The sequence below is a fragment of the Nonomuraea diastatica genome (assembly GCF_004349015.1).
Lineage (GTDB): Bacteria > Actinomycetota > Actinomycetes > Streptosporangiales > Streptosporangiaceae > Nonomuraea > Nonomuraea diastatica.
Map to the genome: position 1 here is coordinate 1 of NZ_SMKP01000040.1, position 55,239 is coordinate 55,239.

Sequence of the window (55,239 nt, forward strand, 5' to 3'; positions counted from 1 at the left end):
CGACCCGCCCACCGCCGAGCTTCCGGCCGCCGGGCCCGTGCGAGGCCCGATGCCGCCCGACCCCGAGGAGAGGCCGTGAAGCTGCTGCGCCGTAAGGAGGGCCCGTCTCTCGACTCCAGGCTCGCCGCCCTTCTTGAGGCGGCCACGCTGGCCGAGGGGCGGCTGCCCGAGCAGGCGGTGTCCGGCGCACGTTCGGTCGCCGAGCGGGCCGGGGCACGCCGCAACCTGTCGGTCGGCCACACCGTGGCCGCGCTGGCGGGGGCGACCGGCAGCGGCAAGTCGTCGCTCTACAACGCCCTGGCCGGTGCGGAGCTGGCGGCCGTGGGCGTCACCAGGCCGACGACCTCGACCGCGCAGGCGGCTCTGTGGGACGGCGAGGGCGCCGGCCCGCTGCTGGACTGGCTCGACGTCCCGCAGCGCCACTCCTCCACCACCGCCGGCGACCTGTCCGGGCTGATCCTCCTGGACCTTCCCGACCACGACTCCATCCGGCTCTCCCACCGCCTGGAGGTGGATCGCCTGGTGGAGCTCGTCGACCTCCTGGTGTGGGTGGTGGATCCCCAGAAGTACGCCGACGCGGCGCTCCACGAGCGCTACCTGCGCCCGCTGGCCGCGCACCGCGACGTGACGGTGGTGGTGCTCAACCAGGTGGACCGGCTGCCCGCGCAGGCCGTCGACCGCTGCCTGCGCGACCTGCGCCGGCTGCTGGACGACGACGGGATGAAGGGCGTTCCGGTGCTCGCCGTCTCCGCCAGGACCGGGACGGGGCTGCCCCAACTGCGCTCGCTCCTTGAGGACCGGGTCTCGGAACGCGAGTCCTGGTCCGCCCGGCTGGTCGCCGACGTCACGACCGCCGCCGCCCGCCTCGCCACCGCAGGACCACGCCCGGATCGGTCGCCCCGTACGGACGGCACGGCCGCTCGCGCGGACGAGGCTCCGGCGGACGGCGTCGCCGTGGGCGGGGCGAAGCCGACGGCAGGGCTGGGCAGGGCGCTCACCGGAGCGCTGTCCCAGGCGGCGGGGGTGCCGCTGGTCGTCGAGGCCGTGGCCAGAGGGCACCGGCACCGGGCGATCGTCGCCACCGGGTGGCCGGTCACCAGGTGGCTCAGGAGGTTCCGGCCGGATCCTCTCCGGCGGTTGCGCATCGGCGGCATGGCCCTGCCGGGCGTGGCGGCCGGTGGCGTGACCGGCAGAGCGGGCAGGGAACTGGAGGGCACGGAGGCCGGGGGAGCGGCCGGAGCGCCGGGTGGGGAGATCGTCGGCCGTACCTCGGTTCCTGCGGCATCGGCCGTACAGAGGGCTCAGGTTGAGACGGCGATCAGGGACGTCGGTGAGGCGGCCGCGTCCGGGCTGCCGGGCCCGTGGGCGGCGGCGGTGCGGCACGCGGCGCGCTCGCGCTCCCAGGACCTGGCGGACGCGGTGGACAGGACGGTCGCCAGGACGTCCGCCGGCGCGACCAGGCGACCTCGGTGGTGGCGGGTGGTGAACGCCCTGCAGTGGCTGGTGTTCGCGACCATGGTGACCGGCGCGCTGTGGCTGGGCGTGTTGTTCGGGATGGACTACCTGCGCCTGCCGCAGCCACCGCTCCCGACCGCCGGTGTGGTGCCGTGGCCGACGGTGCTGCTGGTGGGAGGCGCGCTGGCGGGCGTGCTGATCGCGCTGTTGTCGAGGCTGGCCGCCTGGGCCGGTGGCAGGCGCAGAGCCCGCCGTACGTCCCGGGCCCTGCGCGCGGCCATCGGCCAGGTCGGCAAGGATCTCGTGCTGGATCCGGTGGAAGCGGAGCTGGACAGGTACGCCCGCTTCACCGACGCGCTCAGGCTGGCCCGGTCCTGAACAAGGGCCCGGTCTGCGGTCAGGCGCGTACTCGTCCACCAGCAGCGACGACGTGGTGAGCGCCGGGTTGAGCACGAGCCCTCCGGCGAACAGCATCACCCAGGACACCGGCAACGCGTCGATCCTGCCGAACTGCCGCTACGTCAATCATCCCGCCGCCACGGAAAGGGCCGGCCGGAGTCCACAGGCGGGTGGACGGTGTATCAGCACGGGCCTGTTCGCCTCTGGGATGCGGTGGAGAAGGCCATCGAGACGTGGCAGGAGGCGGCCGCCCGACCGACCCGGCTTCGGTCTCACGGTGACACCTGAGAGGCAGTGGGTGTGGCTCGGTCGTCCAGACGGGCCGACGTGGAATCTGCCCGCGTTGGTCGCAGCGGCTGGAAGGCCCCGCCGTGCCGGCCCCCGCCGGCACGGCGCATCCTGAGATCAGGACGTGGGGCAGCCGTTCTTCCTGTAGCGCCTCTCGACCACGTCGCCGGGCGTTGGAACAGAGGAGACGTGAAGGCTGGTCACCCCGGGTTCACGTAGGGCACCGCCGGTGACGAGCAAGGAGTCGGGTGCGGAACTCGCTTCGGTGAAGTCCTGGGGATCGTCGCTGTCGGGGTCGTCGATGACGAAGTTCCCGATGCGCACCCCGCGCTCCTTCAACAGGTCCCGTACTTCCGCGACGGTCTTGTTGTGGTAGGGGACGCACTCCATGGGCTCTCCCTTGGCGTCGAACGAGGTGATGCTGGTGTACTTCTCGCCCGGCCGCGCCTTCCTGCCGACTCTGATGTCGACGGTGTCCGTGTAGCCGACGGGGATCTTCACGCCGATGGCGCAGCCGTCCAACTTGTCGCACGGGCCGGGCGGGTAGATGCCCTTGATGTCGGTGATGTACTTGTGGTCCGGCGACGTGGGGAAGACCTGGCCCTCGAAGGCGGCGGTGACCGGCTTCACCTTCAGCGTGACGTCGAGCCCGTGGTCCTTCAGCTGGGTCTCGTAGATCTCGGGATTGGCGTAGAGGTCCTTGATCTGGATGACGTAGTAGCCGTTCTTCTCCTCGATGTCGAGCGCCGAGGCGGAGGAGGTCGGCAGCACCCAGGTCGCCGCCATGACGGCGCCGGTCAGCACAGCGCCCGCGGCGACGGCGAGCCGCCGGTTCGGCCGCCTGCGGGCCTTGGCGGGCGGGGGTTCCGTCGCCATGATCGCGTGCATGAGCTCGCGGGCGCCCTCGCCGGTCTCGGTTACGGGCGGAGCCGCGAATCGGGTGACGACGTGATCCATGTTCTGGTTCATGACTGGCCTTCCGCGAGGGAGACGGCACGCCGGCCGTAGTCGGTGAGGTCGGGATCGAGAACGGCCAGCTCCTTGGCGAGCCGCCTGCGGGCGCGGTGCAGTCGGAGCCGGGCGGCTCCGCGCGAGCAGCCGAGCACCTTTGCGATCTCGGGCCCGCTGAGGCCTTCCCAGGCGACAAGAGAGAGCAGCTCCCGGTCGTCGTCCGGGAGCCGGCCGAACGCCTTGTACGCGGCGTCGTGCTCGGCGATCGGCTCGGTCCAGGTGGCGACCTCGTCGCGGAGCCGGGTGCTCAGCGCCGTCCTGCGTTCCTCGGCGCGGAAGTGGTTGGCGAGCACGCGTCTGGCGACGCCGTACAACCAGAGCCTGGTCCCGTCCCCGCCGGGCACGTCATTCAGGCGGCGCCAGGCCGTGGTGAACGTCTCCGCGATCACATCCGCGATGTCGTCAGGCGAGCCGGCCCGCCGCCTGACGTAGGTGGCGACGGCGGGATAGTGCGCCGTGTAGATCTCCTCGAAACGTTTCTCGGGCTCGGGTGGCCCCATGTGATTTCCTTCCGGTGGGTGAACACATCTGAGGAGATGTCCGGATAAGGAGATGTGTTTCACTCTGTTCCGAGGGAGTCGGAGATTGTGCGGAGCTCCGACAGGAGCGGGTGCAGGAGGGGGTGGGAGTCGGCGCCGCGGCGTGCGGCGGCGAAGACGCGGCGTTCCGGCCCTGGCGTGTGGCGTACGACGACCCCGGGCAGCGCCATGTCGCGTAGCGCCAGCCGGGGCACGAGAGCCACCCCCGCGCCCGCGCCCACCAGGGCGACCACGGCGCGGAAGTCGTCGGAGCAGTGGGCCAGGTCCGGCGTGAAACCCGCCTGCCGGCAGGCGAACGCGATCACGTCGTGCACCGGATTGCCCGGATAGGGGCCGATCCACGTCTCGGAGGCGAGCGACTCCAGGGTGGCCGACCCGGCCAAGGGATGGTCGCGGGGGAGGACCAGGTCGAACGGCTCCGCGTACAGCGGCATGCGCGACAATCGGCGGTCGGAGGCGTCGGGCGCGTCCCGGTATTCCACCGCGATCGCCAGGTCCACCTCCCCGTCGAGGAGCATGGCCAGGCTCTGGTCGCCCTCGGCGTCGAGCACGCGTACGCGCAGGCCGGGGGAGGTGGTGCGCAGGGCGGTGATCGCTGGGGCGAGGACCGCGCTGATCGCGGTGGCGAAGCAGGCCACGGTCGCCTCGCCCGCCTCACCCGTGGTGTACGCGGCCACCTCGGCCTCGGCTCGTTCGAGCTGGGCGAGGACCTCGTTGGCGTGGGCGATCATGATCTTGCCGACCGCGGTCAGGTGCACGCCGCGCCCGTCACGCGTGAGCAGGCGGTGGCCCACCTCGTGTTCCAGGGCGGCGAGCTGCTGGGACACGGCCGAAGGCGTGAGGTGCAGCGCCGCCGCCGCGGCGGTGACCGTGCCGTGGTCGGCCACCGCGCGCAGCGTACGCAGCCGCCGCGTGTCTATCACGCAGCGAGAATACTGCGGCCGGCCACGTCACAGGCCGCGACGTCCACCTCGGTGCCCAGCACCCCCGCCCGGCCCCCGTCGCGCGTCGAGGACGGCGTCCGCGCGGGTGCGGATGCGGCTCAGCCGCGGGCCTGGATGAAGGCCTGGATCGCGCGGTCGACGTCCTCCTCCGAGTGCGCGGCCGACAGCTGGACGCGGATCCTGGCCTGCCCGTGCGGCACGACGGGGTAGGAGAAGCCGATCACGTAGACGCCGAGGTCGAGCAGGCGCTCGGCCAGGGCGCCCGCCTCGGCGGCGTCGCCGATCATCACGGGCACGATCGGGTGGTCGCCGGGCAGGATGGCGAACCCGGCCTCGGTCATCTCGGCGCGGAAACGGAGGGTGTTGGCGCGCAGCCGCTCGCGGGCGTCGTTCGAGGTCTCCAGCAGGTCGAGGATGCGCAGCGACGCGGCGGCGATGACGGGCGCGAGCGAGTTGGAGAACAGGTACGGGCGCGAACGCTGGCGCAGCAGCTCGCAGATCTCCTTGCGGGCCGAGACGTAGCCGCCGCTCGCCCCGCCGAGCGCCTTGCCCAGCGTGCCGGTGATGATGTCGATCCGGTCGGTGACGCCGTGCAGCTCGGGTGTGCCGCGCCCGGTGGGCCCCACGAAGCCGACGGCGTGCGAGTCGTCGACCATCACCATGGCGTCGTACCGTTCGGCCAGGTCGCAGATGTCACGCAACGGCGCGAGATAGCCGTCCATGGAAAACACGCCGTCGGTCACGATCAGCCGCCGCCGCGCCTCCGACGCCTCCTTCAACCTGGCCTCCAGCTCGGCCATGTCGCGGTTGGCGTACCGGAAGCGCTTGGCCTTGGAGAGCCGGATGCCGTCGATGATGCTGGCGTGGTTGAGCGCGTCGGAGATCACCGCGTCCTGGGCGTCGAGCAGCGTCTCGAAGACACCGCCGTTCGCGTCGAAGCAGGAGCTGTAGAGGACGGTGTCCTCCATGCCGAGGAAGTCGGACAGGCGGGATTCGAGCTCCTTGTGCACCTCCTGGGTGCCGCAGATGAAGCGTACGGACGCCATCCCGAACCCCCACCGGTCGAGCGCCTCCTTGGCGGCCTCGACCACCGTGGGGTCGTCGGCCAGGCCCAGGTAGTTGTTGGCGCAGAAGTTCAGCACCTCGCGGCCTGCCACGCTCACCTGGGAGCTCTGCGGGGTGCTGATCACGCGCTCGGGCTTGAGCAGCCCGGCCTCGGTGATCTCGTCGAGCGTCGTACGCAGTTGCTCGCGCACGTTCGTGAACATCAGGCGCTCCTGTCGGTGGTCGTGGCCGCTTCGGCCGGCGTTGCGCTCCAGTCCAGAATGACCTTGCCCGTGCGGCCGCTGGCGGCCGTGTCGAAGGCGGCGTCGAAGTCGTGGTAAGGGAAACGGTCGGTGATCACGGGGGAGAGGTCGAGGCCCTTCTCCAGCAGCACGGACATGTTGTACCAGGTCTCGTACATCTCGCGGCCGTAGACGCCCTTGATCGTGATCATGGAGGTCACGACGGTGGCCCAGTCGACGGCGAACTCCTCGGCGGGCAGCCCGAGCATGGCGATCTTGCCGCCGTGGGTCATGCCGGCGATCATGTCGCGGAGCGCCGCCGGGTTGCCGGACATCTCCAGCCCCACGTCGAAGCCCTCGCGCAGGTGGAGCCGGCGCATGCCCTCGGTGATCGAGGACCTGGAGACGTTGAGCGCGAGCGAGACGCCGAGCTTGCGGGCCAGGTCGAGCCGCTCGTCGCTGACGTCGGTGATCACCACGTTGCGCGCGCCGACGTGGGTGGCCACGGCCGCCGCCATGAGCCCGATCGGGCCCGCGCCGGTGATCAGGACGTCCTCGCCGACCAGGGGGAACGAGAGCGCGGTGTGGACGGCGTTGCCGAACGGGTCGAAGATGGCGGCCACGTCGGGATGGACGGGGATGCGGTGCACCCAGACGTTCGAGGCGGGCAGGGTGACGTACTCGGCGAACGCGCCGTCCCTGTGGACGCCCAGCCCGATCGTGTTGCGGCACAGGTGCCTGCGGCCGGCCATGCAGTTGCGGCACTTGCCGCAGACGAGGTGGCCCTCGCCGCTGACGAGGTCGCCGGCGGTGATGTCCTCGACGTCCGGCGCCACCTCGACCACGTGGCCGGAGAACTCATGACCCACGATCAACGGAGGTTTCAGGGTATGCCGCGCCCAATCATCAAATTTCCGGATATGCAGGTCGGTGCCGCAGATGCCGGTCCGCAGGACCCGGATCTTCACCTCGCCGGATCCCACCTCCGGCTCCGGCACGTCCACCAGCGCGAGGCCGGGTTCGTCCCGCTCCTTGACCAGCGCTTTCATGCGCGTCCCCCTACGTCGGACCATCAGTAACGCACTGTGCCCGTTCCCCTTCGAGCGTGTCCATCGAGGGTTTCTTAAGTGCCCCCACAGCACAGCTTCACGCCGCCGACCGGTTGCAGGCGCCCTGTACTATTTCGACCGCCTTCGGAAGGAACACTCGTGAACGACCTGCGTATCGGCGTCATCGGGCTCGGCCTGCGCACGAGCCTCGCCCTGGCGGCCCACCGCCCCGGCAAGGGCTCGGTGGTGGCCGCCCTGTGCGACGCCGACCCGGCGGTGCTCAAGAGACAGGCCGGCCGCTTCGAAGCGGAGCTGCTGACCGAGCACCACCACGAGCTGCTCGGCAGGGACGACCTCGACGCGGTCGTCGTGATGACGCCGGACGACACGCACGAGCGCATCGCCATCGACAGCCTGGAGGCGGGCAAGGCCGTCTACCTGGAGAAGCCGCTGGCCATCACCGTGGAGGGCGCCGACCGCATCCTGCGCGCCGCCCGGCGCACCGGCACCCGCCTGTACGTCGGCCACAACATGCGCCACATGGGCGTGGTCCGCCTGATGCGCGACATCATCCGCAAGGGCGTCATCGGCGAACCGAAGACCGTCTGGGTGCGCCACTTCGTCTCCTACGGCGGCGACTACTACTTCAAGGACTGGCACGCCGACCGCACTAGGACCACCGGGCTGCTGCTGCAGAAGGCGGCGCACGACCTCGACGTGATCCACTGGCTCGCGGGCGGCTACACCACCAGGGTCAACGCCTTCGGCGACCTGATGCTCTACGGCGACCTGCCGCGCCGCGACCCCGGCACACCACGGCCGGACGGCTGGCTCCAGGACTACACCTGGCCACCGTCGGAGCATCGGGACCTGCACCACGTGGTGGACGTCGAGGACGTCTCCGTCATGAACATGCGCCTCGACAACGGCGTCATCGCCGCCTACCAGCAGTGCCACTTCACGCCCGACTACGTGCGCAACTACACGGTCATCGGCACCGAGGGCCGCCTGGAGAACTTCGGTGACGGTCCTGGCGACACGGTCAGGGTGTGGAACGCGGGGCCCACGGGCTACCGGGGCGACGGCGACATCACGTACAAGGTGCCCGCCGCGCAGGGCACGCACGGGGGCGCGGACGCCGAGATCGTGGCGGAGTTCCTCCGGTTCGCCAGGGACGGCGGCCTGACGGACACCTCGCCGGTGGCGGCGCGGATGAGCGTGGCGGCCGGTTACATGGCGACGATGTCGCTGCGCAACGGCGGCATGCCGTACGACGTGCCGGACCTCGCCCCCGAACTGGCCGAGTACTTCGACCGCGGGCAGGTGGAACCGGAGTAGGCGGGCGGACAGTAGATATATGTGGATATACGCACCCGGATCCGGGATGGAGACAGGGCGGCTTTCGGTGAGCTCTTCGACGAGTGCTCCAAGGCCGTGTACAACCACGCCTTCCGCCTGACCGCCAACTGGTCCACGGCCGAGGACGTGACGGCGCTGACGTTCCTCGAAGCCTGGCGGTTACGCGGGCGCATCGACCCCGACGGCGGCTCCCTGAGGCCGTGGCTCCTGGGCATCGCCACCAACGTGACCCGCAACATGCGCAGGGCCGCCCGCAGGCACGACGACGCCCTGGCCAGGCTGCCCAGAGGCGAGTCGGTGCCCGACTTCGCCGACGAGGTGGCGGGCCGGATCGAGGACGCCGAACGGCTGGCCGCGGTGCGTGCGGCGTACGGCCGGCTGCGCCGCCAGGAGCAGGACGTGTTCGCGTTGTGCGTCTGGGCGGGCCTCGGCTACGCCCAGGCGGCCGAAGCGCTGGGCGTCCCGGTCGGCACGGTGAAGTCGCGGCTGTCGCGGGCCCGCAAGAAACTCGCCGCCGCGGGGGAACCGCCGCCGACGGGCCGACAGGTAGTAGGTGACAGAGGCCCCGACAAGGAGGAGATCCGATGAACTGGCCGGCCGAACGTGATCTTCCCGAGGGCCGTCGCCGACTGCTCAAGGAGTTCGTCATGACCGAGATCGACAAGCCTGCGAAGCGGAGGGTCCCGCGCCTCGCCGTGCTGGCGCCCGTCCTGGGCCTGGCGGCGGCCGCCGCGGTGGCCGTGCCGCTGCTCTTCGGCGGCAGCCCCGCGTACGCGGTGGAAAAGCGTCCTGACGGCCTCATCGACATCACCATCAACGAGGTCAAGAATCCCGAGCAGCTCCAGAAGGACCTGCGCGCCATGGGAGCGAACGTGGTGGTGACCTACATCCCCATGGGTAAGAAGTGCAGCCCTCAGCCGCGCAGCAGCCACTTCCTGAGCAAGGAGGAGGCGCCGCTGGCGGTGTTCCCGCCGCCCGAAGATCGGATGGGGCAGGGCTTCACCATCGACCCGCGAGTGATCGGCGAGGGGCGGACGGGGGTTCTGGAGTTCAGCGTTTCGGAGAAGGACGGCGGGGTCGTCGCGGGGATCTGGGCCCGGGTGGGGCAGGATCCGATCGCCGGGTGCGAGCTGGTGGACACGACGGACGCGCCTCTGATGCACTGATCCCAGGACCTTGGCGCCCGCCACACGAGAAGATCGTGTGGCGGGCGTTGTTGTGCGTTGGCTGGAACGCCAGGGTTGGAATCGCCGTACTAACCGTGCAACACTGTTGCAAAGTTGGTACATGGTCAGTAGAGGAAGACATCAGCACAACGAGATCAATGCGGCCCTCAGGGTGATCCGCAAGTTCGAGTGGTTGACCGTGGTGGAAAGCCACAACGGTCACCGCTGGGGATGGATCGAATGCGCCTGCGGTGACCCTGCGCAGTCAGTCTGGTGCACGCCGCGCAACCCGGGCAACCACGCGAAGCGCATTCTCCGATGGGTCAGCGAGCACGCGGAGTGCGCAAAGAACGAGGAGAGGTCATGATCACGTGGGACTTCCGCGTCACCCTGAATCGCGCAGCCACAGATAAGGAGCTGGACGCCCTGTTCGAGGCCGGTCTCGATGACTGCAGCGTTTCGAGCCTCAAAGATGGCAGGACCTACGTCATGTGCGACCGCGAGGCGGAGACCTTGCTGGACGCGATCGCATCCGTGCTCATCCAGATCAGGACGGTCCCCGGTCTCTGGGCCACCGGCGTCGGCCACGACGACGGGGTGACGCTGGGAGACGCGGCGCGCCGTCACGGAGGCCGCACACAGGCCAGCCTCCGGCAGCTCGCCGCGGGCCAGCGCGGCCCCGGTGGTTTCCCGAAGCCGCTGATCGAGGCTGACCACATCAGCCTCTACTCCTGGGCCGAGATCTCAGAGTGGCTGCGCACCAAGATGGGCGATGACATCGCTCCGGCGAACCGCGACATCGTCATCGCCGACGCGGCGGTCAAACTGGCCTGCCGGGCGCGCGACGCCCATCGGCAGGCCCAGGTGGCTCGCATCTACGAGATCGCCTCGTGATCCGGTGGCGGTCGGCTTCACCCCTCAACTGACCTGCCGGCCGCCCCGGAGCGACGCTCCTTGATCGAAAGCCTCAGCGCTCGGCCTCCGTCGGCTTCTTGTCCAGGTCGGGGAACGGGGCAGGCTCCCGGGCGCCCTGCGTGAGCTGACGCGGCCCCTTCGGGCTCTCGGCCTCCTGGGCGTCGGCCACGGCCTCGGCCGCGGCCTCCGCGGCCTTGGCGGCCTCCTCCTCCGCGGCCGAGCTGTCCGGCATGTCCTCGCGGGTGGCCGTCGACTTCGGCAGGGCCTCCGTGAACGCCTTCGACACCCCCTGCAGCGCCGACGTGACCTCGCTCGGGATCACCCAGAACGTGTTGCCGTCACCCTGAGCGAGCTGCGGCAGCACCTGGAGGTACTGGTAGGCCAGCAGCTTGGGGTCGGGGTCGTTGCGGTGGACGGCCTGGAAGACCTGGTCGATGGCGCGAGACTGGCCCTCGGCCTCCAGGATGGCGGCCGCGCGCTGGCCCTCGGCTCGCAGGACGCGGCTCTGCTTCTCGCCTTCGGCGGTGAGGATCTGCGACTGCCGCTGGCCTTCGGCGTTGAGGATGGCGGCGCGCTTGTCGCGCTCGGCCCTCATCTGCTTCTCCATCGCGTCCTTGATGGTCTTCGGCGGGTCGATGGCCTTGATCTCGACGCGGTTGACGCGCAGCCCCCACTTGCCGGTGGCCTCGTCGAGGACGCCGCGCAGCTGGCTGTTGATGGTGTCGCGGGAGGTCAGGGTCTTCTCCAGGTCCATGGAGCCGACGACGTTACGCAGCGTCGTGACGGTGAGCTGCTCGACGGCCTGGATGTAGTTGGCGATCTCGTACGCCGCCGCGCGCGGGTCGGTGACCTGGAAGTAGAGGACGGTGTCGATCTCGACGACCAGGTTGTCCTCGGTGATGACGGGCTGAGGGCGGAAGGAGACGACCTGCTCCCGAAGGTCGATCATGGGGTAGACGCGGTCGATGTAGGGGATGACGAAGTTGAGGCCGGGCTTGAGAGTGCGGTGGTAACGGCCGAGCCGCTCCACGTTGCGCGCCCGCGCCTGCGGGATGATCCGCACGGCTTTGAGCACGGTGAACACCGCGAAAAGTATGATGAAGATGCCGACCAGCAAGAGCGGATCCATGAGTCACTCCCGGGGATAGACGAGGGCTGTCGCCCCTTCGATCTCGATGATGTCGACGGTCGCCCCTGTGGGGATCACCAGGGTTTCGTCGTATGCGCGTGCGGACCACTCCTCACCCCCGACGCGCACGCGACCGTCACGGCCCGTTACCTCCGAGACCACATAGGCGGGCTTGCCGACGAGTGCTTCCACCCCGAATCGTTGCAGCGCCGGCTGCTTGATATGGCGCATCGCGATGGGCCTGAGCACCAGCAGGCCGGCCGCCGACGAAGCGGCGAAGAACAGCAACTGCAGGGGAACGGGCAAGCCCAGCGCCGCGGTGGCGGCGGTCAGGAGAGCAGCCGCACCAAGGAGCCCGAGCGAGGCCGTGAGCGTGAAAATTTCGGCCACGCCCAGGACGACAGCGAGGATTACCCAGATGATCCATTCATCCATGTCCGGCCCTCCTACTAGAATAACGGGCCTGCACCGGCGGGTGTTCCCCTAGCTCTAAGGTAGTCCTGGATTCACCCTTGCGGCACCCATGGTTTCGCCGTGTCGATCGCTTGGGTCAGGTGTCGTGCTCCCTTTCCGCCATTTTTCCCACGGCAGTTGCCAGAAACCCCACCCGTTGTCCCATTCGAGGGTGCGGTCGGTGCCCGTGATGACGACCGGATCGCCGCGCAGGGTGGTGGTGTAGAACCACTCCGCCTGGTCTGGCCGGGAATTGATGCACCCGTGGCTGACGTTTTCCCGGCCCTGCGCCCAGAGGTTGTCCTTGGCGTGCACGTATTCGCCGGTGTCGGAAATGCGTACGGCATGCTCGATCATCATGTCGTAAAAGCCGGGCTCGCCCTCGTCACGGCCCGGTGAAACCATGCGGACCGGATTGCCTTTGTCCATGGTCAGGTGGATGCCGCTGGTCGTGGTGTATTCGTCAGTGGTGGCCATGCCGGCGCTGATGGCCATGCGCTGCACGATCTGGCCGTCGCGGCGGACGACCATCTGGTGTGTCCTGGTGTCGATCGTACTGGTCTGCGAGCGGCCCACGGTGAAGACGAACGTGGAGTCGACCGTGCCGTGAAGACCGTCGGCCGCGCGGACGCCCGCCAGGTGCGCCGTGACGGTGACCCGCTGCCGGGGCGCCCAGAACTCCCGGGGACGGTAGACCATCCGCGTGTCGCTGGTCCACCGCCACGCGCCCTCCACCGGGTGCTCGGCCGTGACCTCGATCGCGCGCTCGACGGCCGCCCGGTCTTCGACGGGGGTGTCGAAGCCGATGATGATCGGCATGCCCGTGCCGACCGTCTCTCCGGGGAGCGGGGCGGTGGCGGCCACCTTGAACGTGCGCCCGGCCGCGCGGGTGCGGAAGCGGCCGAGCGCCACCGTCGTGGGGCCGCCGGCGACCGTGGCCGTGGCGCTCACCGTGTATTCGGCCGCGGGTTTGAGTGTCCAGTCGGAGCGCCAGACCGTGCGCGATCGGTCGAGCCCGCCGGGCACGGGCTCGCCGCGTTCGTGGACCATGACCTGAGTGAGCGCGCCGCCCCGCACCTTGATCACCAGCCCGCGGTCGGTGCGGGCGCGCTGGGCGTCGAGGGGCGGCCACACGCGCACCACCGGCGGGGCGGGCGAGGTCTCGGCCGGGAACGACGCGCAGCCGCAGACCAGGAGGAAGGCGACAACGGTCACCATGACACGCCGCATGTCACTCCTGCTTTCCGAGGGTTGAGAGGGGTTCCCCAGGGTAGCGGTGTGTCAGCATGCATGCACGCGGAGTGACTTATCGGACGGTTCCGGAAACCTCCCCCAACGTCAGGTCGCCGGCCGTCGCCCGGATCGTCACGGTGTCGCCGTCCTGCAGGAAGGTGCGGGTCTCGCCGCTGGCCAGCTTGATCGGGTCGGCGCCGTTCCACGTCAGCTCGGTGAGCGAACCCCGCTCGCCGCGTTCGGGACCCGAGATCGTGCCGCTGGCGAACAGGTCTCCGGTGCGCAGCGAGGCGCCGTTCACGGTCATGTGCGCGAGCATCTGGTCGGGCGTCCAGTACATCGCCGCGTACGGGGGCCGCGACACGGTCTCGCCGTTGAGCACGATCTCCAGCGTGATGTCGAGCCCCCAGTCGCCCTGCCTGCGCAGGTAGGCGGCAGGCTCGGGGTCCTGGGCTCGGCCGGGGATCCTGGGCAGCGCCTCCAGCGGCGTGACCCACGGGGAGACGGACGTGGCGAACGACTTGCCCAGGAACGGCCCGAGCGGCACGTACTCCCAGGCCTGGATGTCGCGCGCGCTCCAGTCGTTGACCAGCGTCACCCCGAACACGTGCTCCTCGAACGCCCCCGCGGGCGAGCCGTGGCCGGACGGCACGCCCACCACGAACCCCAGCTCGGCCTCGATGTCGAGCTTCCCGCACGGCCCGAACACCCCCGCGCCGAGCTGGCCGTGCGGGCGCCTGACCGGGGTGCCCGACACGACGACGGTGCCCGACCTGCCGTGGTAGCCGACCGGTAGATGCCGCCAGTTGGGCTTCAGCGGCTCGTCGCCGGGGCGGAGGATCTTGCCGAGGTTGCTCGCGTGGTCGATCGAGGCGTAGAAGTCGACGTAGTCGGCGACCTCGAACGGCAGATGCAGACTCACCTGCTCCAGCGGGATCAGGTGCGCCTCCGTCACCGAGACGTCGCCGGTCAGTTTGTTCTGGATCAGGGTCCTGGTGTCGTGCCAGGCGGCGCGGCCCCTGGCCATGAACGGGTTGAGCGTGGGGGCGGCGAACACCTCGTCGTGCAGCGCCGGCGCCAGGTCGAGCACCTTGTCGCCGTACCGTACGCCGACCCTGGGCGCCTGTCCCGGGCAGGAGAAGACCCCGTAGGGCAGGTTGTCGACTCCCCAGCTCACGCGTTCACCTCCACGAGTCCGAGTGCGCGCAGGTCCGCGACGGGCGTGCCGGTGCTGCACGAGCCGTAGCTCACCAGCAGCTCGCGGGCGCGCTTCGCGGTGTCCTCGGTCACGGACCGCGCCAGGCGTACGAGATGGCCGACGTCGGTGGTGCGCAGCGCCGGCCCGGGGTCGCGCCCTTCCACGGTCTCGCAGACCGCCACCAGCAGGTTGAGGAAGCCGTGCCGGTCGACGCCGAGCGAGGGGTCGAAGTGGCGTACCGCGTGGTGCAGCCCGGCCGTGGCCTTGAACGGGATGCCGTGCTCCACGCACGACCTGATGAACGCCGCGAGGTGCTCGACCGGCGGGAAGTCCTCAGGCGACGCGCCGCCGCAGCGTACCTTCAGCCCCACCCCGGCGGGCGGGTCGAAGGCCACCCTGTTCGGCGGGACCTCGACGAAGAGCCGCACCCCCTGCGGCAGGGACAGCCGGGCCGCCACCACGCCGACCGGGGTGTCGGCGGGCGCGCGGATCTCGACGATGTCCACGGGCAGGTCGTCGAAGGCGGGCAGTTCGTCGGTGTCGACGATGAGGCCGATCCGCTGCGGCCGGAACGCCATGCCGCGCAGCCGGTAGAGCCGGCTGGCCGGGCAGAGGAAGCGGTGCGTGAGGACCGGGCAGCCGCCCTCCAGGTCGCGCCGGTGGCGGGACAGGGCCTCGTCCATGTGCAGCGACGTCGGCGGGAACAGGCCCGCGTCGTCGATCAGTGCCGTGTAGATGCTCATCGTGCCCAAGTCCAGGCGTAGCCGGGATCCTCGCAGGCCAGCGCGCCGGGGCCGAGGTCGAGCGGGCGGAACGTGTCGACCATCACGGCCATCTCGCTCGTCGTCGTGACGCCGCGCCCGACCGCCTCGATCACCGCCTCGACCGCGCCGGGCTGTGGCCCGTGCGTGAACCCGGCGGGATGCAGCGAGATCGAGCCGACGTCGATGCCGGACCCCTTGCGCGCGGAGTAGTCGCCGCCCGCGTAGAACATGAACTCGTCGGAGTCGACGTTGTGGTGGTTGTACGGGATCGGGATGGCCTCGGGGTGGTAGTCGAGCGGCCTCGGGCAGAACGAGCACACCACGAACCCCGGCCCCTCGAACGTCTGGTGCACCGGCGGCGGCGCGTGCGTCTTCTTCACGATCGGCTCGAAGTCGTTGATGTTGAACGCGAACGGATAGAGGCAGCCGTCCCAGCCGACCACGTCGAAGGGATGGTTGCGGTAGACCAGCCGGGTCAGCCCGCCGCGCGTGCGCACGAGCACCGGCACCTCCTCGCCCTCCACGACGAGCGGCTCGGCCGGGGCGCGCAGGTCGCGCTCGCAGTAGGGTGCGTGCTCCAGGAACTGCCCGTGTTGCGAAAGATAGCGCTTGGGCGGCCTGACGTGCCCGCCCGCCTCGATGGCCAGCACGCTGACCTGGCCCTCGGGCGCCCAGCGGTGGATGGTGCCGGTCGGGATGACGACGTAGTCGCCCTCGCCTGCCTCGATCACGCCGTACGTGGACTCGAAGCGCACGGTGCCGCGCTGGACGTAGACGCACTCGTCGCCCATGGAGTTGCGGTAGAGCTCGCTCGGCCGGTCGCTGGTGGCGTACGACAACCGGACGTCGCCGTTGCCGGCCAGCAGCATGCGGCCGGCGACGAGGTCGCCCGCGCTGGACAGCTCCTGCGTGCGGAAGTGGCGGGGCGAGAGGGGCAGGTTGGGTTCGAGACGTGCGTCGGCCGTGGGCGTGACCGCCTCCGCCTTGACGACGGCGGTGGGCAGGTGGCGGTGGTAGAGCAGCGAGGAGTCGGACGAGAAGCCCTCCTCGCCCATGAGCTCCTCGGCGTAGAGACCGCCGTCCGGCCGTCTGAACTGCACGTGCCGCTTGCGCGGCACCTCCCCAACGACCCGGTAGTACGGCATCCGCCCCTCCATAATGTCCGTTAATCGGACGGCAGTGTCCTCTATACGCGACAACCGTCCGCCATCGGTCTGGAGATGTCAACCCAGGGCCGCGGCCAGCTCGGCAGCCGCCGCCACCACCCGCGGCCCCGTGGACACCTCCAGCGGCCCGAACGTCACCACCCCCACCGACGCCTCAAGCCAGGACAGCCCGGTGACGGGCGCGGCGACACCCCGCGCACCCTCCTGCAACTGCCCTTCCGTGACGAAATAGTCGTCGCGGCCCTCGCGCAACCCCAGGATCGCCCGCCCCGCCGCACCTTTCGCCAGCGAATGGCGCGAGCCCTCGCGGTAGGCCACGTGCATGTCGGTCCAGGACGGCTCCACCACCGCCACGGCCAGCCCGTCGTCGCCCTCGGCCACGGTCAGGTGCGCGGTCGCGCCCACCTCCTCGGCCAGCCGCCGCAGCGCCGGCATCGCCGCCGCACGCAGCAGCGGCTGCACGGCCTGCGCCAGCACCAGCACCCCGAACCCCAGGTGCACCCGGCCGTCGGCGTCCCTGCGGACGAACCCCTCGTTCATCAGCGTCGTCAGCAGCCGGTAGACCACGGGACGGCTCAGCGACAGCTCGGCGCTCAGCTCGGTCGGCGTGCGGCCGTTCTTGCCGTCGGCGAGCAGGCGCAGCAGGCGCAGCCCGCGCTCCAAGGTCTGGGCGGATTCAGCGGCCATGCGACCGATTATCGAGCCCTCCGAACGGAGTGAGGCCATGAACACGCGAGGGTACGTATCGCGGGGGAAGAGCCTGGGGGTGACGATGCGGCAGAGGTCGCTGCTTCTGATTGCCGTTCTGACCATGTGCGCGCCCGCCCCCGCGGTGTCCACCTCCACTGGGACTCCGTTCACTGGCCGGGGGGCCGGCGCGTCCAGCGGGACCTCGTACGACCAGGCGGGCGAGAGCCTGGTCGAGGACACCTTCCACCTCACCCAGGGCATCGAGGTGCGCCGGCGCCTGCTGCCCACCGCCGAGGGCGTCACGTTCCGTCCCGGCCACCTCGCGGCCGGAATCCGGGTCGACGGGAGCGGCCTGCTGCACGGCACGCCGCGGCGCTCCGGAACCTTCGCCGCCCCCGTCGAGATCTGCTCGGGACGGTCGTGCCGGGAGCAGGAGCTGACCCTCGTGGTGCTCGGCTATGAACCGTGGGAGCCGCGCGAGCTGATCTTCCACGGCGGGGCGGGCGTCCCGCTCGACGGCGAGATCGGCGTCGAGGGCGGCCCGGACGGCGTGCTCCCGACGTTCACGGTGACCGACCAGGCCAGGCTGCCCGCGGGCGTGAGCATCGGGCCCGACGGCCGGGTGGGCGGCGTCCCCGCGGCTCCGGGCGTCTTCGAGGTTCCGGTACGGATCTGTGTGGCGGGCAACTGCGCCGGCGTGGTGGTCCGGATCATCGTCGGCTGAGCCTTGCGGGCACGTGCCTTTTGCGGTCACCTGGTGTCATGAAATCGGTCATTGTGGTCGGAGCGGGCATATGGGGGTCATCGCTGGCGTTGCGGCTGGCCGAAACCGGCTGGCGGGTGACGCTCGTCGAGCAGCACAGGCCGGGGCACGTCCGGCAGTCCAGCGCCGGTGAGACCCGGCTCCTGCGCTGCTCGCACGGTGACGACGCCTGGTACACCAGGCTCGCCTGGCAGGCCAGGGACGGCTGGCGCAGGCTGGAGGAACGGGCCGGCGAGGAGCTGTACCACGAGGCCGGCATGGTCTGGTTCGCGAGGACGACCGACGGGTGGGAGCACAGAAGCGCCCAGGTGCTGAAAAATCTGGACATCCCGTGTGAGTTGCTGGACCCGTCCGACGGCGGCCGGTTCTTCCCCGACCTGCGCGCCGACGACCTCCGCTTCCTGCTCTGGGAGCCGCACGCGGGCGTGCTCAGGGCCCGGCGGGCGACCCAGGTGACCGCCGCCCTGGCCGTGGCGTCCGGGGTCCGGCTGGTCAGGGCACGGGTGGTGCCCGTGGCGGGCGATGCGGCGCCGTACCAGGCCGCCGTCGAGATCGACGGCGAGGTGCGGCACGCCGACCGGGTGGTGTGGGCGTGCGGCGCGTGGTTGCCCGCGCTCTTCGACGTGCCGGTTTCCGTGACGAAGCAGGACACGCTGCACTTCGCGGTGCCGTCCGCGTGGTCCGTCCCCGAGACGCCCGCCTGGGTGGACCACGGGGCCTCCGCCTACGGGCACGGCGACGTGGACGGGGTGGGGATGAAGGCCACCTCCGACGCGGAAGGGGAGCCGTACGAGCCCGAACACGGCTCGCGGGAGGTGGACGCGGCCGGTGTCGAGCGGGCCCGCGCCTACCTGCTGCGCAGGTTTCCCTCGCTGGCGCGGGCTCCGGTGCTGTTCAGCCAGGTGTGCCAGTACGCGCTCACGCCGGACGCCGAGTGGATCGTCAACGAGGTGTCGCCGGGCGTGTGGCTGTTCGGCGGGGACTCGGGGCACGGGTTCAAGCACGGGCCCGCGCTGGCCGGCTATGTGGCGGGCGTGCTCGACGGCGACCACGCGCCCGAGCCGCGCTTCGGGCTGCACGAGCGGACCCCGTCGCGCGGGCTGAGGACCAGCGGCCAAGTCCTGTAGGGCCACCCCTACCTGGCATTCGGGGGATGGCGGGCATGATCGCGGCGGTGTTCGCGGTGGAGACTTCAGAGGTCCCCACGTCCAAACAGGGAGCCCGCGATGAGCATCATCACCCGGCAGTCCACTCCTCGGCCCACCCAGGCGCCGCCCGTCGTGCAGAGCGCCGCCGCGCTCTGGCTGGCTGCGGTGGCGCTGGGCGCGTTCGAGGCCGTTCTGATCGTCTCCGGGATCGTCGGCGAGGGCTCGGCCACGCTCGCCGAGCTGCTGCCCGGCCTCGGTTTCCGGCTCGCCGTGTTCGCCGGGGCGACCTATCTGGCCCTGCGGCTGAGGACAGGGGCCAACTGGGCGCGCTGGGCGCTGGCCGGGACGCTGGGCGTGTTCGGCACGATCTCGCTGCTGATCGAGCCGGTCGAATGGCTGCTGGCAGGCGGCTCGATCGGCCAGGCCGTGGCCGGGACGGACACGATGGGCGTGGTCGGCGCCGCCGCGAGGATCCTGCACCTGGCAGCCGTGATCGGCGCGCTGACCCTGATGTTCCAGCCGCGGGCCAATGCCTATTTCCGGGCCCATTTCCGCGCCTGACTCCGGTCACGGTGAGGCCGGCTCCAGCGGCGCCTTCGGCTCCGGGGCGCGCAGGTTGCGCACCCCGGGAGAGAGCAGCGCCGCCAGCGTCGACAACACGACGATGACCGCGCACCCCAGCAACGCCGCCTGGATGCCGAACAGGCTCGCCGCCGGCCCCGCCAGCAACAGGCCGATCGGGCCGAACATCAGGGACCCGAGCATGTCGTACGAGCTGACCCGCGACAACGACGCGGCCGGGATCTCGCGCTGCATCGTGGTCATCCACAACACACCGAACACGTCGAAACACACGCCGAGCACGAACGCCCCCGCCACGATGCTCCAGAGCGGAGCGTCGAGCCCGAGCAGCGCGGTCGGCAGCGCGGCCGGCAGGCAGAGCAGCACGGCCACCAGGATCGGCCGCTTCGGCCGCAGCCGCAGCGACACCAGCACCCCGGCGATCGTCCCCACGGCCTCGCCCGCCAGGAACGCCGACCATGCCGCGGGACCGCCCAGGCTCTCCTTCGCCAGCAGCGGGCCGAGCACCCCGTGCGCGGCCTGGATGGCCATGACCATCAGCGAGAACTGCGCGACCACCACCCAGATCCACTGCCGCGAGCTGAACTCCCGCCACCCGTCACGCAGGTCGGCCAGCACCGAGTGCCGCTCGCCGCTCGGCCGCTCGCCCGGCTTCATGCGCAGCAGCGCGACCAGCACGCCCGCCACCGTGAACATCGCGCCGCTCACCATCAGCGCCCAGCCGCCGCCGAACAACACCACCGTGCCGCCGCCCAGCACCGCGCCGGCCACGCGGGAGACGTTCATGCCGAGGCCGAGCAGCGCGTTGCCGGTCTGCAGCCGGTCCTCGGGCACGACCTCGGGGATGATGCCGGTCAGCGCGGGAAACGTGACGGCCGTGGCCACGCCGCTCAGCGCCGCCGCCGCGCTCAGCGCGGGCAGCGGGGTCCAGCCGGTGAGCATCATCACGCCCAGCGCGAAGAAGCCCGCCGCCATCAGGAACTCACCGGCCATCAGCACCCGATGCCGCGGCAGCCGGTCCGCGATCACACCGCCGACCAGGGTGAACACGACCATCGGCAGCGACTCGGCGGTGAGCACGACCGACAACGTCGAGGCGGTGGCGCCGGGCAGGTTGAGCACGCCGAACGCCAGGGCCACGGGCGCGAACGCGGTGCCCAGCATGGAGATCGTCCGCGCCGACAGCAGCAGCGCGAACCTGCGGTCACGGAGCAACCCGAGATCGCCTAGGTAACTGTGCACCCGCTGCCCCCCTGCACGATGTCAAACCACGTCATTCTCCAGGGCTGACCCGCTGTTGTCGCGCGAATATTTCTTGTCACGCCGGTGACAAGAGCGCCCCCGGAATGTGCCGGAGACGGGCAAGAATCGTGCCTGCCCGTCCCGTAATTTGCTAGGTCCCTGCAGTCGGCGAGGGGATCGGCCATGCGGTACACGCGGATCGCCCGTGTGCTGCTGCTGCTGAGCCTGGTGGGGGCGGTCCTCGCCGCGCCGCTGGGGCTGGACCTGTTCGGGCGGATGACGGGCGGCGCCGAGGACCCGCGGTCCGGCTCGGCGACCGCCGCTCGCTGGAGCGAGGAGTGGTACGGCGCCCCCGACGTGGTGGTCCTCTACCGGCACCCGTCGGTCAAGGTGCGCGATCCCCGGTACAAGAAGGCGGTGCACGACTCGCTGCGGCGGCTGCCGGCGGCGCACGTGAGCGGGCTGGCCACGTACTGGACGACCGGGTCGAAGACGATGGTGTCCGGCGACGGGCACGCGACGTACGCGCTGGTCACCCTCAGGGACGGCGCCGAGCTGGAACGCTACGCGGCGATCGCGGACCGGCTCAGGAGCGTCGAGAACCTGCGCGCCGGGGTGGGGGGGCCGGTGCCGTTGCTGGCCGAGCGCAACGCGCAGGCCGCCGCCGACCTGGCCTGCGCCGCGGCCGTCGCCGCGCCGGTGCTGCTCGCGCTGCTCGGCCTGGTGTCAGGGAGCCTGGTGGCCGCCGCGGTGCCGGTGTTCGCGGGGCTGATCGCCGTCGCGGCAACGGTGGTGCTGCTGCGGCTGCTCACCGAGGTGGGGGAGATCTCCATCACCTCGCTGTACGCCGCCGCCGTGCTCGGGTTCGCGCTGGCCGCCGGGTACGCGGTGTTCGTGGTCAAGGCGTTCATGGACGCGCTCGGCGACGAGCAGGCCGGGGACACACCCGGCGACGAGGCGTCCTGCGAACGGGCTCTGGGCGCGGCCGGACGTACCGTGGCCCTGTCCGGGACGGCGGTGGCCGTGGCCCTGCTGGGGCTGCTGCTGTTCCCGCGGGCGTCCCTGAGCGCGTTCGGGCCCGTGGCGGCGGCCGTGGCGCTCGTCGCCACCGGTGTCGCGCTGGTCGTGCCCGCCGCCCTGCTCGGGATGCTCGGCCGGGGCGTGGCCGCGCTGCGGATCGTCCCTGGGCTCTGGTGGCGGCCACGCGCGGTCCTGCCGCACCTGGCCGCGACGGCCGCCGTGCTGGCGGCGCTGGCGGTGCCGTACGCGCAGGCCGAGCTCGGCGGCGTGGACCGTCGTGCGCTGCCCGCCGGCGCGGAGAGCCGCAGGGTCGCCGAGATCGTCGAGCAAGGTCTCCCCGGGAACCCGCTCGGGGCGCTCGACGTGCACGTCCTCGTCGAGCGTTCCTTCGCGGGCAAGCCCAGGAAACCCGGGCCGCTCGGGCAGGGCCACACGCCGATCAGCGCCGTCACGCGGGTGACCGCCTCCGACGTACGGTCCTTCGCCGGCCGTCTCGAACGGCTGCCGCACGTCACGGGGGTCTCCGTGGCCGGGCTCTCCCAAAAGCACGGCGCGGTCCGCCTGTCCGTCCGCCACTCTCTCGACCCCATGTCCGCCGCAGCCGGGGAACTGGTCGCCTCGATCAGGTCGGTGGATCCGGGGCCGAAGGTGCGCGAGGTGGTGGCCGGCGGTCCCGCGGCCGCGCGTACGGACCTGCTCGACGCCTACACGGGGTCGCTGCCGTGGGCGGCGCTGGTGGTCTGCGCGCTGTCGTGCGCCCTCCTGGCCCTCACCCGTCTCCGCCGCCCCTTCTCCGCACCCCTGACGCGCCCTTCCGCAGCGCCTGCCGGTTCCTCCGCGTCCCCGGCCCGCACTTCCGGAGCGCCCGCACGCTCCTTCACGCCCCCGGCTCGCCCTTCCGCGTTCCCGGCCGTCGCGCCTGCGCCGGCCGCCGGAGGGAGGGGCGGGCAGGACGAGCGGGCGGACGCGGCGGTGGATCGTCCGGTCGTACGTCTCGGGAGCGGCGCCGGGGTGCTGCCGGTGACCGTGAACGGGCGGCCGGCGGTCTTCGGGGCGGACACCGATCCCGTGCCGCTCGCCCAGGAGGACCGCTTGCTCTCCGAGCGGCCCGAGCGACCCGAGTGGGTCAGGGTGACGGCCGGGCGCACGAGGGTGGTCCGGGCCACCCGAGGCGGATGGACGTGGGCCGAGGTGGAGGAGTGACCCAGGTGAACATGACGGGAACGCCTACTTCGCGTCGGGATAGCCGTGAAGTAAGAGCATGGATTTCATTGAACGTTGTTGATCGTCCGGATATTGTGCGAATGCCCACGATCACCCCCTGGAAGTAAGGTGCCATGCGACTGCGGCAGCTCTTCGTCATCGGACTGGCCCTCTCACTCCTGGGCATCGGCGTTCCCGCGTGGTCGGAGGACGACCCGAGGAGCTGCAACGACCTCCTCTCCGAGGACACCCCCGCGTACGTCGTCTGCCGGTGGATGGCCACCCCGGAAGAGGCCGCCGACATCGCGAAGTTCTGGCTCGACAACGACGGCGAGCACATGGTCGAGGCCGGCCCGATGGACCCGATCACGATCGACTGCACCCAGCCGGGCAACGAGTGCCCGACCGACTCCGAGGGCGACGGCGAGATGCACGACGTCGGCTCGCCGGACGTCCCGGGAGCCGAGGACGGCGGCACGCCCGAGTGCCAGAACGGCGAGCAGTGCTACGTCGACGGCAGCGGCATCACCCCCGAGCAGAAGGCCGCCGCCAAGCAGACCCCGGCGGGCCAGGCCGCGCAGACCGTCTCCCAGACGAACACGCGGGTCTGGATAGACACCGAGCTCGCCGACGACTACAAGGCCGGCAAGCTCGCCGAGGCCGCCAAGAAGGTCGCCGCGCTGGCCGCCGCGCAGCCGGGGGTCGTGGGTGTCAGGTTCACCTCGAAGCTCGGCGCCGACGACCAGGCGTTCGCCAGTGCCGACGAGCTGGACATGTTCGTCACCGAGGCCACGACCACGCTGCGCGGGCTGCTCCCGGGCAAGAAGCTGGCCGCGCACACGGTGGTGCCGCTCTTCGGCTGCGGCTCGAACGACGCCTGCAAGGCCGAGATGACCAAGAAGTATCCGCTGCTCGACCCGGAGCGCATCGGCGGCTGGCTCGCCAGGGGCCTCATCGACCAGCTCGCCCTGGACAGCGGCCACCTGGCCACGGAGTACGCCACCTGGAAGATCGACGCCGCCGAGGCCCAGCGTAACCAGTGGATCCAGGTCCGGGCCCGCGCCTGGGACGCCTACGCTCAGATCGCCGCCGAGGACGCCTCCTTCGCCGCCGCCGGCAGCGCCCAGCTGAACGAGGAGCAGGCCGCCCAGGCCATCACCGACCGCATCGCCGCTCCGCTGCAGGACGACGCCGCCGAGACGGTCACCCTCTGGAGCCGCTGGCAGAACGACCAGGGCCAGGTCAACCGCGTGTACGGCGAGAAGTGGGCCGCCACCACCACCTGGGAGCAGCTCAAGAAGCTCGGCACGGTCCGGGCCCGCCTGGCCACCGTCTACGACCCGGCCAACCCTGAGGTGGACATGGCCACGGACCTGAAGAACCTGTCCGAGGTCTTCGGCCAGATCTACCTGCACGCCGCCTGATCGTCCGACCGGTAAGCCGGGCATCGCCTCCCAGAGGCGGTGCCCGGCTTCCTGTCATGGGTGGACCTCCCGGATGTCCAGGGGCCGGTTTCGGTATCTTACGAACCTCGAACCACCCAAACCCCGACAGAAGGGAACGGCACGTGTCGGACGATGCCGGCCTTCAGGCGCTCCGCGAGGCGGCGCGTCTATCCCCGGACAACCTCCCCCTGCGCCGGCACCTCGCCGGTCAGCTCCTCGCCGGCGGCTACCTCGCCGACGCCGAGGCCGAGTTCCGCGCCGCGCTCGCGCTCGCCCCCAGGGACGCCGAGCTCACGGCCGGGCTGGCGGAGGCGTTCATCAGGCAGAGCGCCCACGGGGCCGCGCTGGCGGCGCTCGAGCCGCTGCTCGACACGCCCGGCCACCCGCCCCTGCTCGGGGTGCTGGCGGCCAGGGCGCTGCTCGGAGAGGGCGACCAGGCGCAGGCGGCCCGCCGCTACCAGCAGGCGGTCTCCCGCGACCCGTCCGTGAGCGACGCCGAACTCGCCGCCCGCCTGGCGCCTGCTCCACCACCACCCCCGCCACAGGCGCCGCCGGCCTCGCCCCACGCCGCGCCGCCCTCCACTGGGCCCTCCACTGGGCCTTCAGCTGGGCCCGCCCCCGCCTACCACACGCCCTCCCCGGGGCCCGCGGACCGGGCCACCGCCGAGGTCGAGCACTCCAAGGTGAGGTTCGCCGACGTGGCGGGCATGGAGGCGGTCAAGGAGGCGCTACGCGTCAAGCTGCTGCTCCCGCTCCAGCAGCCGGAGATGTTCGCAGCGTTCGGCAAGCGCGCAGGCGGCGGCGTGCTGCTCTACGGCCCTCCCGGTGCGGGCAAGACCCACCTCGCCAGGGCCGCCGCCGGGGAGCTCGGCGCATCGTTCGTCAACGTGGGCCTGGCCGACATCCTGGACATGTACATCGGCTCCAGCGAGCGCAACCTGCGGGCCACGTTCGACCTGGCCCGGCGCAACCGGCCGTGCGTGCTCTTCTTCGACGAGGTCGACGCGCTGGCCGCCCGCCGCTCCGACATGCGCCAGGCGCACACACGGCAGCTGGTCAACCAGTTCCTGGCCGAGCTCGACGGCGTGGACGAGCACGCCAACGAGGGCGTCCTCGTGCTGGCGGCCACCAACGCCCCCTGGTACGTGGACCCGGCCTTCCGCCGGCCAGGCCGCTTCGACCAGCCCGTGCTCGTCCCGCCGCCGGACGCCGCGGCCCGCGCGGCCATCCTGCGCATCCTGTGCCGTGACAAGCCCCTGGCGGAGATGGACTACGACGCGGTCGCCCGGGTCGCCGACCACTTCGTCGGCGCCGACCTCAAGGGCCTGGTGGACCGGGCGGTGGAGGCCAAGCTCCAGCAGTCGATCCGCGCCGGCCGCCCCATCCCGCTGTCGACGCCCGACCTGCTGGCCGCCGCGCAGACCATCCGCCCCACGGCGGTGCACGAGTGGATGGCCACGGCGCGCAACTACGTGATGCACGCCAACGACTCGGGCGCGTGGGACGAGCTGCTGCCCTGGGTCAAAGGCAAACGGTGACGCCCACGGGCGACCCGCTCGAGCGGGCGCGCACGCTGCTGCAGCTGCGCCGCCCCGCCGACGCCGAGCGCGAGCTGCGCGGCGTGCTCGCCCGGCAACCGCAGTACGCCACCGCGCACGCCTTCCTGGCCCTCGCCCTGGTTCAGCAGGACAACGCGGCCGAGGCCGTCGAGGAGTCGGCCGAAGCGGTACGGCTCGCGCCCGACCACTGGTCCACCCACTACGTGGCCGCGCAGGTGCACCACCGGGCCCGCCGCCCTGCCGACGCGCTGGCCGCCGCCACCACGGCGCTGCGGCTCAATCCCGAGCACCCGCCGATCTGGGAGCAGCTCGCCCGTACCCACATGCTGGTCGGCCAGTGGGGTCAGATGGCCGACGCGGCGCAGCGCGGGCTGGCCATCGACCCGGAGGACTCCGACCTGGTGAGCCTGCTGTCGCTGGCCCGCACCCAGCTCGGGGAGGCGCAGCCGGCCAGGGCCGCCGCCGCGCACGCCGTACGGCTGGATCCGGAGAGCGCCACCGCGCACCTCGCCTACGGCCGCGCGGAGCTGGCCTTCGGCGACCCACGGCGGGCGGCGGAGGCCTTCCGCGAGGTGCTCCGCCTCGATCCCGGCTACGGCCACGCCCGGGATCTGCTCGTGGCGGCGCTCAAGCAGCGCAACCTCCTGTACCGCCGGCTCGCGGGGGTGCGCGGCAGGTTCCGCGGCGGGTGGCGGCTGCTGTTCCTGCTGCCCGCGATCCCGCCGGTCATCCTGGTCTTCTTCGTCGTCGCGCTGCTGCACTGGGCGGCGTGGGTCGCCGAGGCGGTCACCACGCTCCGGCTGGCCCGCGGCAAGGCCACCCAGCTGCTCTTCGAGGTCGTCGAGTCCCGCGTGGCCATGCTCTGCTGCGGCCTGGTGGCCGTGGGCGCGGTGGCGCTGGGCCTCGGGATCACGTTCGGCAGCGAGCCGCTCGGCACCGCCGGCGTCGGGGCCATGGCCCTGGTCACCCCCGCCCAGGAGGCCGCGCACACCGGTTCTGAGCGCCGCCGCACGATCCTGTACGGCTGGGCGGTCCTGCTCGCCCTGGCCCTCGTCGCGTCGGTGGTCCTCGCCTCGGTGGGCGTGGCGCTGCTCAGCGTGTACGCCTGCCTGGCCACGATCTGGGTGGCGGCCGGCGTACGCGGCAGGCCCCAGCTCCGCTAAAGGAGGGTGCCGCCGGACACCTCGAACGCGGCCAGGGCCTTGCCGATCGCGTCGAGCGTGTCCGGGTGCAGGGTGAGGTCGGCCGCCGCCAGGTTCTCCTCGATGTGGGAGGGGGTGCGGCTGCCCGGGATGGTCACCACGTGCTCGTCCTGGTGCAGCAGCCAGGCCAGGGCCAGCTGGGCGGGTGTGATGCCGAGCTGCGCGGCCATGGCCCTGATCGGGGCGTAGCGGTCGTTGTTGCTCGCCAGGTTGCCCGCGTCGAAGCGTGGGGCGTTGTGGCGGAAGTCGCCCTCGCCGAGCGACTGGACGGTGCCCGTCAGGAAGCCGCTGCCGAGCGGGCTCCACGCCACGATGCCCACGCCCAGCTCACGTGCGGTGGCCAGGAGGTCCTGGTCGACGTGCCGCCACATCGACCACTCGTTCTGCACGGCCGACACCGGGTGGACGGCGTGCGCCGCGCGCAGCTGGGCGGCCGTCACGTTGGACAGGCCGACATGCCTGATCAACCCGTCGCGCGCCAGGCCGGCCATCGCGCCGACGGTCTCCTCGATCGGCACGCCGGGGTCGGGATAGTGCGCGTAGTAGAGGTCGATCACGTCCGTGCCCAGGTTGCGCAGGCTGCGCTCGGCGTAGCGGCGCACCAGACGGGGTTCGGCGTTCACCCGCAGCTCGTTGAAGGCGTAGCCGACCGGGTGTGACCTGCTGGGCTCGCCTTCCGGGATCGCCAGGCCGAACTTGGTCGCGACCACCACCTCGTCGCGGCGCCCCTTGATCGCGCGGCCCACGAGCCGCTCGTTGTGCCCGTTCACGCCGTAGGCGTCGCTGGTGTCCACGTGGGTGCCGCCCGCGTCCAGCGCCGTCCTGAGCGCCGTCTCGGCACGCTCGTCGTCGATCTCGCCGTACACGCCGGGTGAGAGCACCATGGCGCCGAAGCCGATGGCGGGGACCTGCAGGTTTCCAAGAGTGCGTGTCTTCATGACGGTGAGCCTGCCGGGTGGGTGGGGCGCGTGTCCAAGACCCTTTGCTATAACCGGTGGCTATGGACGTGCATCTGCGGGAGCTGCGCTACTTCGTGACGGTGGCCGAGGAGCTCAACGTGACACGGGCCGCCGAGCGGCTGTTCGTCTCCCAGCCCGCCCTTTCCAAGCAGCTCAGGGTGCTGGAGCGGCAGCTCGGGTTCGGGCTGTTCGAGCGGGTGCCCAGCGGGATGGCGCTGACCAGGCAGGGCGAGGCGCTGCTGCCGGTCGCCCGCGACCTGCTCGCACGGTGGGCGGTCGGCGTGGAGGAGGTGCGCGCCGCGGGGCCGACGGGGACGCTGGTGATCGGCATGCAGACGGCCGTGGGCAGAGGGCTGCAGCAGGCGGCCCTGCGCCGCTTCCGCGAGCGGTTGCCGGGCTGGGAGGTTTCGCTGCGGCTGGTCGGATGGGACGACACCAGCGGCGGTCTGGCCGACGGGAGCTCCGACGTGGCGTTCATCTGGCTGCCGGTGCCGCCGGGGGTGCGGACGTACGTGGTGGCCACAGAAAGGCGCGGGGTGGCCATGCCGGCCGATCATCCGCTCGCCGGGCTGGCGGAGGTGCCGTTCCCCGCCCTGCGCGACGAGCCGTTCATCGCGCTGCCCACGGTGGCGGGGCCGCTGCGCGACTTCTGGCTCGCGCTCGACGCGCGCGATGACGAGCCGGTCGTCGGGGTCACCGCCAACACGCCCGAGGAGGTGTTCGAGGCCGTGACCAGCGGGCTCGGCGTGGTGCTCGTGGCCGAGGGCAACGCCGAGCTCTACAGCAGGCCGGGGCTGGCCTACCGGCCGGTCACGGGGCTGCCTCCAGGCGAACTCGCCATCGCCTGGCGAGAGGGCGACAGGAGACCACAAGTCGTGGCATTCATCGACGCACTACGACAAGTCGCTACTAAGGTCTGACGCGACAGCGGATCCCGCAGAAGGGCGACCCATGAGCGACTACGCGACCACCTTCGACCTGATCGACGCCGACAAGGACGGGAGGATCTCCGCGGTCGAGCTCGTACGGCTGATGGAGGTGCTGGGCCGGCCGGTGACGCTGGAGGCCGCGCAGGCAGGAGTGCGGCAGCTCGACAAGGACGGCGACGGCCTGATCGACGTGGAGGAGTTCGGCGCCTTCCTCCAGAAGTGATAACAAACAAGCTCTTGCTACACAACTCTTGGCGCCTGGGTCACAATGGGTGTCAGGAGGGACGATGGTCATCAAGAGTGACAGCAGCGAAAGCCGTACCACCGCGGACATCGCGAAAGCGCTCAGGCCGGGGATCGGGCGGGTCTCCGACGAGGTGATCGAGGAGATCCAGACCCGGATCCCCGAATACGCGAGGCCGTCGGACGAGCTCTACATCAAGGTCATCAGGATCGCGGTCGAGCAGGCCGTCGAGGGTTTCCTCGACCGCGTCGAGGACCCGGACGCCCCGTGGGACCCTGAGCCGTTCCGCATGATCGGCAGGGGGGAGGCGGCCGAGGGCCGCAACCTGGAGCCGCTGCAGGCGGCGATGCGGCTCGGCGCCAGAGTGGGCTGGCGGCGGCTGACCGAGCTCGCCGGCCCGTGCGCGTTGTCCCCGCAAAACCTGTACGACCTGGGCGAGGCCATCTTCGTCCACCTCGACCAGCTCGCCGACGCGGCGGCCGAGGGCTTCGCCGAGGCCAGGGCGCACGCCGCCGGCGAGGCCGAGCGCCGCCGCACCCGCCTGCTCGACCTCCTGCTCAGCCGCCCGCCCGCCAGCGCCGAGGCCATCGCGGACCTGGCCAGGGCCGCCGGGTGGCGGCTGCCCAGGACGGTGGCCTGCGTGGCGCTCGACGACGGGCTCGGGCCCTGCCCCGCGCTCGCGTTCCCCTCCGACGTGCTCACGGCCATGGACCGGCCGGAGCCGTGCCTGCTGGCACCCGACCCCAACGGCCCCGGCCAGGCCAGAATGCTCGACCAGGCCCTCTGCGGGCGCCGGGCCGCCATCGGCCCCGCCGTACCCCTGACCGCCGCCGCGACGTCGTTGCGGTGGGCCAGGGAGGCGCTCGGCCTGTCACGCCGCGGCGTCCTGCCCGGCGGGCTGGTACGGTGCGCCGACCACATGGCCACACTGGTGGTGTTCAAGGACGAGGAGCTCGTCAGCGCGCTGTCCGAGGTGCGGCTGGCGCCCCTGGCCCACCTTCGGCCCACCCAGCAGGACCGGCTGGCGGAGACGCTGCTCGCCTGGTTGCGGCACGGCAGGGGCGCCGGCGAGGTGGCCGCCCGGCTGCACGTGCACCCGCAGACCGTGCGCTACCGGCTGCGGCAGCTCGAGGAGCTCTACGGCGACCAGCTCACCGACCCCGACATCCGCTTCGAGCTGGAGATCGCCCTCAGGGCCCGGCAGGCCGTCAGGGTCTGACTAACGGTGGACGGCCCTTCTCGACGGATACCACGTGCCGCCGACGGGCTCGCCGGCCATGTTCCAGCTCCACGAGACGGTCGGCGTGATGCGCGCGTAGAGGCCGGGGCCGATCATCCCGGTCCGCTCCACCGGCCGCTCCGCCTCGCCGTAGACGCGCACGCCGCGGGCGATGAACGGGTCGAGCGACACCATGTCGTCTACGACCAGGGCCACCTTGAGGTGTCCCGCCGCCAGGTTGCGGAACTTCCGGGTGCGCAGGACGTCCTGGCCCGAGCCGCCGACCCAGAAGCATGTCCCGTCGAACTCGAAGGCGACCGGCATCACGTCCGGCTGATCGTCGGGCGAGAGGGTCGCGAGCCGGGCGAGCGGCTGCGACCGCAGGTAGGCGATCTCCTCGTCGGTGAAAGACATGGGCGTCCTCTCTCCGTAGACGATTCCTTTCTCTCTACACGAACGGCGGCCGCCCGGATCGACGCTTGCGGCATGACCGCGGTGCGGTGAGTCGTGTCGCAGATGATCACTGGAGATTCGCGGCGATAGACGGTCGCCGACCGCAGGTCATGACTACCATGGCCGCCATGGTGGGCGAGCGTAGGTGGCGGGCCTGGCTGTTATGGCTGTCCATGGTGCTTGCGCCGGTCGGGGTGTCGGTGGCGGCCAACCAGGTGCTCAACGACGGCGTGTGGAGCGGCCCCTGGGTCGCCGGCACCATCGTGGCGGCGGTGGTGGCCGGTCTGATCGTCGAACGGGCCGGGCGCGTGCTCGCCCCCACCCCCGGGAACGTCACCGAGACGATGCGGGAGCTCGCCCAACTGGTCAACGACCGGTGGAGCGATGAGGTGGTGACGCGGTCCCTGGGCGATCCGCCGATCCCGGTTTCCTGGCACATGACCCGCCGAACCAAGCTCATGGATCACCCGCACCTGGTCGCCGACCGTGAGCCGGCGGTGTCGGGCCGATCGGACGACATCGCCGCGCTCGCCGTCGCCTTCCGCGCACTGCGCCGACGCCGCCTGGTCATCACCGGAGGCCCGGGCACGGGCAAGACCACCCTGGCCATCCAACTGATGCTGGAACTGATCCGCACGCGTGCCGACAACGAGCCGGTCCCGGTGCTCCTGGCCGTCGCCGACTGGGACATCAAGGCCCACCCTCGGTTCCAGGACTGGGTGGCCGAGCGCGTGCGCACCGACTACGCCGCCTTGCGCACGCCGGGCAACCAGCAGGACGGAGCCGACATCCTCGCGGCCCGTGGCTCGATCCTGGCCATTCTCGACGGTCTCGACGAACTGCCCGAGCCCGCCCGCGCCAAGGTGATCGAGAAGTTGTCCGACACGCTCATGGAACGCGATCAGGTGATCGTCACTTCGCGTACCACCGAGTACGGCAAGGCGGTCACCGCCGCACGGCGCCCGCTCAAGGCCGCCGCCGTCATCGCGCCCAAGGCGCTGCCCCCCGACATCGTGGCGGACTTCCTGAGCTCCCAGTTGCCTCCGCCTTCCCCATCCTCGGCGTGGACCAAGGTCTTGTGCGCCCTCAGGGAGGGCGCCGCGCCGGCTCTGGCCGATGTCACCTCCACCGCTTTGGGCCTATGGCTGGTACGGGTGGTCTACATCCATCGGCCGGACGCCGACCCGGCTCCGTTGGTCACCGAGTACGCCGACGACGTGCGGGCCCTGCGCACTCACCTGCTCGACAATCTCCTTGATGCGCTGCTGAACGCGCGCACCACGATCAAACCCACACCATGGGACCCGGCCGTGATCACCGAATGGACGAAGCGGCTGGCACGCCTGCAGGCCGAATCCGGCGGTCATGACCTGGCCTGGTGGCGGTTGACCGACCAGGCGCTGCCCGCCTCCCGGACACGGCGCGCGCTCGCCCGTACCTGGATCGGCTGGTTGAGCGGTCTCGCGTTCGCGCTCCCCGCCGCGTTGACCGCCACGCTGACCTACGGGCCGGTCTTCGGCTCCGCCTTCGGCATCTGCTTCGGCCTGTCCGCTACGCAGGCCGCCGCCCGCACCCCCGACTTCGCTCCGCTGCGCGTACGGCAACGGCTGCGGGACTTCACCCGCGGCCTGTTGTCCGACGCACGAATGATCATCTACATCCTGCCGGCGGGCATCGGCCTGCCGGCGGTGGTCTACAACACGTGGGCGCACGGCTGGAAGATGGGCGTGGCCGCCCTTTTCGCAGCGCTCGGTATCGGCTGGGTGACCGTGCGGGTCCTGCAGCAGCAGGACAAGAAGCATGCCCAAGCGGACGAGAATCGGCTCCCGCCGTTCACCGCCGCCCTCACCCCGCAGTCCACCTGGCGGGTCAACCGAAGCCTCTTGGGTGTGCAGTTGATGAACGCACTGCTCCTCGGAGCGATCGTCGGCTTCGCTGCCGATTTCATGAACGAGGCGTCCATCGTGTCGCCTCCCTCGTCCGCATCCGTGCACGCGGGGATGGGCATCGTCTTCGGCATAGCATTCGGCCTGGTGAACAAACGCCAGCACATGTGGCTGATGTCCACCATCGCGCTGGCACACCTCGGGCCCTCGGATCGGCTGCCGTTCCGCTTGATGCGCTTCCTGCATGATCTGCACCAGCTGGGCGTCCTGCGGATTGTCGGACCCTTCTACCAGTTCCGCCACGCCGAACTGCAAGATCATCTAGCTGCCGCCAAGGGGACTGATCACTCCCGCTGACAGACACCGCCCCTGCTGACACGGCACTCGCCGGAGCACGCCTCGGCCAGGGCCGTGTGAGCCGTCGGCGCGGTCAGGGCGTGACGGTCTCCCCGGGCCAGGCCGACATGGCCAGGGCGGCGACGCGGAGCAGACTGGCGTGGCTCGCGCCGTCGCGGGCCTGCGTGGACATGCCCTGGAGCACCGAGGCGTAGAACGTCGCGAGCCCCTCGGTGTCGGTGTCGGCCGGCAGCAGTCCGGCCGCCACGTCGTCGTCGATGCGCTTCTGCAGCGCCGCCCTGGCCTGGCCCCTGAGCTCGCGCAGCAACTCCTCGGCCTCGGCCGACTCCGGCCCGCAGTTCACCGCCGCTGTGATGATCAGGCAGCCCGCTGGGTGCTCCCGATCGGCGTACTCCGCCGCCGACTCCCGCAGCACCCGCTCGATCGCCTGCCGGCCGGTGGGCTCCTCCGCGAGTGCCCGGGTGGTGAAGGCGCCGTACGTCGCCTGGTAGCGGTGCACGGCCTCCTCGAACAGCCGCCGCTTGTCGCCGAAGGCCGCGTACAGGCTGGGTGGCCTGATGCCCATCGCGGCGGTCAGCTCGGCGATCGAGGTGGCCTCGTAGCCGTGCCGCCAGAACGCCCGCAGCGCGCTGTCCAGCGCCGCCTCCCGGTCGAATGCCCGCTGTCTTGCCACGCGGCCATTCTATGATGGATTCTGTATCGATCACTAAATAATGATGAGGAGACAACGATGCCTACGGCCATCCACAGCTCGGGCCCCGTCCACTACTACCGGGCAGGCAGCGGGCCCGGCCTGGTCATGGTGCACGGCACCGGCGGCGACGCCGTCACCAACTACACCCACCTCGTGCCCGGCCTCGCCGACGTCCGCACGGTCGTCACGCCCGACTACGCCGGCAGCGGCCAGACCGCCGACCCCGGCGGCGACCTGACGCTCGACCTGCTCGCCGGGCAGGTCGCGGCCACGTTCGAGGGCCCGTCCGACCTGGTCGGCTTCTCGCTGGGGGCGGCCGTGGCCGCGGCGGTCGCCGCCGAGCATCCCGAGCTGGTCAGGCGGCTGGTCCTGATCGCCGGCTGGACCCACGCCGGCGACTCGCGGCTCAGGCTGGGACTGCGCACCTGGGCCAGGCTGGCGGAGAGCGATCCTGAAAGCTTCGCCGCGTACGGGCCGCTGATGGGGTTCGCGCCGGAGTTCGTGAGCACGGTGGGCGTAGAGACGATCATGGCAGGCGAGCCGCCGCACGGCACGCTGCGCCAGATCGAGCTGGACCTGCGGATCGACCTCAGAGACCTGCTGCCCAAGATCACCGCTCCCACGCTGGTCGTCGGCAACACCCGCGACTACCTGATCCCGGTCGAGCACGCCCGTGCGCTGCATGCCACACTGCCCGGCAGCGAGTACGCCGAGCTCGACAGCGGCCACGTGGTCCTGCACGAGCGGCCGGCCGAGATCACGGCGCTGATCAGGGAGTTCGTCACCCGGGACGATCACAGGTAGGACGGCCCGGTGACCCGGTGCCGGAACGTCCACCACACCCACGCCTGCGCCGCCACGAGCAGCGGCATCATGGTGAGCACGACCGGCACCAGCACCACGCCCGCGCTGCTCGGCTCCAGCGGGAGCCGCAGCCCGGCCAGCACCCCGACCGTCACCAGCGCCGCCGAGGTCAGCGCGTACGTACGCGCCTCCCCGGCCCCGCCGGACAGCACGGCCGCCCGCCCCCGCAGCTCGCCGCGGAGCCGCAGTGCCGCGAACGTCATGCCGTGCGTGCCGAACAGCGCGGCCACCACCAGCGCGGGCAGCATCGCGAACGGCCCGGTGATGCCGAGCAGCACGTGCCCGAGCAGCAGGCCCCAGCTCAGCGCCAGCCCCCAGCTGCCGACCACGATCGCGCCGTCCCAGAACGCCTGCCAGCGCGCCCCTGGCACCCGCCCCCGCAGCCACAGGCCCATGTCGCGGACCACCCACGCCAGCAGCAGCACCACGACCACCGTGTGGTTCCCGCTCAGCAGCTCGCCCTCCAACTCGGGGAAGAGCCCCGCGAGCACGCCTGCCGTGGCCACCAGCCACACCTCGTTGCCGAGGAAGAACGGCGCGATCGCGGCGATCACCTCGCGCCGCTCCGCCGCGGACCTGCCCAGGTACGGTAGCGCCATGCCGACCCCGATGTCGGCGCCGGCCAGCACGAGGTAGCCCAGCGCGAAGAAGGCCAGGATGAAGATCTCCATGACGGCTCCTCAGAAGGTAGGGGCGGGAACGGGCGCCTCGATCGGGCGGTCGCCGAGCGACACGGCGTCCGGCCCGCGCCGGGCGTGCCGCGCCAGCAGCCAGTAGTTGACGGCGATCAGCACGGCGAACACCGTGAGGAAGGCGACCACGGAGAACCGCATCTGCCCCGCCGACACCGGGGACATCGCCTCCGACGTCTTCAGCAGCCCGTACACCGTCCACGGCTGGCGTCCGAACTCGCGGAAGGCCCAGCCGGTGAGCATGGCCAGGAACGGGACGGGGATCATCAGCGTCGTCAGCCAGTGCCAGAGCCTGAACCCGCGTACGACCGGCCGGAAGAGCATCAGCAGGCAGCTCAGCCCCGCGAAGAACATCATCAGCGCGAAGAGGGACAGCATCGTCGTGCCGCTCGCCTGCACCCAGCCCACCGGAGGCAGATAGTCCCCGGGCCCGTGCGCGGCCACCATCTCCGCCTGGGCCGCGGCGAGCCGTCCGGCGTCGCCCGACCAGGCCGCCAGCTTGGACGGCTGCATCGTCTCGAACCCGAGCCCGCCGAACGTCGCCGTGACGAATACGGCTGGCAGCGCCACACCCATCCCGATCCGCAGTGACTTGCGGAAGACGTCCTGCTCGGCGGTGCGCCTGCGCAGGTGGTACGCGCTCACCCCGGCCATGAAGAACCCGCCGACGACCATCCCGGCGCTGACGACGTGCCAGAACGCTACCTGCGCCGCCGGGTTGGCCACCATCGCCCCGAAGTCCGCCAGCCGCATCCTGCCGCCCTCCAGCACGTGGCCCACCGGGTTCTGCAGGAAACCGTTCGCCACCATGATCCAGAAAGCCGACGCGTACGCGGTCAGCGTCACGACCCAGATCAGCGCCAGGTGCGCCCACCGGTTCAGCTTGTTCCAGCCGAAGATCCACAACCCGAGGAACGTGGACTCGATGAAGAACGCCACCAGCGTCTCGATCGCCAGCGCCGAGCCGAACACGTCACCCGCGTACTCCGTCAGCCCGCTCCACGACAGCCCGAGCTGGAACTCCATCACCAGGCCGGTGACGATGCCCATCGCGTAGTTGATGATGTAGAGCTGGCCCCAGAACCGCGTCATCCGCAGGTGCACGGGGCTGTTGCCGAAGGTGGCCCGCGTCTGGACGACCGCCAGCAGGGTGGCCAGGCCGAGCGTCAGCGCCACGAAGAGGAAGTGCGCACCCGCGGTGATCGCGAACTGCAGACGGGCTAGGTCAACGGTGTCCATGACGTGAGCTTGCGCGTGCGGCCTGGGCGGCGGCGTCATGCTCCGGCGGGCACCTGGTCTACACCCCCGGTCGCATGGACCCGCCGGACGTACCTCTCAGGACGTACGCAGCTTCCGTTGTCCCAAGGTGCACGGGGTGCCCCCGCAGGGAGGCATATGCTTCCGTTGTTTCGGGGTGTGCGGGGTGTGCGGGGTGTGCGGGGTGTCCCCGCAGGGGTGTTAGTTCCGTTGTTTCGGGGTGTGCGGGGTGTCCCCGCAGGTAAGCCAGCCCGGGGTGATCATGCCGGCTTCGTAGGCGATGATGACGAGCTGGGCCCTGTCGCGTACGGACAGCTTGGTCATGATGCGGCTGACGTGCGTCTTCGCCGTGGCGGGGCTGAGCACGAGCTGGGCCGCGATCTCGTCGTTGGACAGGCCGGCCGCCACCAGCGCCATGACCTCGCGCTCGCGATCGGTGAGCGCGTTGAGCTCGGGGCCGGGCTCGGGGCGCTTGACCCGGCCGGCGAACTCGGCGATCAGCCGCCGCGTGATGGACGGCGCGATCAGCGCGTCGCCCCTGGCCACGACCCGGACGGCGTGGATCAGCTCGGCCGGCTCGGTGTCCTTGACGAGGAAGCCGCTCGCGCCGGCCCGCAGCGCGCCGTAGACGTAGTCGTCCAGGTCGAACGTGGTCAGGATGATCACCTTGACGCCTTCGAGCCGGCGGTCGCCGGCGATCCGGCGGGTGGCCTCCAGGCCGTCGAGCTCGGGCATACGAATGTCCATGAGGACCACGTCGGGCTGAAGTTCGCGGGCGCCCTGGACGGCCGCCGTGCCGTTGGGCGCCTCGCCCACGACCTCGATGTCGTCCTCGTCGCTGAGTATCGACCGGAAGCCGGCGCGCACCAGGGTCTGGTCGTCGGCGAGCAGCACGCGGATCATCACAGTCCTTTCGCCGGCAGCCGGGCGAGGACGCGGAAGCCGCCTTCGGGACGCGGCCCCGCCTCCAGGGTGCCGCCCAGCACGGCCGCGCGCTCGCGCATGCCCGTCAGGCCGAAGCCGCTGCCCCCGTCGTAGGCGGCACCCGGCCCGTCATCCTCCACGCAAATCTCGACATCTCCGAACCTATTGCTGATCTTCAAGTTTGCCTCGTTCGTGCCTGAATGGCGGGATATGTTCGTCAGGGCTTCCCTGACGATGCGGGCGGCGGCCAGGTCGACCTCGGTCGGGAGCGTGTCGAGCGGCCCGGACAGCTCGGTGCGTACCTTGAGCCCGGACGCCTCGACCAGCGCGTCCACCCGCGCCAGGCTGTCGGCCGGCGCGGTCGGCGCGTCCTCGTCGACCTGGCGCAGCACGCCCAGGGTGGTGCGCAACTCGCGCAGCGTCTCCTTGCTGGTGTCCTTGATCGTCCGCAGCGCCGTCTCGGCCTCCTCGGGCCGCTTCCTCAGCCCGTGCAGGGCCGCCGCGGCCTGCACGTTGATCATGGAGATGTTGTGGCCGAGCACGTCGTGCAGCTCTCTGGCGATGCGCAGCCGTTCCTCGCCCGCCCGCCGCCTGGCCTCCTCGTCCTTGCTGCGCAGGGCGTCGAGCGCGTGCCGGCGCACCTCCATGAGGTAGGCACGCCGGTTGCGGGTGACGCCGCCGAACGCGATGGCCGCCACCACCCATCCGGTGATCATCATGAACGCGCTGTCGTCCACGTGCCTGACCCCGCCGGTCTCGCCGAGCCCCATGCCGAGCAGCGCCGCCGCCCCCGCGACGATGGCCGCGGTGAGATGCCCCTTGTCCGCGGCGGTGTAGAGGGCGAACAGCGGCAGCGCGATGAGCGGCCCGTCGACCGTCGCCCACGGATAGTAGGCGCCCGTCGCCACGATCACGATGACCAGCGCCGCGACGGGATAACGCTCCCGCAGCAGCAGACCGGCCGAGGCGATGACCGGCAGCGCGACGTCGAACGCGTTGAGCGGCCCGGAGCCGCGCAGCAGCAGAGTGAGGACGACTCCTGCCAGGACCGCGGCGATCACGGCGAGCGACACGAGTGTGCTCTTCGACGGCCTCCGCATGGCTCCCATTCTGTACGTCTCCGGCAAGGCCGGGTAATCGCCGCCGTCCCTGTGGGTAGAGCCGGTGAATGAGCACTAAGGACGAGCTCCGGCGGGTCGAAGAGGATCTGGCCCGGTTGCGCGCCGAGAACCAGGACATCCGCGACCAGATCCGCGACATGGGCGCGACCGACCAGGTGGAGATCTCCGCCATGATCAGCCAGGCGGACGAGCAGGTCGAGCTGATCGCCGAGCTCGAACGCCGCCGCGACAACCTGCGCAGGCGGCTGGAGGAGGGCGAGGACTGACCGGGCGCCCGCTCCGGGCGCCCGGCCGGTCATCGGAGCGCGGCCCCGACCTCGTGCAGGTGCCGAAGCGCCTGCCCGTACGACGTGATGAGCCCGGTCTGCAGATAGTCGACGCCGATCTCCGCGCAGTACGCCTGGACGACCGGCTGCGCCCTGCGCAGGTTGGGCGCCGGCATATTCGGGAACAGATGGTGCTCGATCTGGTAGTTGAGCTGGCCGAGCGCCAGGTCGGTGAACCAGCCGCCCTTGACGTTGCGCGAAGTCAGCACCTGCTTGCGCAGGAAGTCAAGTTTGTCCTCCTTGGTCAGCACGGGCATGCCCTTGTGGTTGGGCGCGAACGACAGGCCCAGGTAGATGCCGAACAGCCCCTGGTGCACGATCAGGAACACCAGCGCCTTGCCGAGCGGCAGGACGGTGAAGACCAGGCCGAAATAGAGCACGAAGTGCACGGTGATCAGGCTCAGCTCGGTCGTGCGCCGCTTGGCGCCCGGCTTGAGCAGCGCCTTGACGCTGGCCACGTGCAGGTGCCAGGCCTCCAGGGTGAGCAGCGGGAAAAACCAGTAAGCCTGATATTTCGCGACGAAGCGGGGAATGCCGCGACTTCTGGCGACCTGGTCCTCCGACCAGACGATCACGGCGGGCGACACGTCAGGATCGTGGTCCTCGTGGTTGGGGTTGGCGTGGTGCCGGTTGTGCTTGCTGGTCCACCACCCCCAGCCGAGCCCGACGCCGAGATTGCCGATCACCAGCCCGGCGACGTCACTCGGCCGCCGTTTCCTGAAGACCTGCCGGTGCCCGAGGTCGTGGGCGAGAAAGCCGAGCTGCGTGAAGACCACGGCCATCGCGGCCGCGACGAGAAGCTGCAACCAGGAGTCGCCCACCCAGGCGAACAGCGCCCAGCCGCCGAGATAGATCACGGCTGCGATGCTCATCCTGACGGCGTAATAAAGGGGACGCCGGTCAAGGAGACCGGCGTCCATGATCCGATGGGCGAGCCGGGCGAAATCGCTGCCCCGAGTGTCGAGCGTGCCAGTACTGACCACAGGTCTCCTTACCTCGCGGTGCAAGTTGCCTAAACCATCGCGCATCCGCCGCCAAACCGGAAGCGTGACGTTGCCGTAGGCTGGCGAGGTGATCTACGCCACCACGCCGCTGACCTCAGCGATACGCGAAGCAGTGGCACTGACCTGGGGTTTCACCGGTGATGGCGAACGGTTGCACGGTGGCGAGGAGTCCGCCGCCTACCGCCTCGACGGCCATGTGATCCGGGTCGGCCCCGCCGGGCGCGACCCCGCCGAGCCCGAGTGGTGCCACGCGATCGCCAGGCACGCCGCCGACACGCTGCCGGAGGCCCTCGCCCCCCTTCCTACCCCCGACGGGACGACGGTCATCACGGTCGAGGGCCGTCCCGTCTCCTGCTGGCCTTACCTCGACGGGGCCTGGCCCGACTCCGAGGTGCCCGCGCAGCGCCTGGCCGGCGCCCGACTGCTGGCCCGGCTGCACCGGTCGCTGGCCGGCTGCCGGCCAGGCCCGCGCCCGGTGCCCGCCCTCCAGGAGCCAGGTTTGTACGGCGACCCGTCCCACGACGCCGCCGAGCTGGACGACCCGCTGCTCGACTGCTGGCTGGCCGATTTCCACGCTCGGCATCCGCTGCGCCACCCGCTGCACGGCGACTTCTACGCCGGCAACACGCTCGCCAGAGACGGCACGATCGTGGCTGTCCTCGACTGGGACGAATGTTTCGTCGGCGCGCCCGAGACCGAGCTGGCGGCGGCCGCGCTCGAATGGGGCGACGACCTGGCGGGGCCGAGCAAGGAGTTCGTCGACGCCTACCACGAGGCGGGCGGCACGGCGTCCCGGCTCGACGAGGAGTCGCTGGCCCAGCTCGTCCGCCACAAACTGCGCAGGGAATACGCCTACTTCTTCAAGGCCGCCCGCTCCGGGGTCGAGCACGACCAGGACGACCTCGACTACCACCATGCCAGGGTCGAGCTGTTCCACCGGCTGCGCCCCTGACAGCGCCCGGCGACGCCACACAGGCGGCCCGGCAGCGGAGCGATCGCAGGAACCTCCCGCGGGAGTGCGCGGCAAGGGCCTCCAGCCGCGCACGCCGGAGGTCTTCGACGACCTCGGCGTGATCGACGAACCCTTGGCCACCGGCGGCCGAATACCCGGACCTGCGCGTCTACCGGGGTGACCAGGCGATCCGGGAGGGGGCGCATGGACAAGATCCGCGGGAGCACCGAACCCCACCCGATCATTCCGCGTACCGGTCCGTGCGCGCACCAGGCGGCTAGGAGAACACCTTGGCCTTGAGTGAGGGGAGTCGCTGGACCAGGCGCAGGAAACTCTTGAACCCCATGCGCGCCACCCGGCTGTCGCCGATGAACTGCTCGGCCGAGCGCAGCGAGTCGCGTACGGCGGCGAAGCCGTACTCGCGCATCCGCGTTTCGTAGCGGGCGATGGCCGCGACAGCGTCGCCACCGCCCGAGAGCCCGCCCGTGAGCCCGTTCGCGCGTGCTTCCGTGAGTGCGCCCGTGAGCTCGCCGCAGAGCAGGCGGGCGTCGCGGAGCGCGGTGTTCGCGCCGATGCCGCGCATCGGGGTCATGCTGTGGATGGCGTCGCCGATGAAGGTGATGGTGGAGGCCGGCCATGGGTCGATCGGGATCGAGGTGCGGATCGGCAGCAGGGTGACGGTGTCGGGGTCGGTCATGCCGACCAGCCTGCGCAGGTCGGGGTGCCAGGAGCTGATCATGCCGGCCACGGTGTCCTTGAGCTGCGCGCCTGACATCTCCGAAATATTTGTCGGGAAGCGGCCGGCGGTCGCGCCGAACGCCCACAGGATGTAGCTGCTGGTGTTGTCCATCAGCGCGTCCTCCTGCTCCGTCGCCCCGATCCCGCCGTACGTCACGGGCTCGCCCAGGTCGTGCGGAGCCGTGAACAGGCCCATGCCCCTGGGCGGGATGAAGGTGTTCGGCCCGTCGGCCAGTCGTGGGGCCAGGCGCTTCCTGGTCGCGTCGGTGAGCGGGAACTTGCCCGCGACCGTGATGATCCCGGTGTTCACCCGCTTGGCGTGCGGCAGGTGCTGCTCGCGGACCCGCGAGTTGCCGCCGTCCGCGGCGACCACGATGTCCGCGTCCTCGCTGGTGCCGTCGGCGAAGAACAGCCGGATCCGCCCGTTGGGCAGCTTCTCGTACCGCTCGTACGTCTTTCCGAACCGTACGACGTCGTCCAGGCCCGACAGCAGCACCTGCCTGAGCGTGATGCGGCTGACCGAGTGGTGGTCGTCGGCGGGATCGCCGGCCTTGGGCGTTTCGAGCAGCGCGAGCAGGTTCAGCCGTTCGGTGAGGAAACCGAAGTCCTGACCGCCCCGTCCGGTCGTGCCCAGGAAGGCCTCCCACAGGTGAGCGGGCAGGCAGGCGTGCAGCGCGCGGGCGCCGTGCGGGTCGATGTGCACGCGGTAGCCCTGCAGCCGGTCGGCAGGGGTGCGGTCCCGCTCGTGGACGGTCACGTCGAGACCGGCTTTGCGCAGCCCCTGGGCCAGGCAGAGCCCGCCGATCCCGCCACCGATGATCGCGATGTGAGGTGTCATGAGAGCGATAATCATCCATACGTATGATTCTGTCAACCATACGGATGGATGATAACCTGCCGCCATGAGACGAGCACCGGAGGAGAAGCAGCGTGACCCCGAGCGCACGAAGGCCCGCATCCTGCAGGCGGCGCTGGAGGAGTTCGCCGCGAAGGGGTTCGCGGGGGCGCGGGTCAGCGAGATCGCCGCCAGGGCCGGCGTCAACAAGCAGCTGATCTCGTACTATTTCGGCGGCAAAGAGGGCCTCTACCAGGCGCTGAACGCTCGATGGCACGAGGAGGAGAGTGCCTTCGCCGACTCCTCGTCCGAGCTCGCCGAGCTGGTCGCCGGCTACGTCCGGGCCAACTCCTCCCGCCGCGACTATGGCAGGCTGATGCTCTGGCAGGGGCTCACGGACGACGGCCCGCCCGACCCGGCGTTCGTGGCCGACGTCCGCCGCGACCTTGAGCACCTGCGCAGGCGCCAGCAGGCGGGCGAGTTCCCCGCCGACCTCGACCCCAGCGCCGTCCTGGTGGCGCTGTTCTCCATGGCGGCGGCCGGCATCTCCTTCCCCCAGCTCATCCGCGCCGTCTGGGACGACGACCCGGCCTCGCCGGAGTTCGCGGAGCGATACGCGCGGGAGGTCCAGAAACTGGTCGGCCACCTGCGCACCGTTCCCGCCCCGTAAGTCAACGCGGCGGGCGCGGGTGCTGGATCGGCGGCCTCCTCACCGGCCCCGTCGCCGTGGGAAAGCCGGGCCTGCCGGCCGGCGGGTCACCGAGGCCGAGGTGTCGTCAGGGGCAGCGGACGACCATTCCCGCATAGGACAGGTTGCCGCCGAAACCGAACAACAACATTGGCGCCCCGCTGTGGACCTCGCCGCGTTCGAGGAGCTTCGACAGCGCCAGAGGCACGCTCGCGGCGGAGGTGTTGCCCGACTCCACCACGTCGCGGGCGACGATCGCGTTGACCGCGCCGAGCTTCTTGGCGATGGGCTCGATGATGCGCAGGTTCGCCTGGTGCAACACCACGGCGGCCAGTTCCTCGGGGGCCACGCCCCCGCGTTCGCAAGCCTGCCGCGCGAGCGCGGGGAGCCGGGTGGTGGCCCAGCGGTAGACGCTCTGGCCGTCCTGGGAGAAGCGGGTCGGCGTGCCCTCGATACGTACGGACCTGCCGAGCTCCGGCATCGACCCCCACACGACCGGTCCGATCTCCGCCTCGGGAGCCGCGCTGACCACGGCCGCGCCCGCGCCGTCACCCGTCAGCACGCACGTGGTCCGGTCGGTCCAGTCGGTGACCGCGGTCATCTTCTCCGCGCCCACGACCAGGGCGTTCGTCGCGGCGCCCGCGCGGATCGTGTGGTCGGCCACGGCCAGGGCGTGGGTGAAGCCCGAGCACGAGACGCCGACGTCCATCAGGGCGGGGGAGGGCACCTCGAGCGCGGCGGCGACGCGGGAGGCGACGTTGGGGGCGCGCTCGGTCTGCGTACAGGTGGCGACGAGCACGAGGTCGATGTCGGACGCGTCGAGACCGCTGCCGGCCAGGGCTTTGGCGGCGGCGTGGGCGGCGAGGTCGGACACGCTCTCGCCGGGTCCGGCGACGTGCCTGGTGCGGATCCCCACCCGCTGGGTGATCCACTCGTCGTTGGTGTCCACCATGGTCGCCAAATCCTCATTGTCAGCACTTGTGCTGGTTGGTAATGACCTGTGGCGACGAGTCGTGATCCAGTCATGGGGCGGACTATAGCTCCCGTCTCCGCGGAAAGACGCGAAGGGCTCCCATCCGGGCCCGGCCCCTGACGGGGGCAGCGAGCATCGCGGGCCGGTGTCCCCTTCGACCACCGGCCTCGGGTGATGAACCTGCCGGGCTAGCCCGCCGACAACCGGTCGAAGATTTCGAGCGCCGCCGTGCGGACCTCTGCCGGGGTGAGCCCGTCCAGCGTCTTCCTGGCGTCGGTGATGTCGCGGGTCGTGGCGAGCGTGATGGCCACGGACGAGGCGGCGGCGCGGTCGATCGATCCCGTCGGGGCGGCGTCGGCCAGCTGCTGGGCGCTCGCGGCGAGGTCGAGGTTGTCTTTCAACGGATCTCCTCGGGTGAAGGCGGCTCGGGCCATTGCATCATTTGACATCGTGCAGCATCCACCATTCGGTGAATTCCCGGCACCGGCCGTCCGGCGCGAACCGGATGACCCAGAGGTTGCTATACGTTTTATCAGGATATGTAGTGACTCCTTGGATGACGCTCGCGTCCTCCGTCACGCACACCGGATGCCACTCGAACGTGGCATCGCCCGGCTTGTCCTGGTGTGCCAGCCATCCCGAGACGATCGCGTCGCGTCCTTGCCAGGGGGAGCTGTACGGCTCTGTGTAGTAGACGGCGTCCTCGGTGAACAGCGCGGAGATGTCGTCGGGATCGTTGGAGTTCCAGGCTCGTACGTATCCCTCGATCCACGGACGCGGCTGGACCATGTGCTATCTCCTCAACGGATCGTGACCCACGGACATGAGCTCGCGCCGCGACTCGTCGTCCGTCCGGTCACCCATCGTCTCGACGAGGTCGACGACCTGTCGCATCACGTCGAGATCGGTGCTGGTCAGGTCGCCCTTGCGCTTGCTCAGGACGTGCAGCACGCCCCGGCCCAGCTCGTCGATGCCCAGGTCGGGGTCGGGCGGGAAGCCCTCCTCGTCGGAGGCGTCGGCGAGCAGATATGTGCGCAGCTCCTCGGAGTTCATGTTGACCGTCCGGTGGAACTCTTCCCACAACATCTCGGTGTCGAAACCCTCAGTCATGGAGCCCCGTCTACCCGCGAGCCCGTCCGTTACGCCCCTGCTCAAGCCCCTGTCGGGCAGCGGTCATGCGGCCCTTGGGGGTGCGGTCACGCCACCCCGTCGGCGAGCTTGGCGACGGTGCCGGCGACGCGCCGCTGCCGGGTCTCCGGCTTCTTCGCACTCTCGATGAGGAGCACGTAACGCCTCTGCCGTGAGTACGACAGGCTCTCGAAGAACGCCTTGGCCTCGGGAGCGCGGCCGAGTGCCTCCGCGAGGTCGGCGGGCACCGACACCTGCCTGAGCGCGGTGTCGAGCGCGAGGTCCACCTCGGCCTCGTCGCCGGCGGACAACCCGGTGCCCTGCCGGTTCTCGGCGCTCAGGGGCACCATGAACCGCCCGCCCATCGTCGCCACCGTGCTGCGGTAGGAGGAGGAACCGATGGTGACGGTCACGGCGGGCCGCCGGCCGCTGCCGAGCTTCTCGACGACCTCGGCCGGGACCTCGAAGCCCGTGGCGGTCTTGCCGCCCAGCTCGATCGTGGTGCGAAACCTCATCGCATACCTCCGGGAAAGCCCGCCTCGACGAGACGGGGGAGCAGGTCAGTGAAAGAACTCCGTCAGCACGGGCGCCAGCGCCGCCGGCTTGACGATGTGGGTCTGGCCGTCGAGCGTGCGGTGCTCGGCGCCGGGCAGCAGGTCGGCCAGCGACCTGGCGGCGTTGCGGATCCACGGCCGGCTCTTGGCGCCGTCCATGACGAGCGTGGGCGTCTTGACCCCGGGCCAGCTCGACTCGGGGTAGGGCTCGCCCTTCTCGTACGGCGCCACGAACGCCACGTCGTACGGCAGCGTGTGCGCCACCGACTTGAGAGTGGACCAGGCCGGCATGAATCGCATCATGGCCACGGCCATGCCCGGCAGCCCGACGCCCACGCGCATGAAGTAACGCACCGCGTCGGCGCGGCGGTCGGCGGCCACCAGCTCGTCCAGCGTGCGCTCGTAGCCGGCGGGGATGGCGGGGCGGGTGTCGTCGACGATGAAAGGCGGTTCGTACAGCGCCAGCTTCTCGACGGGCACCCCCGCGTCGGTGGCGGCCAGTGCGAGGGCGGCCCCTGACGATGTGCCGTACAGCCGCACCGGGCCGCCGGTCTCGGCGGCGAGCGCGGCCAGGTCCTCGATCTCGCGCTCCGTCGTGTACGGCGGGGTGTCGCCGCTTTCGCCCCGCCCGCGCCTGTCGTAGGTGTAGACCGTGAAGTCCCCGGCCAGCGCGGTGGCCAGGCCGGTGTTGATGCTCTGCGCGCGGAAGCTGAGCGCGCCGTCCACGAGGATGACCGCGGGGCCCTGGCCGGCGCGGGTGTAGGCGATGGGGGTGCCGTCGGCCGAACGTACTGTGCTCATGCGTTGAACGTAGAGCCGACAAAAAAATTTGTCAAGGTAGGTCACGGTCGCATCTCGGTTGGCCATGGGCGTATTCAGGAGCGCCACCCGCGCTCTGCAGGGATGGGATGTGCCGCGAAGGAGGGGACGGCGCGTGCCGCGGCGGGAACGCGCGGTCTGCCAGCCGCGCACCCGGAGCCCGCGGCACGCGCCGCGGACCTGCGTGCACGGGGCCCCCGCAGGCCCGGAAGCGCACGAGGGCCCGCGCACATGATCGAGAGCGCGGGCCCTCGCGCCGGATCAGGAGCGCGAGGTCCGCGCCCTGGATCAGGGGCGCGCGGGCCCGGTGCTGCCGCGCGGCGTGAGCACGGCCGCCTGATCCTGGTAGGGAGGCACGCTCTCGCCGGAGATGAGGGCGAGCAGGCGCTGGGCGGCGTGCGCGCCGTAGGAGGGGATGTCGCGGGTGAGCGCGGTCAGCGGCGGCCGGACGACCTGGGCCAGCGGCGAGTCGTCCCAGGCCACGATGGACAGGTCGCGCGGCACCTCCACCCGCATCTCCTGCGCCACCGACAGGCCGGCCACGGCCATGATGTCGTTGTCGTAGACGATCGCCGTCGGCCGGTCGGGCGAGCTGAGCAGCCGCCTGGTGGCCCTGGCGCCCTCCTCGCCGGTGTAGTCGGTGTGCACGATGACGTGCTCGGCCACGCCCTCGCAGGCCTGCGCGAACGCCTGGTCGCGCTCGGTCGTGTGGACGAGCTCGGGCAGGCCGGCGACCCGCGCGAGGCGGCGGTGGCCGAGCGCCCGCAGATAGCCGACGGTCTCGCGGACGGCCTCGCCGTCGTCGGACCAGACGGCCGACAGCGAGCCGGACTCCGAGGAGTGGCCGATCACCACGACCGGCATGTCGAGCCGCTCGAGCTCGGCCACGCGGGTGTCGGCATAGCGCAGGTCGACGAGGAACGCGCCGTCGATGCGGCTCTCGCCCCACCAGTGCCGGTAGACCTCGCTTTCCTGCTGGTGGCTGGTGACGACCTGGAGCAGCAGCGCGTAGGAGCGGTCGGCGAGCACACCCTCGATGCCGGAGATCAGCTCCATGAAGAACGGTTCGACGCCCAGGATGCGGGCGGGCCTGCAGAGCGCGAGACCGACGCAGTTGGCCCTGGCGCCGTTGAGCGCCCGTGCCGCGCTGTTGGGCCGCCAGCCGATCTCGTCGGCGATGGCGACGATCCTGGCCCGCGTCGCCTCCGACACCCCGGGCTGCCCGTTGAGCGCGTAGGAGACCGCCACCTTGGACACTCCCGCCCGGCTGGCGATGTCGGCGATCGTCGGTCGCTTCACGGATGTCCTCTCCTGAACCGGATAACCCTCTCCACTGTAGGCCCCCGGCACCCAACTGGTCCGTTCCCATCGGGGGGAGGCGTTAACCGTTTAAGCCAGGAACGTCCGCAGGTGTCCAAGGTTACCGGTCACGCGCAGAGCTCAGGAGACGCCGGGTGGGGAGGTGGAGTCTCTGATCACGAGCTGGCAGGGCATTTTGTGCACCCCGGGCGTGGCCTTGCCGTCGATCGCCGCGAACAGGTGTTGCGCCGCCGTCCGCCCGAGCAGCTCAAGGTTCATGTCGACCGTCGTCAGCGCCGGCCGGGTCTCCGTGGACAGCACCTCCCAGTTGTCGTAGCCCACCACCGCGATGTCGTCGGGCACCCGCCGCCCGCGCTCGCGGGCGGTCTCCACGAAGCCGGCCGCGATCTGGTCGCTGCCGCAGAACACCGCGTCGATCTCCGGCTCGGCCATCAGCAACATCTCGGCGGCGTGCCGCCCCCACCGCTGCGACCACGCTCCGGACAACGTCTGCCCGGCCTGCTCCAGGCCGGCCTCCGCGAGCGCCAGGCGCAGCCCCTCCTCGCGGTCGCGGGCCGCCTTGTAGTGCGCGGGGCCCGTGACGTGCGCGATGCGGCGGCGGCCCAGCGCCAGCAGGTGGTTGACGGCCATCGTGGCCGCCCCCACGTCGTCGGGCACGAACGACACGTCGGCGGGGTCGTCCGACGAGCCGTAGGCGTACACGACGGGGATCGGCAGGTCCTTGCTCACCGAGGGGCGCGGGTCGGTGCTCTCGCCCACCACGATCAGCCCGTCGACCCGGCGTGACAACAGCGCGCGCACGTGGTGCTGCTCCCTGATCGCGTCGCCGCGCGCGTCGCACAGCAGCACGGCCATCTCGCCGGCCCCGAACGCGTCCTCCGCGCCGAGCAGCACCGGGATGCCGAACCGTCCGGCGCTGTCGGACGTCAGCAGCCCCACCGTGCGGGTCTGCCCGGACAGCAGCCCTCTGGCCAGGGCGTTCGGCTGGAAGGAGAGCTCCGCCGCGGCGGCGAGCACCCGCTCGCGCGTCGCCGCCCGCACATCCTGGCGCCCGTTGAGCGCCTTGGACGCCGTGGCGATCGAAACCCCCGCCAGCGAGGCCACATCGTTGATGGTCGCCCGCTTGCTCGCCATGTCTCGAAACCCTTTTCGTCACCTGTGAACTGCGTAGCACCCTAACACCCATTGACATGGGGTCATGTTTCTTCTACGTTTCCGAAAACCTTTAAGCTCAGGAGCCCATCATGAGACGAAGGCTGGCCGGGATCTCACTCCTCGGTGTGTTAACGCTCACAGCAGCGGCCTGCGGCAGCGGCGGCGGCTCGCAACCGGCGGACGGTCCCGTGACGATCACCATGTGGACCCGCGCGGCCACCCAGGCGCAGAGCGAGCGCCTGGTGAAGGCTTACAACAGCAGTCACAAGAACCAGGTCAAGCTCACCGTCATACCGACCGACAACTACCAGCCGCGCATCGCCGCCGCGGCAGGCGCCAAGCAGCTCCCCGACGTTTTCGCGGCCGACGTCATCTTCGTCCCGAACTACACCTCCCAGGGCCTGTTCATGGACGTCACCGACAGGATCGCGGCCCTGCCGTACAAGGACGCGCTCGCGCCCTCACACATGAAGCTCGGCACCCTCGACGGCCGGCAGTACACCCTCCCGCACACGCTCGACCTGTCGGTCTGGTTCTGGAACAAGGACCTCTACACCAAGGCCGGGCTCGACCCGGAGAAGGGGCCCACGACCCTGAAGGAGTTCGCCGAGCACGCCACCACCATCCAGGACAAGCTCGGCAAGTACGGCGAGGTGCACGGCACCTTCTTCGGCGGCAACTGCGGCGGCTGCTACGTGTTCACGTTCTGGCCGTCGGTGTGGGCGGCCGGCGGGCAGGTCATGAACCCCGAGGGCACCACCTCGCTCAACGATCAGCCGGCCATGACCGAGGTCTTCAAGATCTACCGCGAGCTGTACGAGAACAAGGTCACGGGCCCGACGACCAAGGAGGAGCAGGGGCCGACCTGGACCGGCTTCTTCCCCAAGGGCGAGATCGGCGTGATGCCGATGCCCTCGACCATGCTCGGCCTGATGCCCGAGGACATGAAGATCGGCGTCACCGCGATCGCCGGGCCCGACGGCGGCGAGTCGACGTTCGTCGGCGGCGACTCCATCGGCGTCTCCGCCACCTCCGAGCACGCGGACGCGGCCTGGGAGTTCCTGTCCTGGACGGTCTCCGACGAGGCGCAGGTCGAGATCATGGCCAAGAACAAGGACGTGGTCGCGCGCACCGATCTGGCCGGAAACACGTACTCCGCCGAGGACCCGCATGTGGAGCTGATCAACTCGCTGGTCGCCAGGGGGCAGACGCCGTACGCGCTGCGCTTCGGCCAGACCTTCAACGACCCGCAGGGGCCGTGGTTGCGGCTGGCCCGCGAGGCCGTGTTCGGCGACGCGTCGAAGATCCCCCAGCTCAACGCCGAGATCACGAAGTCGCTGCAACAATGACGGTGACGAGCATGAGATCCGGCACACGATCCGGGCGGCGGCCGGCCCACGGCGCGCCGCCCGCCCGGTGGCGGAGCAGGAAGGCCCAGGGCTGGTTGTACGCGGCCCCGACCGCCGTCATCGTGGGCGTGCTGTTCCTCGCACCCCTGGTGCTGGTCGTCTGGATGTCGCTGAACCGCTGGCCGCTGCTCGGCCCGGCCCGGTTCAACGCCCCCGGCAACTACCTCAGGATCGCTGACAACGCGCTCTTCGTCGACGCGGTGTCCTTCACGCTCAAGTACACCGCGATCACCACGGTCCTGCTGTCGGCCGTCGCGCTCGGACTCGCCCTGCTCGTGCAGGAGCGCGGGCCGGGCATCGGCTTCTTCAGGACCGCGTTCTTCCTGCCGGGGGCCGTCGGCTTCGCCGCCGCCGGGCTGCTGTTCTACGGCATGCTGAACAACGACTTCGGCCCCATCGACCCCATGCTGCAGGCGCTGGGCATCACCAGCGAGCCGGTCAAGTGGATCGGCACGCCCGACATGGCGCTGTTCTCCACGATCGCGCTGGTGCTCTGGCGCTTCGCCGGGTTCAACATGCTCATCCTGCTGACCGGCCTGCAGGCGATCCCCGTCGAGGTCTACGAGGCCGCCAGGAGCGACGGCGCCGGCCGCCGGCAGATCTTCACCAAGATCACGCTGCCGCTGCTGCGCCCCACGCTGGCGCTCATGCTGATCCTCAGCGTCACGGGCTCGCTGCTGGCCTTCGACCAGTTCTTCGTCTTCACCAACGGCGGACCCGACAACAGCACGGTCTCCATGGTCATGGTCATCTACCGGGCCGCGTTCTTCCGCTTCGACCTCGGCGGCGCGGCGGCGATGTCGGTCGTGCTGCTCGTGGCCCTCGTCGGGCTCAACACGCTGATGATGCGGAGGCTTCGGTGAGCCGGTATCTCACGCTGTCCGCCCTGGCGGTGCTGTTCCTGTTCCCGCTGGCGTGGAGCGGGTACGCGTCGCTGGAGGAGCCGTCCAACTACCTGGAGATGGCGGTCTTCGGCGAGGGCGTCGGCACGTACGCGGCCAACAGCGCGCTGGTGTCGTTCATGACGGTGGCGGGCACGCTGGCCGTCTCGGCGCTCGGCGGCTACGGTTTCGCCCGCTTCGACTTCCCGGGCAAGAACCTGTTGTTCCTGGCCACGCTGGCGATCCTCATGGTGCCGTACGCGACGATCCTGATCCCGCTCTATGTCCTGCTCGGCTACCTCGGCCTGCAGAACTCCCTGGTCGGGCTCTCGCTCGTGTTCGTGATGTTCCAGCTGCCGTTCGCGTTGTTCATGATGCGCAACGCGTTCGAGGCGGTGCCGCGCGAGCTGGAGGAGGCCGCGCTGGTGGACGGCTGCGGCACGTTCATGGCCTTCTCCAGGATCCTGCTGCACGCCGTGCGGCCCGCGCTGATCACGGTGGGCCTGTTCGCGTTCCTCGCCTCGTGGAACGACTTCTTCGCCCCGCTCATCCTGCTCAACGACGGCGCGTCGTTCACCCTGCCGGTGGCCGTGGTCAGCATGACGTCGCAGACGATGGGCGCGATCGACTACGGCATGCTCCAGTCGGGCGTCATGGTCATGGCCATTCCCTGTCTCATCCTCTTCATCGTGCTGCAGCGCCACTACGTGCGCGGATTCATGTCAGGAGCTCTGCGTGGCTGACCCCGTCGTGCCCTCATCGGGCGTCCTCTCCCCGCTCGGCCTCGAGGCGGTACGGCTGTCGCCCGGTTTCTGGGGCGACCGGGTCGCGCTGAACCGCGAGGTCACCATCGCCCACTGCCAGGAATGGGAGGAACGCGAAGGCTGGATCGCCAACTTCCGCGGCGAGCGCCCCCGCAGGGGCAGGGAGTTCAGCGACTCGGAGATCTACAAGCTGCTGGAGGCCATGGCCTGGGCGGACCATCCGGGGCTGCCGGCGCTGGCGGAGACCGTGGCCCAGGCCCAGGAGGGCGACGGCTACCTCAACACCCGCTGGTCCGGCAGCCGCTACACCGACTTCGAGTGGGGCCACGAGCTCTACTGCTACGGCCACCTCATCCAGGCCGGGGTCGCCCGGCTGCGCACGCACGGCGAGGACCTGCTCACGCAGGTCGCCGTCAGGGCCGCTGACCACGTGTGCCGCCGCTTCATGGAGGGCACGGAGACGTGCGGGCACCCCGTGATCGAGATGGCCCTCGTCGAGCTCTACCGCGTGACCGGGACCGAGCGTTACCTGGAGATGGCCCGCCGCTTCGTCGACCGGCGCGGCCGGCCCGCGCTGGCCGACATCCCCTTCGGCCGCGGCTACTACCAGGACGACCTGCCCGTCCGGCAGGCGCGGGTGTTCCGCGGCCATGCGGTCCGCGCGCTCTACCTGGCTTCGGGCGTGGTGGACGTGGCCGTCGAGACCGGCGACGAGGAGCTGCTGAAGGCGGTCGAGGCGCAGTGGGAGCGCACGGTCGCGCGGCGCACCCACCTGACCGGCGGGATGGGGTCGCGGCACGCCGACGAGTCGTTCGGCGAGGACTACGAGCTGCCGCCGGACCGGGCCTACAACGAGACGTGCGCGGGCATCGCCTCCATCATGTTGTCGCACCGGCTCCTGCTGGCCACCGGCGACGCCCGGTACGCCCACCTGGCCGAGCGCACCCTGTACAACATGCTGGCCACAGGGGTCGCCCTGGACGGCCGGTCGTTCTTCTACGCCAACCCCCTGCAGGTGCGGGTGCCGGCGGTGCCGCTGGAGGGCGTCAACCACGCCCCCGAGGGCGGGCTGCGCTCGCCGTGGTTCGACGTGTCCTGCTGCCCGAACAACATCGCCCGCACGATGGCGTCGTTGCCCGCCTACGTCGCGACCTCCGCGGCCGACGGGATCCAGATCCACCACCTCACGCCGTCGGAGATCCGGCACGGGCGGCTGGCGGTCAGGGTCGAGACCGGCTACCCGTGGAGCGGCTCGGTGCGTGTGCGGGTGCTGGAGGGCGGTCCAGGAGGCATCACGTTGCGCGTGCCGGCCTGGGCCTCGGACGCGACGATCGTGCACGTGCCCGCGTCGTCCCCTGCGTCGTCTCCTGAGGCGCCGCTGCCCGACGGCCCTCTGACCAGGCCGGCGCCGCCCGGCTACGTCTTCGTGGAGGGGCCGTGGCGGGCCGGCGACGAGATCCGGCTGGAGTTGCCGATGGCGCCCCGGTGGACCTTTCCCGACCGGCGGATCGACGCGCTGCGGGGGAGCGCCGCGGTCGAGCGGGGGCCGCTGGTCTACTGCGCGGAGTCGGTGGCCGACGAGCCGCCGCTCGGCGACCTGACCGCGCGGGTCGAGCCGCCCGTGGAGTACGAGGGGGACGGCGTGGTCGAGCTGGAGGTGGCGGCGGCGCCCGGCTCAGGAGGCGACGGCGGCTGGCCCTACATGCCGGTCGCCGGCGGGCGGGCGGGCGGCCCGGATGTCACGCTGCGGCTTGTGCCCTACCACCGGTGGGGCAACCGCGGCCCCGCGACCATGCGTGTCTGGCTACCGATCTGACCTTGGAGATGCACCTGACGTAGAGAACTGACCCGTGAACATGGGGATTGTCAAGTTTTATGTAGTCTCTCCCTTATGTCAGATGATGGATTGCGTTTCGGCCGCCTCGGGCCGCTGACGGTGCGGGCAGGTGGACAGGTCGTCCGGCTGGCCGCGGAAAAGCCACGGCAGTTCCTCGCCACCCTGCTGCTCAACCCCAACCGGGTGACGCCGCTGGACACCGTGGTGGACATCCTCTGGCGGGGCCGGCCACCACGCTCTGCGATCGCCAACATTCGCACCTACGCCAGCTCCCTTCGCACCACGCTGGGCGGCATCGACAGGATCATCGGTGACTCGGTCGGCTACCGGCTCCGTGTCAGCCCGCACGAGCTGGACATGCTGACCTTCACCGAGCTGACACGGCAGGCGGAGTCGGCCCTTGCGCGGCACCGCCCGGAGATCGCCCTGGAGCTGAGTGATCGCGGCGGTCACTCCCGCCACGTTGCCGGTGCCGACCCGGGCCGCTGCGGAGATGGTGAAGGCGCCGAAGGACGACACCGCCTTTCCGCCCTCCCGGTCCGGCGCCGACTTCCGCACCACCGCCCGGAACATCTCCGGGAACATGCGGAACTGCACACCCTTGGACTGGATGGTGAAGAAAAGTCCCAGGAGTACGACCACGGGAATGAGCAAATATGTCCACAAACCATCAGTGATATCGGCGAGCGCAGCATCCATGGAAGTATCTCTTGCGTGTGAGAGGTGCCCATAAGAATCGAACGCGAAACCCGATGTACGCGCGGGGCGGATTCGGCATGTTAGCGATCCCCGATACAACGGTGATACATTGCGACACTTCAATTATTTTTGCAACGTTGAACGGTTCATTATGGCCGTGCCCCGCCGTGCAGGAAACGCGGCGGGGGCACAGCCGGAGGCCAGGAGGTGATCAGGAGGCGGTGCAGGTGTAGGAGCCCGCCGTGGTCGTGTCGTTGCCGGGACGGCCGGCCTGGAATCCGAAGCTGGTGGAGCCGCCGGCGGCCAGGCTGCCGTTGTAGCCCGCGTTCCGCGCCGTGACGGTCTGGCCG

General features: G+C 70.7%; 55 protein-coding genes and 1 pseudogene (1 of these 56 only partly in view). 24 read left to right on the forward strand and 32 right to left on the reverse strand.

The window, feature by feature from the left end:
- Window positions 1–75: 75 nt before the first annotated feature.
- Window positions 76–1,833, forward strand: a complete 1,758-nt coding sequence (locus tag E1294_RS57195) for a YfjP family GTPase (protein ID WP_132509341.1) — start codon at window positions 76–78, stop codon at window positions 1,831–1,833.
- A 426-nt stretch (window positions 1,834–2,259) separates the two neighbouring features.
- Here E1294_RS57195 and E1294_RS16175 read toward each other — a convergent pair whose 3' ends face one another.
- The 5 genes from E1294_RS16175 to tdh form a co-directional block, all read right to left on the reverse strand.
- Window positions 2,260–3,111 carry a hypothetical protein gene (locus E1294_RS16175; protein WP_132509342.1) on the reverse strand — a complete coding sequence of 284 codons (852 nt, stop codon included), beginning with the start codon at window positions 3,109–3,111 and terminating at the stop codon, window positions 2,260–2,262.
- Window positions 3,108–3,653, reverse strand: a complete 546-nt coding sequence (locus tag E1294_RS16180; RefSeq protein ID WP_132509343.1) for an RNA polymerase sigma factor — start codon at window positions 3,651–3,653, stop codon at window positions 3,108–3,110. Before E1294_RS16180 ends, E1294_RS16175 begins: the two co-directional genes overlap by 4 nt.
- Before the next feature lie 59 nt (window positions 3,654–3,712).
- On the reverse strand, window positions 3,713–4,615 hold the full coding sequence (locus tag E1294_RS16185; RefSeq protein WP_132509344.1) for a LysR family transcriptional regulator: 903 nt from the start codon (window positions 4,613–4,615) through the stop codon (window positions 3,713–3,715).
- Between the two features lie 119 nt (window positions 4,616–4,734).
- Entirely contained in the window at window positions 4,735–5,904 is a 1,170-nt protein-coding gene (locus E1294_RS16190; protein WP_132509345.1) for a glycine C-acetyltransferase, read from the reverse strand.
- Window positions 5,904–6,971, reverse strand: a complete 1,068-nt coding sequence (gene tdh / locus E1294_RS16195) for an L-threonine 3-dehydrogenase (protein ID WP_132509346.1) — start codon at window positions 6,969–6,971, stop codon at window positions 5,904–5,906. Before tdh ends, E1294_RS16190 begins: the two co-directional genes overlap by 1 nt.
- 159 nt (window positions 6,972–7,130) lie before the next feature.
- Here tdh and E1294_RS16200 point away from each other — a divergent pair, with 159 nt between their 5' ends.
- The 4 genes from E1294_RS16200 (at window position 7,131) to E1294_RS16215 (ending at window position 10,390) form a co-directional block, all read left to right on the forward strand.
- Window positions 7,131–8,309, forward strand: a complete 1,179-nt coding sequence (locus E1294_RS16200; protein WP_132509347.1) for a Gfo/Idh/MocA family protein — start codon at window positions 7,131–7,133, stop codon at window positions 8,307–8,309.
- Between the two features lie 21 nt (window positions 8,310–8,330).
- On the forward strand, window positions 8,331–8,918 hold the full coding sequence (locus E1294_RS16205; RefSeq protein WP_220447774.1) for an RNA polymerase sigma factor: 588 nt from the start codon (window positions 8,331–8,333) through the stop codon (window positions 8,916–8,918).
- Window positions 8,915–9,496, forward strand: a complete 582-nt coding sequence (locus E1294_RS16210) for a hypothetical protein (RefSeq protein ID WP_132509349.1) — start codon at window positions 8,915–8,917, stop codon at window positions 9,494–9,496. Before E1294_RS16205 ends, E1294_RS16210 begins: the two co-directional genes overlap by 4 nt.
- A gap of 363 nt (window positions 9,497–9,859) precedes the next feature.
- Window positions 9,860–10,390, forward strand: coding sequence for a hypothetical protein (locus tag E1294_RS16215; protein ID WP_132509350.1), 531 nt, complete (start codon window positions 9,860–9,862; stop codon window positions 10,388–10,390).
- 73 nt (window positions 10,391–10,463) lie between these two features.
- Here the strand turns inward: E1294_RS16215 and E1294_RS16220 are convergent, their stop codons facing one another.
- The 7 genes from E1294_RS16220 to E1294_RS16250 all read right to left on the reverse strand — a co-directional run bounded on the left by E1294_RS16220 (window position 10,464) and on the right by E1294_RS16250 (window position 17,041).
- Window positions 10,464–11,540: an SPFH domain-containing protein gene (locus tag E1294_RS16220; protein WP_132509351.1), complete on the reverse strand. Its 1,077-nt coding sequence runs from the start codon at window positions 11,538–11,540 to the stop codon at window positions 10,464–10,466.
- Between the two features lie 3 nt (window positions 11,541–11,543).
- The gene (locus E1294_RS16225) at window positions 11,544–11,975 is read right to left on the reverse strand and encodes an NfeD family protein (protein WP_132509352.1); all 432 of its coding nucleotides are present in this window, start codon (window positions 11,973–11,975) and stop codon (window positions 11,544–11,546) included.
- A 54-nt stretch (window positions 11,976–12,029) separates the two neighbouring features.
- The gene (locus tag E1294_RS16230) at window positions 12,030–13,223 is read right to left on the reverse strand and encodes a L,D-transpeptidase (RefSeq protein ID WP_132509353.1); all 1,194 of its coding nucleotides are present in this window, start codon (window positions 13,221–13,223) and stop codon (window positions 12,030–12,032) included.
- A 76-nt stretch (window positions 13,224–13,299) separates the two neighbouring features.
- Entirely contained in the window at window positions 13,300–14,403 is a 1,104-nt protein-coding gene (fahA, locus tag E1294_RS16235; protein WP_132509354.1) for a fumarylacetoacetase, read from the reverse strand.
- The gene (locus E1294_RS16240; protein WP_165977318.1) at window positions 14,400–15,167 is read right to left on the reverse strand and encodes a hypothetical protein; all 768 of its coding nucleotides are present in this window, start codon (window positions 15,165–15,167) and stop codon (window positions 14,400–14,402) included. The genes fahA and E1294_RS16240 overlap by 4 nt, the downstream gene beginning before the upstream one ends.
- Window positions 15,164–16,333, reverse strand: a complete 1,170-nt coding sequence (locus E1294_RS16245; RefSeq protein WP_132509356.1) for a homogentisate 1,2-dioxygenase — start codon at window positions 16,331–16,333, stop codon at window positions 15,164–15,166. Before E1294_RS16245 ends, E1294_RS16240 begins: the two co-directional genes overlap by 4 nt.
- A gap of 78 nt (window positions 16,334–16,411) precedes the next feature.
- Complete coding sequence (locus tag E1294_RS16250; RefSeq protein WP_132509357.1) at window positions 16,412–17,041, reverse strand: helix-turn-helix domain-containing protein; 630 nt, start codon at window positions 17,039–17,041, stop codon at window positions 16,412–16,414.
- A gap of 37 nt (window positions 17,042–17,078) precedes the next feature.
- Here E1294_RS16250 and E1294_RS16255 point away from each other — a divergent pair, with 37 nt between their 5' ends.
- From E1294_RS16255 to E1294_RS16265, 3 genes are all read left to right on the forward strand, one after another.
- A complete protein-coding gene (locus tag E1294_RS16255; RefSeq protein WP_132509358.1) occupies window positions 17,079–17,768 on the forward strand; it encodes a hypothetical protein in 690 nt (229 codons plus the stop codon).
- 38 nt (window positions 17,769–17,806) lie between these two features.
- The gene (locus tag E1294_RS16260; RefSeq protein WP_132509359.1) at window positions 17,807–18,934 is read left to right on the forward strand and encodes an NAD(P)/FAD-dependent oxidoreductase; all 1,128 of its coding nucleotides are present in this window, start codon (window positions 17,807–17,809) and stop codon (window positions 18,932–18,934) included.
- A gap of 99 nt (window positions 18,935–19,033) precedes the next feature.
- Window positions 19,034–19,516, forward strand: a complete 483-nt coding sequence (locus tag E1294_RS16265) for a hypothetical protein (RefSeq protein ID WP_132509360.1) — start codon at window positions 19,034–19,036, stop codon at window positions 19,514–19,516.
- Between the two features lie 6 nt (window positions 19,517–19,522).
- Here E1294_RS16265 and E1294_RS16270 read toward each other — a convergent pair whose 3' ends face one another.
- Window positions 19,523–20,779 carry an MFS transporter gene (locus tag E1294_RS16270; protein WP_132509361.1) on the reverse strand — a complete coding sequence of 419 codons (1,257 nt, stop codon included), beginning with the start codon at window positions 20,777–20,779 and terminating at the stop codon, window positions 19,523–19,525.
- Between the two features lie 183 nt (window positions 20,780–20,962).
- On the opposite strand from E1294_RS16270, the gene E1294_RS16275 reads away from it, so the two are divergent.
- The 4 genes from E1294_RS16275 to E1294_RS16290 all read left to right on the forward strand — a co-directional run bounded on the left by E1294_RS16275 (window position 20,963) and on the right by E1294_RS16290 (window position 27,169).
- A complete protein-coding gene (locus E1294_RS16275) occupies window positions 20,963–23,002 on the forward strand; it encodes an MMPL family transporter (RefSeq protein ID WP_132509362.1) in 2,040 nt (679 codons plus the stop codon).
- A 134-nt stretch (window positions 23,003–23,136) separates the two neighbouring features.
- Window positions 23,137–24,426 (forward strand): hypothetical protein, encoded by a 1,290-nt coding sequence (locus E1294_RS16280; protein ID WP_132509363.1) that lies wholly within the window; start codon window positions 23,137–23,139, stop codon window positions 24,424–24,426.
- Between the two features lie 143 nt (window positions 24,427–24,569).
- A complete protein-coding gene (locus tag E1294_RS16285; protein WP_132509364.1) occupies window positions 24,570–25,985 on the forward strand; it encodes an ATP-binding protein in 1,416 nt (471 codons plus the stop codon).
- Entirely contained in the window at window positions 25,982–27,169 is a 1,188-nt protein-coding gene (locus E1294_RS16290; RefSeq protein WP_165977319.1) for a tetratricopeptide repeat protein, read from the forward strand. Before E1294_RS16285 ends, E1294_RS16290 begins: the two co-directional genes overlap by 4 nt.
- On the opposite strand, the gene E1294_RS16295 is transcribed toward E1294_RS16290, so the two are convergent.
- Entirely contained in the window at window positions 27,166–28,146 is a 981-nt protein-coding gene (locus E1294_RS16295; RefSeq protein WP_132509366.1) for an aldo/keto reductase, read from the reverse strand. The genes E1294_RS16290 and E1294_RS16295 overlap by 4 nt on opposite strands.
- 62 nt (window positions 28,147–28,208) lie before the next feature.
- Here E1294_RS16295 and E1294_RS16300 point away from each other — a divergent pair, with 62 nt between their 5' ends.
- From E1294_RS16300 to E1294_RS16310, 3 genes are all read left to right on the forward strand, one after another.
- Entirely contained in the window at window positions 28,209–29,087 is an 879-nt protein-coding gene (locus tag E1294_RS16300) for a LysR family transcriptional regulator (protein ID WP_132509367.1), read from the forward strand.
- A 31-nt stretch (window positions 29,088–29,118) separates the two neighbouring features.
- Window positions 29,119–29,319 carry an EF-hand domain-containing protein gene (locus E1294_RS16305; protein ID WP_132509368.1) on the forward strand — a complete coding sequence of 67 codons (201 nt, stop codon included), beginning with the start codon at window positions 29,119–29,121 and terminating at the stop codon, window positions 29,317–29,319.
- Window positions 29,320–29,383: 64 nt separating this feature from the next.
- Window positions 29,384–30,559: a PucR-like N-terminal domain-containing protein gene (locus E1294_RS16310; RefSeq protein WP_165977320.1), complete on the forward strand. Its 1,176-nt coding sequence runs from the start codon at window positions 29,384–29,386 to the stop codon at window positions 30,557–30,559.
- Here E1294_RS16310 and E1294_RS16315 read toward each other — a convergent pair whose 3' ends face one another.
- Window positions 30,560–30,973, reverse strand: coding sequence for a PPOX class F420-dependent oxidoreductase (locus E1294_RS16315; protein ID WP_132509369.1), 414 nt, complete (start codon window positions 30,971–30,973; stop codon window positions 30,560–30,562).
- A 167-nt stretch (window positions 30,974–31,140) separates the two neighbouring features.
- Here E1294_RS16315 and E1294_RS16320 point away from each other — a divergent pair, with 167 nt between their 5' ends.
- Window positions 31,141–33,255, forward strand: coding sequence for an NACHT domain-containing protein (locus tag E1294_RS16320; RefSeq protein WP_132509370.1), 2,115 nt, complete (start codon window positions 31,141–31,143; stop codon window positions 33,253–33,255).
- Between the two features lie 73 nt (window positions 33,256–33,328).
- Here the strand turns inward: E1294_RS16320 and E1294_RS16325 are convergent, their stop codons facing one another.
- Window positions 33,329–33,928, reverse strand: coding sequence for a TetR/AcrR family transcriptional regulator (locus tag E1294_RS16325; RefSeq protein ID WP_132509371.1), 600 nt, complete (start codon window positions 33,926–33,928; stop codon window positions 33,329–33,331).
- Between the two features lie 57 nt (window positions 33,929–33,985).
- Here E1294_RS16325 and E1294_RS16330 point away from each other — a divergent pair, with 57 nt between their 5' ends.
- Window positions 33,986–34,753: an alpha/beta fold hydrolase gene (locus E1294_RS16330; protein WP_132509372.1), complete on the forward strand. Its 768-nt coding sequence runs from the start codon at window positions 33,986–33,988 to the stop codon at window positions 34,751–34,753.
- Here the strand turns inward: E1294_RS16330 and E1294_RS16335 are convergent.
- The 4 genes from E1294_RS16335 to E1294_RS16350 all read right to left on the reverse strand — a co-directional run bounded on the left by E1294_RS16335 (window position 34,744) and on the right by E1294_RS16350 (window position 38,786).
- Complete coding sequence (locus E1294_RS16335; protein ID WP_132509373.1) at window positions 34,744–35,484, reverse strand: cytochrome d ubiquinol oxidase subunit II; 741 nt, start codon at window positions 35,482–35,484, stop codon at window positions 34,744–34,746. The genes E1294_RS16330 and E1294_RS16335 overlap by 10 nt on opposite strands.
- Before the next feature lie 9 nt (window positions 35,485–35,493).
- Window positions 35,494–36,744, reverse strand: a complete 1,251-nt coding sequence (locus E1294_RS16340) for a cytochrome ubiquinol oxidase subunit I (protein WP_132509374.1) — start codon at window positions 36,742–36,744, stop codon at window positions 35,494–35,496.
- A gap of 219 nt (window positions 36,745–36,963) precedes the next feature.
- Window positions 36,964–37,665, reverse strand: coding sequence for a response regulator (locus E1294_RS16345; protein ID WP_132509375.1), 702 nt, complete (start codon window positions 37,663–37,665; stop codon window positions 36,964–36,966).
- Window positions 37,665–38,786 carry a sensor histidine kinase gene (locus E1294_RS16350; protein ID WP_132509376.1) on the reverse strand — a complete coding sequence of 374 codons (1,122 nt, stop codon included), beginning with the start codon at window positions 38,784–38,786 and terminating at the stop codon, window positions 37,665–37,667. The genes E1294_RS16345 and E1294_RS16350 overlap by 1 nt, the downstream gene beginning before the upstream one ends.
- Window positions 38,787–38,854: 68 nt before the next feature.
- On the opposite strand from E1294_RS16350, the gene E1294_RS16355 reads away from it, so the two are divergent.
- Window positions 38,855–39,073 (forward strand): hypothetical protein, encoded by a 219-nt coding sequence (locus tag E1294_RS16355; RefSeq protein ID WP_132509377.1) that lies wholly within the window; start codon window positions 38,855–38,857, stop codon window positions 39,071–39,073.
- Window positions 39,074–39,102: 29 nt separating this feature from the next.
- Here E1294_RS16355 and E1294_RS16360 read toward each other — a convergent pair whose 3' ends face one another.
- Complete coding sequence (locus E1294_RS16360; RefSeq protein WP_132509378.1) at window positions 39,103–40,005, reverse strand: fatty acid desaturase family protein; 903 nt, start codon at window positions 40,003–40,005, stop codon at window positions 39,103–39,105.
- A 199-nt stretch (window positions 40,006–40,204) separates the two neighbouring features.
- On the opposite strand from E1294_RS16360, the gene E1294_RS16365 reads away from it, so the two are divergent.
- A complete protein-coding gene (locus E1294_RS16365) occupies window positions 40,205–41,089 on the forward strand; it encodes a phosphotransferase enzyme family protein (RefSeq protein ID WP_132509379.1) in 885 nt (294 codons plus the stop codon).
- A 277-nt stretch (window positions 41,090–41,366) separates the two neighbouring features.
- Here the strand turns inward: E1294_RS16365 and E1294_RS16370 are convergent, their stop codons facing one another.
- Window positions 41,367–42,665, reverse strand: a complete 1,299-nt coding sequence (locus tag E1294_RS16370; protein WP_220447775.1) for an FAD-dependent oxidoreductase — start codon at window positions 42,663–42,665, stop codon at window positions 41,367–41,369.
- 64 nt (window positions 42,666–42,729) lie between these two features.
- Here E1294_RS16370 and E1294_RS16375 point away from each other — a divergent pair, with 64 nt between their 5' ends.
- Window positions 42,730–43,332: a TetR family transcriptional regulator gene (locus E1294_RS16375; RefSeq protein ID WP_132509380.1), complete on the forward strand. Its 603-nt coding sequence runs from the start codon at window positions 42,730–42,732 to the stop codon at window positions 43,330–43,332.
- A 106-nt stretch (window positions 43,333–43,438) separates the two neighbouring features.
- On the opposite strand, the pseudogene E1294_RS16380 reads toward E1294_RS16375, so the two are convergent.
- From E1294_RS16380 to E1294_RS16415, 8 genes and pseudogenes are all read right to left on the reverse strand, one after another.
- Window positions 43,439–44,376: pseudogene (locus E1294_RS16380) on the reverse strand (beta-ketoacyl-ACP synthase III).
- Between the two features lie 135 nt (window positions 44,377–44,511).
- Entirely contained in the window at window positions 44,512–44,724 is a 213-nt protein-coding gene (locus E1294_RS16385; RefSeq protein WP_132509381.1) for a hypothetical protein, read from the reverse strand.
- A 37-nt stretch (window positions 44,725–44,761) separates the two neighbouring features.
- Window positions 44,762–45,112: a nuclear transport factor 2 family protein gene (locus E1294_RS16390; RefSeq protein WP_132509382.1), complete on the reverse strand. Its 351-nt coding sequence runs from the start codon at window positions 45,110–45,112 to the stop codon at window positions 44,762–44,764.
- Window positions 45,113–45,115: 3 nt separating this feature from the next.
- Window positions 45,116–45,433, reverse strand: a complete 318-nt coding sequence (locus tag E1294_RS16395; protein WP_132509383.1) for a DUF3140 domain-containing protein — start codon at window positions 45,431–45,433, stop codon at window positions 45,116–45,118.
- Between the two features lie 86 nt (window positions 45,434–45,519).
- Window positions 45,520–45,966 (reverse strand): YdeI/OmpD-associated family protein, encoded by a 447-nt coding sequence (locus E1294_RS16400; protein WP_132509384.1) that lies wholly within the window; start codon window positions 45,964–45,966, stop codon window positions 45,520–45,522.
- 45 nt (window positions 45,967–46,011) lie between these two features.
- A complete protein-coding gene (locus E1294_RS16405) occupies window positions 46,012–46,806 on the reverse strand; it encodes an alpha/beta fold hydrolase (RefSeq protein WP_132509385.1) in 795 nt (264 codons plus the stop codon).
- Window positions 46,807–47,112: 306 nt separating this feature from the next.
- Entirely contained in the window at window positions 47,113–48,123 is a 1,011-nt protein-coding gene (locus E1294_RS16410) for a LacI family DNA-binding transcriptional regulator (RefSeq protein ID WP_132509386.1), read from the reverse strand.
- Between the two features lie 141 nt (window positions 48,124–48,264).
- Window positions 48,265–49,278 (reverse strand): LacI family DNA-binding transcriptional regulator, encoded by a 1,014-nt coding sequence (locus E1294_RS16415; protein WP_132509387.1) that lies wholly within the window; start codon window positions 49,276–49,278, stop codon window positions 48,265–48,267.
- Between the two features lie 110 nt (window positions 49,279–49,388).
- Here E1294_RS16415 and E1294_RS16420 point away from each other — a divergent pair, with 110 nt between their 5' ends.
- From E1294_RS16420 to E1294_RS16435, 4 genes are read left to right on the forward strand one after another with little or no spacing between them, the layout of a single operon-like run.
- Window positions 49,389–50,648 carry an ABC transporter substrate-binding protein gene (locus E1294_RS16420; RefSeq protein ID WP_132509388.1) on the forward strand — a complete coding sequence of 420 codons (1,260 nt, stop codon included), beginning with the start codon at window positions 49,389–49,391 and terminating at the stop codon, window positions 50,646–50,648.
- Window positions 50,649–50,659: 11 nt separating this feature from the next.
- The gene (locus E1294_RS16425; RefSeq protein WP_246083054.1) at window positions 50,660–51,571 is read left to right on the forward strand and encodes a carbohydrate ABC transporter permease; all 912 of its coding nucleotides are present in this window, start codon (window positions 50,660–50,662) and stop codon (window positions 51,569–51,571) included.
- Complete coding sequence (locus tag E1294_RS16430) at window positions 51,568–52,332, forward strand: carbohydrate ABC transporter permease (protein ID WP_132509390.1); 765 nt, start codon at window positions 51,568–51,570, stop codon at window positions 52,330–52,332. The genes E1294_RS16425 and E1294_RS16430 overlap by 4 nt, the downstream gene beginning before the upstream one ends.
- The gene (locus E1294_RS16435; RefSeq protein WP_132509391.1) at window positions 52,325–54,169 is read left to right on the forward strand and encodes a glycoside hydrolase family 127 protein; all 1,845 of its coding nucleotides are present in this window, start codon (window positions 52,325–52,327) and stop codon (window positions 54,167–54,169) included. Before E1294_RS16430 ends, E1294_RS16435 begins: the two co-directional genes overlap by 8 nt.
- A 78-nt stretch (window positions 54,170–54,247) precedes the next feature.
- Here the strand turns inward: E1294_RS16435 and E1294_RS58065 are convergent, their stop codons facing one another.
- Both E1294_RS58065 and E1294_RS16445 read right to left on the reverse strand, forming a co-directional pair.
- Window positions 54,248–54,889: an alanine:cation symporter family protein gene (locus E1294_RS58065; protein WP_132509392.1), complete on the reverse strand. Its 642-nt coding sequence runs from the start codon at window positions 54,887–54,889 to the stop codon at window positions 54,248–54,250.
- A 211-nt stretch (window positions 54,890–55,100) separates the two neighbouring features.
- Window positions 55,101–55,239, reverse strand: partial view of a cellulase family glycosylhydrolase gene (locus E1294_RS16445; protein ID WP_132509393.1) — the 3' portion only. The gene runs 1,472 nt beyond the window's last position; 139 of the gene's 1,611 nt are visible here — the last part of the coding sequence; its start codon lies beyond the right edge, outside the window — the gene reads right to left on this strand; it ends in the stop codon at window positions 55,101–55,103.

Coding starts and splice junctions, on each gene's coding strand:
- E1294_RS16175 (WP_132509342.1), bottom strand. CDS start 3,111: ATGAACCAGAACATGGATCACGTCGTCACCCGATTCGCGGCTCCGCCC.
- E1294_RS16180 (WP_132509343.1), bottom strand. CDS start 3,653: ATGGGGCCACCCGAGCCCGAGAAACGTTTCGAGGAGATCTACACGGCG.
- E1294_RS16190 (WP_132509345.1), bottom strand. CDS start 5,904: ATGTTCACGAACGTGCGCGAGCAACTGCGTACGACGCTCGACGAGATC.
- tdh (WP_132509346.1), bottom strand. CDS start 6,971: ATGAAAGCGCTGGTCAAGGAGCGGGACGAACCCGGCCTCGCGCTGGTG.
- E1294_RS16210 (WP_132509349.1), top strand. CDS start 8,915: ATGAACTGGCCGGCCGAACGTGATCTTCCCGAGGGCCGTCGCCGACTG.
- E1294_RS16215 (WP_132509350.1), top strand. CDS start 9,860: ATGATCACGTGGGACTTCCGCGTCACCCTGAATCGCGCAGCCACAGAT.
- E1294_RS16220 (WP_132509351.1), bottom strand. CDS start 11,540: ATGGATCCGCTCTTGCTGGTCGGCATCTTCATCATACTTTTCGCGGTG.
- E1294_RS16225 (WP_132509352.1), bottom strand. CDS start 11,975: ATGGATGAATGGATCATCTGGGTAATCCTCGCTGTCGTCCTGGGCGTG.
- E1294_RS16230 (WP_132509353.1), bottom strand. CDS start 13,223: ATGCGGCGTGTCATGGTGACCGTTGTCGCCTTCCTCCTGGTCTGCGGC.
- E1294_RS16240 (WP_165977318.1), bottom strand. CDS start 15,167: ATGAGCATCTACACGGCACTGATCGACGACGCGGGCCTGTTCCCGCCG.
- E1294_RS16245 (WP_132509356.1), bottom strand. CDS start 16,333: ATGCCGTACTACCGGGTCGTTGGGGAGGTGCCGCGCAAGCGGCACGTG.
- E1294_RS16250 (WP_132509357.1), bottom strand. CDS start 17,041: ATGGCCGCTGAATCCGCCCAGACCTTGGAGCGCGGGCTGCGCCTGCTG.
- E1294_RS16255 (WP_132509358.1), top strand. CDS start 17,079: ATGAACACGCGAGGGTACGTATCGCGGGGGAAGAGCCTGGGGGTGACG.
- E1294_RS16260 (WP_132509359.1), top strand. CDS start 17,807: ATGAAATCGGTCATTGTGGTCGGAGCGGGCATATGGGGGTCATCGCTG.
- E1294_RS16265 (WP_132509360.1), top strand. CDS start 19,034: ATGAGCATCATCACCCGGCAGTCCACTCCTCGGCCCACCCAGGCGCCG.
- E1294_RS16275 (WP_132509362.1), top strand. CDS start 20,963: ATGCGGTACACGCGGATCGCCCGTGTGCTGCTGCTGCTGAGCCTGGTG.
- E1294_RS16280 (WP_132509363.1), top strand. CDS start 23,137: ATGCGACTGCGGCAGCTCTTCGTCATCGGACTGGCCCTCTCACTCCTG.
- E1294_RS16295 (WP_132509366.1), bottom strand. CDS start 28,146: ATGAAGACACGCACTCTTGGAAACCTGCAGGTCCCCGCCATCGGCTTC.
- E1294_RS16300 (WP_132509367.1), top strand. CDS start 28,209: ATGGACGTGCATCTGCGGGAGCTGCGCTACTTCGTGACGGTGGCCGAG.
- E1294_RS16305 (WP_132509368.1), top strand. CDS start 29,119: ATGAGCGACTACGCGACCACCTTCGACCTGATCGACGCCGACAAGGAC.
- E1294_RS16310 (WP_165977320.1), top strand. CDS start 29,384: ATGGTCATCAAGAGTGACAGCAGCGAAAGCCGTACCACCGCGGACATC.
- E1294_RS16315 (WP_132509369.1), bottom strand. CDS start 30,973: ATGTCTTTCACCGACGAGGAGATCGCCTACCTGCGGTCGCAGCCGCTC.
- E1294_RS16320 (WP_132509370.1), top strand. CDS start 31,141: ATGGTGGGCGAGCGTAGGTGGCGGGCCTGGCTGTTATGGCTGTCCATG.
- E1294_RS16330 (WP_132509372.1), top strand. CDS start 33,986: ATGCCTACGGCCATCCACAGCTCGGGCCCCGTCCACTACTACCGGGCA.
- E1294_RS16335 (WP_132509373.1), bottom strand. CDS start 35,484: ATGGAGATCTTCATCCTGGCCTTCTTCGCGCTGGGCTACCTCGTGCTG.
- E1294_RS16340 (WP_132509374.1), bottom strand. CDS start 36,744: ATGGACACCGTTGACCTAGCCCGTCTGCAGTTCGCGATCACCGCGGGT.
- E1294_RS16345 (WP_132509375.1), bottom strand. CDS start 37,665: ATGATCCGCGTGCTGCTCGCCGACGACCAGACCCTGGTGCGCGCCGGC.
- E1294_RS16350 (WP_132509376.1), bottom strand. CDS start 38,786: ATGCGGAGGCCGTCGAAGAGCACACTCGTGTCGCTCGCCGTGATCGCC.
- E1294_RS16355 (WP_132509377.1), top strand. CDS start 38,855: ATGAGCACTAAGGACGAGCTCCGGCGGGTCGAAGAGGATCTGGCCCGG.
- E1294_RS16360 (WP_132509378.1), bottom strand. CDS start 40,005: ATGAGCATCGCAGCCGTGATCTATCTCGGCGGCTGGGCGCTGTTCGCC.
- E1294_RS16370 (WP_220447775.1), bottom strand. CDS start 42,665: ATGACACCTCACATCGCGATCATCGGTGGCGGGATCGGCGGGCTCTGC.
- E1294_RS16375 (WP_132509380.1), top strand. CDS start 42,730: ATGAGACGAGCACCGGAGGAGAAGCAGCGTGACCCCGAGCGCACGAAG.
- E1294_RS16390 (WP_132509382.1), bottom strand. CDS start 45,112: ATGGTCCAGCCGCGTCCGTGGATCGAGGGATACGTACGAGCCTGGAAC.
- E1294_RS16395 (WP_132509383.1), bottom strand. CDS start 45,433: ATGACTGAGGGTTTCGACACCGAGATGTTGTGGGAAGAGTTCCACCGG.
- E1294_RS16400 (WP_132509384.1), bottom strand. CDS start 45,966: ATGAGGTTTCGCACCACGATCGAGCTGGGCGGCAAGACCGCCACGGGC.
- E1294_RS16405 (WP_132509385.1), bottom strand. CDS start 46,806: ATGAGCACAGTACGTTCGGCCGACGGCACCCCCATCGCCTACACCCGC.
- E1294_RS16415 (WP_132509387.1), bottom strand. CDS start 49,278: ATGGCGAGCAAGCGGGCGACCATCAACGATGTGGCCTCGCTGGCGGGG.
- E1294_RS16420 (WP_132509388.1), top strand. CDS start 49,389: ATGAGACGAAGGCTGGCCGGGATCTCACTCCTCGGTGTGTTAACGCTC.
- E1294_RS16425 (WP_246083054.1), top strand. CDS start 50,660: ATGAGATCCGGCACACGATCCGGGCGGCGGCCGGCCCACGGCGCGCCG.
- E1294_RS58065 (WP_132509392.1), bottom strand. CDS start 54,889: ATGGATGCTGCGCTCGCCGATATCACTGATGGTTTGTGGACATATTTG.